This window comes from Marinococcus sp. LNHM5E3-2.1, from assembly GCF_056034365.1.
Map to the genome: position 1 here is coordinate 1 of NZ_JBQLIB010000010.1, position 57,671 is coordinate 57,671.

General features: G+C 46.8%; 53 protein-coding genes, 1 tRNA gene, 1 other RNA gene and 1 other annotated feature (1 of these 56 running past the window's edge). Of the genes, 44 read left to right on the forward strand and 11 right to left on the reverse strand.

The genetic code is table 11. From position 1 onward, the window contains the following. Positions 1 to 229: 229 nt before the first annotated feature. The 7 genes from ACTRXH_RS11600 (at position 230) to ACTRXH_RS11630 (ending at position 8,367) form a co-directional block, all read left to right on the forward strand. The gene (locus ACTRXH_RS11600; protein WP_474282192.1) at positions 230 to 1,258 is read left to right on the forward strand and encodes an HD-GYP domain-containing protein; all 1,029 of its coding nucleotides are present in this window, start codon (positions 230 to 232) and stop codon (positions 1,256 to 1,258) included. Between the two features lie 193 nt (positions 1,259 to 1,451). Next, positions 1,452 to 2,909, forward strand: coding sequence for an IMP dehydrogenase (gene guaB, locus ACTRXH_RS11605; protein ID WP_322525339.1), 1,458 nt, complete (start codon positions 1,452 to 1,454; stop codon positions 2,907 to 2,909). A 192-nt stretch (positions 2,910 to 3,101) separates the two neighbouring features. Further along, a complete protein-coding gene (locus ACTRXH_RS11610) occupies positions 3,102 to 4,361 on the forward strand; it encodes a D-alanyl-D-alanine carboxypeptidase family protein (protein WP_474282194.1) in 1,260 nt (419 codons plus the stop codon). Positions 4,362 to 4,504: 143 nt separating this feature from the next. Next, positions 4,505 to 5,389: a pyridoxal 5'-phosphate synthase lyase subunit PdxS gene (pdxS, locus tag ACTRXH_RS11615; RefSeq protein WP_474261222.1), complete on the forward strand. Its 885-nt coding sequence runs from the start codon at positions 4,505 to 4,507 to the stop codon at positions 5,387 to 5,389. Between the two features lie 24 nt (positions 5,390 to 5,413). Beyond that, a complete protein-coding gene (gene pdxT, locus ACTRXH_RS11620; RefSeq protein ID WP_474282196.1) occupies positions 5,414 to 6,004 on the forward strand; it encodes a pyridoxal 5'-phosphate synthase glutaminase subunit PdxT in 591 nt (196 codons plus the stop codon). A 2-nt stretch (positions 6,005 to 6,006) separates the two neighbouring features. After that, positions 6,007 to 6,227: a binding site (T-box leader), on the forward strand. Positions 6,228 to 6,288: 61 nt separating this feature from the next. Beyond that, positions 6,289 to 7,569 carry a serine--tRNA ligase gene (gene serS / locus ACTRXH_RS11625; protein ID WP_474282198.1) on the forward strand — a complete coding sequence of 427 codons (1,281 nt, stop codon included), beginning with the start codon at positions 6,289 to 6,291 and terminating at the stop codon, positions 7,567 to 7,569. A 339-nt stretch (positions 7,570 to 7,908) separates the two neighbouring features. Then, positions 7,909 to 8,367 (forward strand): Lrp/AsnC family transcriptional regulator, encoded by a 459-nt coding sequence (locus tag ACTRXH_RS11630; protein ID WP_022792933.1) that lies wholly within the window; start codon positions 7,909 to 7,911, stop codon positions 8,365 to 8,367. A 52-nt stretch (positions 8,368 to 8,419) separates the two neighbouring features. Here ACTRXH_RS11630 and ACTRXH_RS11635 read toward each other — a convergent pair whose 3' ends face one another. After that, positions 8,420 to 8,791, reverse strand: coding sequence for a DUF3899 domain-containing protein (locus tag ACTRXH_RS11635; RefSeq protein WP_474282200.1), 372 nt, complete (start codon positions 8,789 to 8,791; stop codon positions 8,420 to 8,422). A 271-nt stretch (positions 8,792 to 9,062) separates the two neighbouring features. Here ACTRXH_RS11635 and ACTRXH_RS11640 point away from each other — a divergent pair, with 271 nt between their 5' ends. From ACTRXH_RS11640 to ACTRXH_RS11740, 21 genes are all read left to right on the forward strand, one after another. Continuing rightward, complete coding sequence (locus tag ACTRXH_RS11640) at positions 9,063 to 10,763, forward strand: peptide ABC transporter substrate-binding protein (RefSeq protein ID WP_474282202.1); 1,701 nt, start codon at positions 9,063 to 9,065, stop codon at positions 10,761 to 10,763. Positions 10,764 to 10,903: 140 nt separating this feature from the next. Further along, positions 10,904 to 11,830, forward strand: coding sequence for an oligopeptide ABC transporter permease (gene opp3b, locus ACTRXH_RS11645; protein WP_474282204.1), 927 nt, complete (start codon positions 10,904 to 10,906; stop codon positions 11,828 to 11,830). A 5-nt stretch (positions 11,831 to 11,835) separates the two neighbouring features. Beyond that, the gene (opp3C, locus tag ACTRXH_RS11650; protein WP_474282206.1) at positions 11,836 to 12,993 is read left to right on the forward strand and encodes an oligopeptide ABC transporter permease; all 1,158 of its coding nucleotides are present in this window, start codon (positions 11,836 to 11,838) and stop codon (positions 12,991 to 12,993) included. 18 nt (positions 12,994 to 13,011) lie between these two features. Next, positions 13,012 to 14,064, forward strand: a complete 1,053-nt coding sequence (locus tag ACTRXH_RS11655; RefSeq protein WP_474282208.1) for an ABC transporter ATP-binding protein — start codon at positions 13,012 to 13,014, stop codon at positions 14,062 to 14,064. Positions 14,065 to 14,066: 2 nt separating this feature from the next. After that, complete coding sequence (locus ACTRXH_RS11660; protein WP_474261391.1) at positions 14,067 to 14,999, forward strand: ABC transporter ATP-binding protein; 933 nt, start codon at positions 14,067 to 14,069, stop codon at positions 14,997 to 14,999. A 126-nt stretch (positions 15,000 to 15,125) separates the two neighbouring features. Continuing rightward, positions 15,126 to 15,218, forward strand: a tRNA-Ser gene (locus ACTRXH_RS11665). Between the two features lie 83 nt (positions 15,219 to 15,301). After that, on the forward strand, positions 15,302 to 15,787 hold the full coding sequence (gene tadA, locus ACTRXH_RS11670) for a tRNA adenosine(34) deaminase TadA (RefSeq protein WP_474261215.1): 486 nt from the start codon (positions 15,302 to 15,304) through the stop codon (positions 15,785 to 15,787). Positions 15,788 to 15,873: 86 nt separating this feature from the next. Beyond that, a complete protein-coding gene (locus tag ACTRXH_RS11675) occupies positions 15,874 to 16,044 on the forward strand; it encodes a YycC family protein (RefSeq protein WP_322525327.1) in 171 nt (56 codons plus the stop codon). An 87-nt stretch (positions 16,045 to 16,131) separates the two neighbouring features. Beyond that, an RNA gene (gene ffs, locus ACTRXH_RS11680) (signal recognition particle sRNA large type) lies at positions 16,132 to 16,397 on the forward strand. Positions 16,398 to 16,549: 152 nt separating this feature from the next. Continuing rightward, positions 16,550 to 18,301, forward strand: coding sequence for a DNA polymerase III subunit gamma/tau (gene dnaX / locus ACTRXH_RS11685; RefSeq protein WP_474261214.1), 1,752 nt, complete (start codon positions 16,550 to 16,552; stop codon positions 18,299 to 18,301). A gap of 18 nt (positions 18,302 to 18,319) precedes the next feature. Next, positions 18,320 to 18,631, forward strand: a complete 312-nt coding sequence (locus tag ACTRXH_RS11690; RefSeq protein WP_022792923.1) for a YbaB/EbfC family nucleoid-associated protein — start codon at positions 18,320 to 18,322, stop codon at positions 18,629 to 18,631. Positions 18,632 to 18,642: 11 nt separating this feature from the next. Continuing rightward, positions 18,643 to 19,239, forward strand: a complete 597-nt coding sequence (gene recR, locus ACTRXH_RS11695) for a recombination mediator RecR (protein ID WP_091615138.1) — start codon at positions 18,643 to 18,645, stop codon at positions 19,237 to 19,239. Positions 19,240 to 19,249: 10 nt separating this feature from the next. Beyond that, positions 19,250 to 19,480, forward strand: coding sequence for a YaaL family protein (locus tag ACTRXH_RS11700; protein ID WP_474261213.1), 231 nt, complete (start codon positions 19,250 to 19,252; stop codon positions 19,478 to 19,480). Positions 19,481 to 19,661: 181 nt separating this feature from the next. Next, positions 19,662 to 20,945: an ABC transporter substrate-binding protein gene (locus tag ACTRXH_RS11705; RefSeq protein ID WP_474282210.1), complete on the forward strand. Its 1,284-nt coding sequence runs from the start codon at positions 19,662 to 19,664 to the stop codon at positions 20,943 to 20,945. Positions 20,946 to 21,053: 108 nt separating this feature from the next. After that, positions 21,054 to 22,874 (forward strand): sensor histidine kinase, encoded by a 1,821-nt coding sequence (locus tag ACTRXH_RS11710; protein WP_474282212.1) that lies wholly within the window; start codon positions 21,054 to 21,056, stop codon positions 22,872 to 22,874. Further along, positions 22,843 to 24,390 (forward strand): response regulator transcription factor, encoded by a 1,548-nt coding sequence (locus ACTRXH_RS11715; protein WP_474261210.1) that lies wholly within the window; start codon positions 22,843 to 22,845, stop codon positions 24,388 to 24,390. The genes ACTRXH_RS11710 and ACTRXH_RS11715 overlap by 32 nt, the downstream gene beginning before the upstream one ends. Positions 24,391 to 24,482: 92 nt before the next feature. Further along, positions 24,483 to 25,355 (forward strand): carbohydrate ABC transporter permease, encoded by an 873-nt coding sequence (locus ACTRXH_RS11720; RefSeq protein ID WP_474261209.1) that lies wholly within the window; start codon positions 24,483 to 24,485, stop codon positions 25,353 to 25,355. An 18-nt stretch (positions 25,356 to 25,373) separates the two neighbouring features. Beyond that, positions 25,374 to 26,261 (forward strand): carbohydrate ABC transporter permease, encoded by an 888-nt coding sequence (locus ACTRXH_RS11725; RefSeq protein ID WP_474261208.1) that lies wholly within the window; start codon positions 25,374 to 25,376, stop codon positions 26,259 to 26,261. Positions 26,262 to 26,288: 27 nt separating this feature from the next. Beyond that, on the forward strand, positions 26,289 to 27,725 hold the full coding sequence (locus ACTRXH_RS11730; RefSeq protein WP_474277752.1) for a glycoside hydrolase family 1 protein: 1,437 nt from the start codon (positions 26,289 to 26,291) through the stop codon (positions 27,723 to 27,725). Positions 27,726 to 27,740: 15 nt separating this feature from the next. Continuing rightward, a complete protein-coding gene (locus ACTRXH_RS11735) occupies positions 27,741 to 28,655 on the forward strand; it encodes an ROK family protein (RefSeq protein ID WP_474282214.1) in 915 nt (304 codons plus the stop codon). A gap of 170 nt (positions 28,656 to 28,825) precedes the next feature. Further along, positions 28,826 to 29,668 (forward strand): aldo/keto reductase, encoded by an 843-nt coding sequence (locus tag ACTRXH_RS11740; RefSeq protein ID WP_474261205.1) that lies wholly within the window; start codon positions 28,826 to 28,828, stop codon positions 29,666 to 29,668. A gap of 71 nt (positions 29,669 to 29,739) precedes the next feature. Here the strand turns inward: ACTRXH_RS11740 and ACTRXH_RS11745 are convergent, their stop codons facing one another. The 3 genes from ACTRXH_RS11745 to betB all read right to left on the reverse strand — a co-directional run bounded on the left by ACTRXH_RS11745 (position 29,740) and on the right by betB (position 34,410). Continuing rightward, positions 29,740 to 30,948, reverse strand: a complete 1,209-nt coding sequence (locus tag ACTRXH_RS11745; RefSeq protein ID WP_474282216.1) for an iron-containing alcohol dehydrogenase — start codon at positions 30,946 to 30,948, stop codon at positions 29,740 to 29,742. A gap of 102 nt (positions 30,949 to 31,050) precedes the next feature. Next, positions 31,051 to 32,736, reverse strand: a complete 1,686-nt coding sequence (gene betA, locus ACTRXH_RS11750; RefSeq protein WP_474261203.1) for a choline dehydrogenase — start codon at positions 32,734 to 32,736, stop codon at positions 31,051 to 31,053. A 207-nt stretch (positions 32,737 to 32,943) separates the two neighbouring features. Next, positions 32,944 to 34,410, reverse strand: a complete 1,467-nt coding sequence (betB, locus tag ACTRXH_RS11755; RefSeq protein WP_474261202.1) for a betaine-aldehyde dehydrogenase — start codon at positions 34,408 to 34,410, stop codon at positions 32,944 to 32,946. A gap of 343 nt (positions 34,411 to 34,753) precedes the next feature. On the opposite strand from betB, the gene cudC reads away from it, so the two are divergent. The 5 genes from cudC (at position 34,754) to ACTRXH_RS11780 (ending at position 42,192) form a co-directional block, all read left to right on the forward strand. Next, entirely contained in the window at positions 34,754 to 35,323 is a 570-nt protein-coding gene (gene cudC, locus ACTRXH_RS11760) for a choline uptake/conversion transcriptional regulator CudC (protein ID WP_474261201.1), read from the forward strand. Positions 35,324 to 35,395: 72 nt separating this feature from the next. Further along, entirely contained in the window at positions 35,396 to 37,033 is a 1,638-nt protein-coding gene (locus tag ACTRXH_RS11765) for a high affinity choline transporter 1 (RefSeq protein ID WP_474282218.1), read from the forward strand. Positions 37,034 to 37,416: 383 nt separating this feature from the next. Continuing rightward, positions 37,417 to 39,135, forward strand: coding sequence for an ABC transporter ATP-binding protein (locus ACTRXH_RS11770; protein WP_474282220.1), 1,719 nt, complete (start codon positions 37,417 to 37,419; stop codon positions 39,133 to 39,135). Positions 39,136 to 39,290: 155 nt separating this feature from the next. Then, positions 39,291 to 41,261 (forward strand): methyl-accepting chemotaxis protein, encoded by a 1,971-nt coding sequence (locus ACTRXH_RS11775; protein WP_474282222.1) that lies wholly within the window; start codon positions 39,291 to 39,293, stop codon positions 41,259 to 41,261. 130 nt (positions 41,262 to 41,391) lie between these two features. Then, positions 41,392 to 42,192 carry a carotenoid biosynthesis protein gene (locus ACTRXH_RS11780; RefSeq protein WP_474282224.1) on the forward strand — a complete coding sequence of 267 codons (801 nt, stop codon included), beginning with the start codon at positions 41,392 to 41,394 and terminating at the stop codon, positions 42,190 to 42,192. Between the two features lie 134 nt (positions 42,193 to 42,326). Here ACTRXH_RS11780 and ACTRXH_RS11785 read toward each other — a convergent pair whose 3' ends face one another. Both ACTRXH_RS11785 and ACTRXH_RS11790 read right to left on the reverse strand, forming a co-directional pair. Continuing rightward, the gene (locus ACTRXH_RS11785; RefSeq protein WP_474282226.1) at positions 42,327 to 42,593 is read right to left on the reverse strand and encodes a hypothetical protein; all 267 of its coding nucleotides are present in this window, start codon (positions 42,591 to 42,593) and stop codon (positions 42,327 to 42,329) included. A gap of 120 nt (positions 42,594 to 42,713) precedes the next feature. Next, positions 42,714 to 43,358, reverse strand: a complete 645-nt coding sequence (locus ACTRXH_RS11790; RefSeq protein WP_474282228.1) for a DsbA family oxidoreductase — start codon at positions 43,356 to 43,358, stop codon at positions 42,714 to 42,716. Positions 43,359 to 43,544: 186 nt separating this feature from the next. On the opposite strand from ACTRXH_RS11790, the gene ACTRXH_RS11795 reads away from it, so the two are divergent. The 3 genes from ACTRXH_RS11795 (at position 43,545) to ACTRXH_RS11805 (ending at position 45,033) form a co-directional block, all read left to right on the forward strand. After that, a complete protein-coding gene (locus ACTRXH_RS11795) occupies positions 43,545 to 43,829 on the forward strand; it encodes a hypothetical protein (protein ID WP_474261192.1) in 285 nt (94 codons plus the stop codon). Next, on the forward strand, positions 43,826 to 44,008 hold the full coding sequence (locus tag ACTRXH_RS11800; protein WP_474261191.1) for a hypothetical protein: 183 nt from the start codon (positions 43,826 to 43,828) through the stop codon (positions 44,006 to 44,008). Before ACTRXH_RS11795 ends, ACTRXH_RS11800 begins: the two co-directional genes overlap by 4 nt. A 119-nt stretch (positions 44,009 to 44,127) precedes the next feature. Beyond that, complete coding sequence (locus ACTRXH_RS11805; RefSeq protein ID WP_474261190.1) at positions 44,128 to 45,033, forward strand: Gfo/Idh/MocA family protein; 906 nt, start codon at positions 44,128 to 44,130, stop codon at positions 45,031 to 45,033. Positions 45,034 to 45,081: 48 nt separating this feature from the next. Here the strand turns inward: ACTRXH_RS11805 and ACTRXH_RS11810 are convergent, their stop codons facing one another. Further along, the gene (locus ACTRXH_RS11810; RefSeq protein ID WP_474282230.1) at positions 45,082 to 45,846 is read right to left on the reverse strand and encodes a DeoR/GlpR family DNA-binding transcription regulator; all 765 of its coding nucleotides are present in this window, start codon (positions 45,844 to 45,846) and stop codon (positions 45,082 to 45,084) included. Positions 45,847 to 46,247: 401 nt separating this feature from the next. On the opposite strand from ACTRXH_RS11810, the gene ACTRXH_RS11815 reads away from it, so the two are divergent. Together ACTRXH_RS11815 and ACTRXH_RS11820 are read left to right on the forward strand one after the other, a co-directional pair. Then, positions 46,248 to 47,234 (forward strand): endo-1,4-beta-xylanase, encoded by a 987-nt coding sequence (locus ACTRXH_RS11815; protein WP_474261188.1) that lies wholly within the window; start codon positions 46,248 to 46,250, stop codon positions 47,232 to 47,234. Between the two features lie 14 nt (positions 47,235 to 47,248). After that, positions 47,249 to 49,516, forward strand: coding sequence for a glycosyltransferase (locus ACTRXH_RS11820; protein ID WP_474261187.1), 2,268 nt, complete (start codon positions 47,249 to 47,251; stop codon positions 49,514 to 49,516). Positions 49,517 to 49,632: 116 nt separating this feature from the next. Here ACTRXH_RS11820 and ACTRXH_RS11825 read toward each other — a convergent pair whose 3' ends face one another. Next, positions 49,633 to 50,484 carry a YihY/virulence factor BrkB family protein gene (locus ACTRXH_RS11825; RefSeq protein WP_474261186.1) on the reverse strand — a complete coding sequence of 284 codons (852 nt, stop codon included), beginning with the start codon at positions 50,482 to 50,484 and terminating at the stop codon, positions 49,633 to 49,635. Positions 50,485 to 50,653: 169 nt separating this feature from the next. On the opposite strand from ACTRXH_RS11825, the gene ACTRXH_RS11830 reads away from it, so the two are divergent. Continuing rightward, positions 50,654 to 50,926, forward strand: a complete 273-nt coding sequence (locus ACTRXH_RS11830) for a DUF3219 family protein (protein ID WP_474282232.1) — start codon at positions 50,654 to 50,656, stop codon at positions 50,924 to 50,926. Between the two features lie 22 nt (positions 50,927 to 50,948). Here the strand turns inward: ACTRXH_RS11830 and ACTRXH_RS11835 are convergent, their stop codons facing one another. Then, a complete protein-coding gene (locus ACTRXH_RS11835; protein ID WP_474282234.1) occupies positions 50,949 to 51,857 on the reverse strand; it encodes a sulfotransferase in 909 nt (302 codons plus the stop codon). Between the two features lie 124 nt (positions 51,858 to 51,981). Then, complete coding sequence (locus tag ACTRXH_RS11840) at positions 51,982 to 52,548, reverse strand: LOG family protein (RefSeq protein ID WP_474282236.1); 567 nt, start codon at positions 52,546 to 52,548, stop codon at positions 51,982 to 51,984. 121 nt (positions 52,549 to 52,669) lie between these two features. Between ACTRXH_RS11840 and ACTRXH_RS11845 the strand changes: the two genes are divergently transcribed. The 3 genes from ACTRXH_RS11845 to ACTRXH_RS11855 all read left to right on the forward strand — a co-directional run bounded on the left by ACTRXH_RS11845 (position 52,670) and on the right by ACTRXH_RS11855 (position 55,271). Further along, on the forward strand, positions 52,670 to 54,103 hold the full coding sequence (locus ACTRXH_RS11845) for an aminotransferase class I/II-fold pyridoxal phosphate-dependent enzyme (protein WP_474282238.1): 1,434 nt from the start codon (positions 52,670 to 52,672) through the stop codon (positions 54,101 to 54,103). Positions 54,104 to 54,109: 6 nt separating this feature from the next. Next, positions 54,110 to 54,757, forward strand: coding sequence for a dTMP kinase (gene tmk, locus ACTRXH_RS11850; RefSeq protein WP_474282240.1), 648 nt, complete (start codon positions 54,110 to 54,112; stop codon positions 54,755 to 54,757). A gap of 88 nt (positions 54,758 to 54,845) precedes the next feature. Further along, positions 54,846 to 55,271: a DUF948 domain-containing protein gene (locus ACTRXH_RS11855; protein WP_022792890.1), complete on the forward strand. Its 426-nt coding sequence runs from the start codon at positions 54,846 to 54,848 to the stop codon at positions 55,269 to 55,271. A gap of 35 nt (positions 55,272 to 55,306) precedes the next feature. On the opposite strand, the gene ACTRXH_RS11860 is transcribed toward ACTRXH_RS11855, so the two are convergent. Further along, positions 55,307 to 56,641, reverse strand: coding sequence for a TolB family protein (locus ACTRXH_RS11860; protein WP_474282242.1), 1,335 nt, complete (start codon positions 56,639 to 56,641; stop codon positions 55,307 to 55,309). 265 nt (positions 56,642 to 56,906) lie between these two features. On the opposite strand from ACTRXH_RS11860, the gene ACTRXH_RS11865 reads away from it, so the two are divergent. Beyond that, on the forward strand, positions 56,907 to 57,236 hold the full coding sequence (locus ACTRXH_RS11865; protein WP_322525299.1) for a cyclic-di-AMP receptor: 330 nt from the start codon (positions 56,907 to 56,909) through the stop codon (positions 57,234 to 57,236). Between the two features lie 16 nt (positions 57,237 to 57,252). Further along, positions 57,253 to 57,671, forward strand: the beginning of a protein-coding gene (gene holB / locus ACTRXH_RS11870) for a DNA polymerase III subunit delta' (protein ID WP_474261179.1). It continues 571 nt past the right edge of the window; the window shows 419 of its 990 coding nt (coding positions 1–419); it begins with the start codon at positions 57,253 to 57,255; the stop codon falls past the right edge of the window.

Here is a 57,671-nt window from a genome sequence, read left to right on the forward strand (position 1 = left end):
TTCTTTTTAGTATACGACCCTTCGGGGCGCTTGCCTACAAAAAAACTGCCGAGAAAGGAGACTTTCTCGACAGCCTGGAAGCCCAGCCGTATTTTAAACGGCTGGGCTTTTTTTCGTGGAAAATGGAATTTTATTCTAAAAACCTTCATAAGAATAGGGAAAGTAGTGGTATTTTCCGGGGGAAATAGTAAAATATAAGTATTATATTAGGAGAAATGGAGTGGTCTCCATGCGGATACATATTAATCAGGCAGTGCCTGGATGTGTTCTGATGAACGATATCTATGCAGTGAACGAAACACCGGTGGTCAGAAAACAAACGGCGCTGACAGAGCAGTTAGTCGATATTATCAAACAGTTTCTTGTGGAGTATATTGAAGTAAAGCCGGTGCTTGTCAACGGTGATCCCTTTTCACCAGATGAAGAGACTGAGACAGCCATACGGCATCATCAGCCGAGATTTGAAGACGTTTATGATGCAGCGGTAGAAGCGCATGAAGCCATGTGGCGCTCATGGACAGCCGGAGCCCCCATTGAAATGAAAAAAGCTCGTGCCGTTGTTGCTCCTCTGCTCGAGGATATTGAAGAAAACGCTTCTCATATATTTACCAGCTATCAGTTTGCAGAACAGGAAAAGTACGAGAGTCATCATGCGGTATCGGTGGCGCTTTTAGCTGCGCTGCTGGCTAAAAAGCATGGCTGCAGCCGAAAGGAATGGCTCGGGGCGGCGCTCGCCGGGCTCTTGTGTGACGCTTCCCTGGCCAGAGTTTCTGCCGCAGAACGTCAGAAGGCGGGAAAGCATCCGATTCAGAGCTACCAGATGGCAAAGGCTACCGGGATGCTCAGTGATGAGGTATTGCTGGCTATTTTGCAGCACCACGAACGTGAGGATGGAAGCGGGTATCCATTCGGGATGAAAAGCGGCAAAATATATGTGCTGGGCAGTCTTGTAGCAGCGGCGGACATGTATCACGCCATGGCAAGCGAGCGGTTGGAGAATGAGGGGAAATCGGCTTTTCATGCCATGCGTGAGCTGACGGTGCAGTCGTTTGGAAAGCTGCCCCCCGCCGTAGTCGAAACATTAACAGAGCAGTTCATTACTGTAATGACTGGAAAGAAAGTGCAGCTCGCCGACGGCAGCTCTGCTTCGATCGTGCACCTGGACCGCCGTGAAATAGAATATCCGCTGGTTCAGCTTGATAAAGACGGTCAGGTCGTCCAGCTAAACGAAAAGTCAGCCATCCACCATGTGATCTAGCATGGTGGGTACAGCTTTGAAATCCTTTACATAATTATTAGCGCCTGTTTATAAATTTTCGGAAAAATAAAACATATTCCTTTTACTTCTGAGACTGGCTCAAACGTGATAAGATATTAGAAATAAATATAGTTACAGGCAGCAGGACAGTGAGAAATCCTGTAAAACCAACCATTTTGAAGGAGGAAGATTCGTGCGAGCAGATAAGTTTTCCCAAGAAGGTCTAACATTTGATGACGTTTTATTGTTACCGGCAAGATCTGATATTCATCCAAGGGATGTATCAGTACGGACATCGTTAACCGATAAGCTTCCTTTAAATATTCCTGTTGTAAGTGCTGGAATGGATACAGTGACGGAAGCAGATATGGCGATTGCGATGGCACGGGCCGGCGGTCTCGGTATAGTGCATAAAAACATGTCTATCGAAGCCCAGGCAGAAATGGTGGATCAGGTGAAGCGCTCAGAAAGCGGAGTTATTACGAATCCTTTCTTCCTTCATCCGGACCATCAGGTGTTCGATGCAGAACATCTAATGGGAAAATACCGCATTTCCGGCGTACCGATCGTTGACGAGAACCAAAAGCTGGTGGGAATTATTACGAACCGCGATCTCCGCTTTATCGAAGACTATTCGATTGGAATCAAAGAGGTGATGACCGCCAACAATCTCGTTACAGCGCCAGTGGGAACCACGCTTGAGGAAGCGGAGGATGTACTGCAGAAACACCGGATTGAAAAGCTTCCGCTTGTAGAAAAGGATGGCACCCTGAAAGGCCTGATTACGATTAAAGACATCGAGAAGGTAATCGAATTCCCTCATTCGGCAAAGGATACCCAGGGAAGATTGCTCGTCGGAGCGGCTGTCGGGGTGAGCGCCGATACGGATAAACGTGTGGAAGCTCTGGTTAAAGCAGAAGCCGATGCAATTGTGATCGATACTGCCCACGGTCACTCCAAAGGCGTCCTCGACAAAATTGCAGAAATCCGCAGCAGCTATCCTGATGTTGTGCTGATAGTTGGCAATGTGGCCACAGCTGAAGGAACCAGGGATTTAATTGAGGCAGGCGCCGACATTGTAAAAGTCGGCATCGGCCCGGGCTCCATATGTACAACCCGCGTAGTAGCCGGCGTTGGCGTTCCGCAGATCACCGCTGTATATGAGTGTGCAGAAGAAGCGGATAAGCATAACGTACCGATTATTGCCGACGGCGGAATCAAATATTCCGGCGATATCGCCAAAGCTCTGGCTTCCGGTGCTCATGCAGTGATGCTCGGCAGCCTCCTTGCAGGAGTGACAGAAAGTCCTGGAGAGCGTGAAATTTATCAGGGCCGCCAGTTTAAAGTTTACCGTGGCATGGGCTCAATGAGCGCTATGGAGCAGGGAAGCAAGGACCGCTATTTCCAGGAAAACAGCCAAAAGCTTGTACCTGAGGGCATTGAAGGCCGTATTCCTTATAAAGGCCCGCTGAAGGATACGATCCACCAGCTGCTTGGCGGCTTGAGGGCCGGTATGGGCTACTGCGGCACTCCGACCATCTCATCTTTGCGTGAAGATGCCCGCTTCGTGCGCATTACCAATGCCGGCCTGCGGGAAAGCCATCCTCACGACGTGCAGATTACGAAAGAAGCACCAAACTACTCTTCCTAAGAACGAAAGACGGGGGCCGCCGGCTCCCGTCTTTTTTATGCCAATAGATATTTCCCGGGAAATATCTATTGATGTTGTCGAGTGCAGGCGGCTTTATAAAAGGAACAATGGCAGGTATGTTTTAAAATGGGGCTGTGGTAAAATATGCGATAGCAAAACACCACGGAGGTGCAGAGATTGAGGAGAAATAAGTTGAAAACAGCAGGTGTTTCCTGCGTGGCGGCTGCAGCCATTTGGACGTTCGGCAGCTTGCCGGCTCAAGCGGCAGAGCCTGAGATAGAAGCAAGCGCTTCTATTATGATAGATGCAGATACAGGACAGGTAGTTTTTGAAGACAATACCGATGAACTGCTTTCTGCAGCCAGTATGTCCAAAATGATGACAGAATACATAGTAAACAAAGCAATCGAGGACGGAGATATCAGCTGGAACGACGAAGTAGCAATCAGCGATAAAGTCCGCGAGCTTTCTCTTCAGACAAATTTGTCAAACGTCCCTCTTCGCAAGGACGAAACCTATACAGTGGAAGAGCTCTACGAGGCTATGGCTATTTATTCCGCGAACGGAGCAACGATAGCTCTGGCAGAACATATCGAGGGCAGCGAGGCAGCTTTTGCCGACCGGATGAATCAGCAGGCCGGAGAGCTTGGTATGGAGAAATATGAATTCGTGAATGCGACCGGACTGAATAATTCCACGATGATGGGTTATGCACCGGAAGGCAGCGAAGAAAATGCAGAAAACATGATGTCGGCAAACGATACGGCCCTTTTGGCTTACCATCTTTTGGATGAGTATCCTGAAGTGCTGGAGGTGGCTGGCATTCCGAAAAAAACATTTAAAGAAGGCACGGAAGAACCAATCGATATGGTTAACTGGAATAAAATGCTTCCAGGGCTCGAACAGGAGTACGAAGGAGTGGATGGCCTGAAAACAGGGACCACTGATCTGGCCGGCAATGCTTTTACCGGGACGATTGAACAGGACGGAAACAGATATATATCGGTAGTGATGAACGCAGAAACGAAAATGTCGCGCTTCACAGAAACGGCTAAACTGTACGATTATGCCGAACGCGAGCTTGAAAGCCGGACACTCGTGGAGAAGGGCGCAGAAATCGATGGGGAATCATCCATTGAAGTTGAAGGCGGCCAGGAAGAAAGCATAGACGTGACAGCTGGAGAAAAGCTGGAGTTGATTTCATCGGAGGAAATAGAACCGGAATATGAAATTGCCGTATCCAAAAATGAAGCCCCGATCGAAAAGGGGGAAGAGGTCGGAACAGTGGTCGTCACTAACAGCGAAGCCTCGTATGTGCAGGGCGGGACGAGCCGTACAGAAGTGCCTCTGACAGCAGGTGAAGCCGTGGAGGAGCGCGGATGGTTTGGAAATATTGTGCAGAGCATCGGCAACCTGTTCAGCAGCTTCCGGCACGCAGATGCTGATAAATAAAAGCCGGCAGAAAAGCTTTTTCAGCTGCAAACAAGATACTTTATCCGGACATAGTATAGTGTTACAATAGGGCTACTGAGTGTTATTATTACACCGCCAAATCGGTGGCAATAGATAGAATAATGGAGCTGGAGGGCTGAAGTATGGCAGAGAGAGGAACAGACCGCGTTAAAAGAGGCATGGCTGAAATGCAAAAGGGCGGCGTTATTATGGACGTCGTTAACGGAGAACAGGCGAAAATCGCCGAAGAGGCAGGAGCAGTAGCTGTTATGGCACTGGAACGGGTGCCATCGGATATTCGTGCTGCCGGGGGCGTAGCCCGTATGGCAGATCCTACAATTGTTCAGGAAGTGATGGACGCTGTATCGATTCCTGTAATGGCAAAAGCCCGTATCGGCCATATTGTGGAAGCCCGGGTGCTCGAATCGCTGGGCGCTGATTATATTGATGAAAGCGAAGTGCTTACACCGGCGGACGATGTGTATCATATGGATAAATCAGAATATACGGTGCCGTTTGTCTGCGGAGCTCGTGATCTCGGTGAAGCGACCCGCCGTATTGGCGAAGGGGCTTCCATGCTGCGGACAAAAGGAGAGCCGGGTACCGGCAACATCGTGGAAGCAGTACGCCATATGCGTTTGATCCAGTCTCAGATTCGTAAAGTGATCGGCCTCTCAAAGGACGAATTAATGACAGAAGCTAAAAACCTTGGTGCTCCGTACGAACTGCTGCTTCAAATTCGCGAAGAAGGACGTCTTCCAGTCGTTAACTTTGCAGCAGGCGGCATAGCAACACCGGCTGACGCTGCTTTAATGATGCAGCTCGGCGCCGACGGCGTATTCGTAGGCTCCGGTATTTTCAAATCCGAATATCCGGATAAATTTGCCCGGGCCATCGTAGAGGCGACGACTCACTATGAAGACTATGAGCTGATCGCTAAGCTGTCCAAAGGGCTGGGTACTGCAATGACCGGGATGGATATTTCCCAGCTTGAAGGCTTTGACCGCATGCAGGATCGCAGCCAGTAATATAATTACAGGGGGTTTTTACTCATGATGAAAATCGGCGTTTTAGCTCTTCAAGGCGCTGTTCGTGAACATGTCAAAAGTTTAGAGGCCCCTGATACGGAAATTATTATCGTAAAACGGCCGGAACAGCTTGAAGAAATTGATGGACTGGTCTTTCCAGGCGGCGAAAGCACGACGATGCGGCGGCTGGTGGAAAAATATCAGTTTTTTGAACCGCTGCAGTCATTTGCCAAAGCAGGAAAACCAGTGTTTGGCACATGCGCCGGCTTGATTTTAATGGCGACCGACGTAGTAGGCGAACCGGAAGGCCATCTCGAACTGATGGATATGACGGTTCAGCGTAATGCCTTTGGACGCCAGCGTGAAAGCTTTGAAACTGAGCTTTCCATTCGCGGAGTCGCGAATGATGTGGAAGCGGTATTCATCCGAGCCCCGTTAATTACGGAAGTTGGACAAAATGTCGAAGTGCTTGCAGAATATAAAGATGAAATCGTGGTGGCACGGCAGGATCATCTGCTTTCCTGCTCCTTTCATCCGGAGCTGACGAACGACCGCAGATTTCATCAGTATTTCGTACAGATGGTACGTGAAGCACAGGCGGCAGTAAATGTGTAAATACAATCGCGTTGATGGACAATAGTACTTTTGCATTTTTCTTCAGAGAGTCGGTGGTTGGTGTGAACCGATGAAAGTGTAAAAGGAATCCCGTCCGGAGTAAAACGGTGAACGTAAGTAGCCGTTTTCGGCTCGTCCCCGTTAACGGATGAGAGAAGAAGCCGGCAGTAACGTTTACTGCAACGAGGGTGGCAACGCGGGAAATTAAAGTCTCGTCCCTGATTCACAGGGGCGGGGCTTTTTTATAATATATAAACAGCTACTATACGAAGGAGGAATCACCTATGCTAGACCCTAAACGATTGCGAAATGATTTTGATGCAGTAAAAGAGCAGCTTTCAAAGCGAAATGAAGATATCAGTGAACTGGATTCTTTTGAAGAACTTGACCGGGAACGCAGGGAGCTGATCCAGGAGACGGAGGAGTTAAAACAGCGGCGTAACACCGTCTCCGATGAAATCGCAGCTAAAAAGAAAAACAAAGAAGACGCCGATGAATTGATTACGGAAATGCGGGACGTATCAAGCAGAGTTAAAAAACTGGATGAGCAAATCCGTGAAAAGGATGAACGCCTGCAGCAGATTCTGCTTTCGATTCCAAATGTTCCACATGAAACAGTTCCGGTCGGCGAAGATGAATCGGATAACGAAGAGGTAAGAGCCTGGGGAGAGACGCCGGTATTTGATTTTGCCCTGAAGCCGCACTGGGAGCTTGGCGTAGAGCTGAATATGCTTGATGCTGAGCGGGCGGCAAAAGTAACCGGAAGCCGGTTCATGTTTTACAAAGGAGCCGGGGCTCGTCTTGAACGGGCGCTGATTCAGTTTATGATGGATCTGCACAGCGATGAACACGGCTATGAAGAATTGATCCCCCCTTATATGGTGAACCGCGACAGCATGACCGGTACCGGCCAGCTGCCAAAATTTGAGGAGGATGCTTTTCAAATCCGGGAAGAGGACTATTTTCTCGTACCAACGGCAGAAGTGCCTGTCACGAACATGCACCGCGAAGAAATTCTCGCGGGACAGGAGCTGCCGAAAGCCTATACTGCGTTCAGTGCCTGCTTCCGTTCTGAAGCAGGCTCAGCAGGGCGCGATACTCGCGGCTTAATCCGCCAGCATCAGTTTAATAAAGTGGAGCTTGTACGGTTTACGACGCCGGAAGATTCCTATGAAGAGCTTGAAACATTAACCGGCCATGCGGAGAAAGTACTGCAGCTGCTCGAGCTTCCGTATCGTGTGATGAACATGTGTACGGGAGACTTAGGCTTTACGGCAGCAAAGAAATATGACATCGAAGTATGGCTTCCGAGCTATGAAGATTACAAAGAAATTTCGTCCTGCAGTAATTTTGAGGATTTCCAGGCCAGGCGCGCAAACATCCGCTTTAAGCGGGACCGCGATGCGAAAACAGAATTTGTGCATACGCTAAACGGCTCAGGGCTTGCGCTGGGACGAACAGTGGCAGCGATCATGGAAAACCATCAGCAGGAGGACGGCAGCATTAAGATTCCTGAAGTGCTTCGCGGATATATGGGCAACAAAGAGTATATTACAGCAAAATAAGCAGACTTCGATAAAACTCTGGACGCTTTAGGCGGCCAGAGTTTTTTATAGTTATGCAAAATACTTTCGAAGATACGATTGTAATGAAAGCGATTACATTGTAGTGTGGGAAGTATCTTCGGGCTGTTTTCGAATCATATAGCGTTATATAATCTTACAAAAAAATTCATAAAATTCTTTCACGAATATTGCAATAATAAGAACAATTACTTATAATTACGTTAATCCACCCGGGGAAATGTTACGAAATTACTAAAATGATCTGCGGTTGTCTCGGTGATTCGTAATAAAGGATGCAAGGTCATCAAGGTGAGAATGGGAAAAAGAGAAGGGATGCCAATGAGCGTTTCATTAGATCAGGTAGATATGTCGATACTCGGATATCTGCAGGCTAACGGCAAGGAATCATACAGTGAAATTGCCCGCTGTCTGGGAGTGAGTGAGGGGACTGTTCGTTCAAGAATTAACAAAATGCTCCGGCACAATGTCTTTGAATTTATCATACATACCAATCCGAACAAAATTGGGCTAGATGTGCAGACGATCATCGGGCTGAGCACAAAGCTCGGGATGCAGGACGAAATTGCGAGTAAGCTTCAGCGCTTTTCCGAAGTGCGATTTGTCGGTGCTTTCTCTGGTAATCATGATTTAATTTTACAGGCTTATTTTAGAAATAACGAGGATTTAGTGAATTTTGTTAACAGAGATTTAGCACAGATCGACGGAATTTTGAACGCCGATGTAAACGTTGAATTAAAACAGTATAAGGATTCGTTTTCTTACCTTACTCCTGAATGAAAATAAACATTAAAGGTGGTGGTACCACGGGCGCAGATAAAGCCGGGCCAATTTAATTTGCTGCGTAGTACACAGCAAGCAGCAAAAGATCCAGGATAATCAGCGCTGTTGTTTGAATGAAAAGCATACGAAAAAAAGAAATCTGAATGACTTCAGAAGGAGCAAGCCGTTGTTCCCAGCCTTGAGTCGAAGGTCTGGAGGGAGCAAGGCGGTGAGCCACTTTTCGAAAGCTGTGGGTAATGGCATCGAAAAATCCTCCGCGCATTACAAACGCTGCAATGAAAATGATTAGATAAAACAGACCTACATAAAACACATAATTGATCACATTCAGCAGTTCAAAGGCCGGAGAAAAAATGAAAAACAGCAGGCCGGCAGCTATTAAATTAGCGGCAAATACAAAGAGATTCAGCTTCCAATGCATAGATGGGACTCCTTCAGGAATTTTATAACGCCCATTATTATAGCACAATTGCTGTCCACCGCTGAATAGGATCTTTCATTTACGAATAACTGCCCTGCAGGTAAAAACATTAATGCTTTTCGTATAGACAAAGCGAATAAATTTTCATTTTCGCAAAAAATTAAAAAATTAATGAAAATATTCGCAATTTCTTGTATACTTTGTAAATACAGAGATAACAGAAATTTTACACAATAAAATAACGAAAGTTTTGGGGAGGTCAACATATCTTATGAAAAAGACAAAAATGACAGTATTAGCTTCTGCATTAATCTCGAGTACAGTACTTGCAGCGTGTTCCGGCGGCGGGGGCGGAGAGTCCGGCGGAGACGGTGGCAATGGCGGTGGTGACGGAGGCGGCGAAGGCCAGGCAAGCGGTGAGCAGGTTATCGATATATCGCAGTCGGGTGATATTCCTTCCATGGACCCTTCACTTACTACAGACCAGTTCGGCATCCAATGGGCTGGGGAGATTTACGAAGGCCTATACCGTCTTGGCGAGAATGCTGAAATTACTGATGGCGTTGCTACAGGAGAGCCGGAAATTAGTGAAGACGGTACGACATGGACGTTTAATCTTCGGGAAGACTCTACATGGACGAACGGGGACCCTGTAACAGCCGAAGATTTCGTTTATTCCTGGCAGCGTGCCGTGGATCCGGAAACGGCTTCTGAGTATGGCCCTTACATGATGGGCGGCGTAATTGAAAACGCTACGGCCATCAGTGAAGGTGAAATGGAGCCGAGCGAGCTCGGGGTAGAAGCAGTAGATGAGCATACGCTGGAAGTTTCTCTTGAAAAGCAGACTCCTTATTTCGAGTCTTTGACAACGTTCCCGACATTCTATCCGCTAAATGAAGAATTTGTTGAAGAGCAGGGCGAAGATCATGCGCTCAATCCTGATAACATGCTCACAAACGGACCGTTTACAATGGAAGAGTGGAATACCGGAGACAGCATGGCATTCGTGAAAAATGAAGACTATTGGGACGCAGATACTGTACAGTTGGAGGAAATTAATGTGCAGGTCGTTAAAGAACCATCCACAGGCACGAACCTGTATGAAACGGGCGAACTCGATCGTACAGAGCTTACAGCAGAATTCGTGGATGAGTACAGTACTGATCAGGACTATCGTGCCGTAGAACAACCAACTTCCTGGTACGTTAAGATGAACCAGGAAAATGAAATTCTTGCGAACGAAAATACGCGTAAAGCCATCCAGATGGCTGTAAACAAAGAAGATTTAACTAACACTATTTTAAACAACGGCTCGATGCCTCTGGGCGGTTTGATGCCGGGGAACTTTGTCTTCAGCCCTGAAGGAGAAGAAGATTTCCGGGAAGTAAACGGAAATCTTTCGGAAGAAGACAAAGAGCAGGCACAGGAACTATGGCAGCAGGGCCTTGAAGAAATTGGGGCTGAAAGTGCAGAATTAGGCTACCTCACAGGTGACACGGCTTCAGCTCAAAACATCAGTGCTTATGTTAAAGAACAGTTAGAAGGCACTTTGGATGGATTGACCGTGAATGTGCAGCAGGTTCCATTCCAAGAACGTCTCGACCGCGATACCAACATGGATTACGACCTGTTAATGTCCGGCTGGGGTCCTGACTACGTGGATCCAAACACATTCATGAACCTGTTTGTCACAGACAGCGGAAACAACCATACTGGATATTCCAGTGACGAATATGATTCCCTGATCGAAGAAGCAAACAACGAACTGGCTGATCAGCCACAGGAGCGTTGGGACAACTTCTTGGAAGCAGAAAAGCTTCTGATTGAAGAAGATGCAGTAATTGCTCCAATGTATCAGGAAGCTCAGGCTTATCTTTGGAATCCGGAACTGCAGGGAGTTATCGTTAACTCTGCCGGTCCTGACTTTGAATACAAATGGGCTTATGTAAACGAAGACGCTACAGAAGAATAAAAACTAAATAAATTAATATTTTCAGGAGGCAAGAGAGTATATCCATAATAATTGGCTTATACTCTCTTTTCCCTTGTGTCTAAATCTAAAAGGGCTGCACCATGAATAAACATCACGACATTTACAAGGAGGAAATGTGTATGGCACGTTATATTGCCACTAGAATCGTATATATGGCGATTACTTTGTTTATTATCGCTAGTATTACATTCTTTTTAATGAAATTGATGCCCGGCACGCCGTTAAGCTCGGCGGATCGGCTGTCAGAATCCCAACAGCAGATTGTGCTGGAGCAGTACGGATTAGACAAACCGGTGCCGCTGCAATATGTAGACTATATGCTCGGGCTTGTGCAGGGAAACTTAGGTATTTCTTTTCAGTTTGATAACCGGGAAGTAACCGAGGTCCTTGGAAACCGAATTGGTCCCTCTCTGCAACTGGGTATTCAATCTCTTTTCATCGGTTCAATTTTAGGAGCCCTTTTAGGGCTGATTGCGGCAATTTTTCATAACGGTATTTTGGACTTTGGTTCTACCCTGCTTGCTGTTATCGGGACCTCCATTCCCTCCTTTATTTTTGCAGGATTACTTCAATATTTTCTTGGGGTGCAGTGGCAGGTGTTCCCGGTAGCCACCTGGGGGACGTTCGCCCATACAATAATGCCGACAATCGCGCTACTTATATTTCCAATGGCCATTTGTGCGAGATTTATGCGTACAGAAATGCTGGAGGTATTAAACAAAGACTACATCACTACAGCCAGAGCCAAAGGCGTCGGCTGGTCAGCAGTTATTTTCAAGCATGGACTGCGTAACGCCCTGATTCCTTTAATTACGATTTTAGGGCCGCTTGCAGTGAGTCTTTTAACAGGAACTCTCGTTATCGAGCAGATTTTTGCGGTGCCGGGGATCGGGGAACAGTTTGTTACGGCTGTAACGACAAACGATTACCCAATGATTATGGGCACGACGCTGTTTTTTAGTTTCTTATTTGTTTTGATTATTTTAATCATCGATATTCTTTACGGTATCATTGATCCGAGAATCCGCCTGGATGGAGGGAAGTAAAAGTTATGCAGCACGAAAATGATAAAGAAAAAAAATACGACAAAGAACTATTCTCTCCAGCTGATGTACGGGAAGATGATATGGAACAAATTAACCGTCCAAGTCGGACTTTCTGGCAGGATGCTTTCCGGGCGCTGCGTAAAAACGTAGCAGCGATGATTTCTTTAATAGCATTATTACTCATCGTATTTTTTGCTATCTTCGGTCCAATGATGAATGAATACACCCCGAGAGAACAGGATTTGTCACGGTCGAATTTACCTCCAAAAGTTCCTATGCTTGAAAATATCGGTTGGCTGGGCATGGACGGCCAGGAAACATATGTTTTTGAAAATATTACAGCGGAGCAGGCTCAAACAAATGCCGAGAGCCGTTTTGGCAATGAAGATTATGTTCAATACGAAACATTAAGCGAAGGCGATGGCTCTGTAGGCTCTGCTCAGGTGCAGGTTAGTGTGGACAGCTATGCGGCAGCCGGAGTAGAAGAAAACAATTTTTGGTTTGGAACGGACCGGCTAGGAAGAGACCAGTGGACAAGAACGTGGGACGGAACAAGAGTTTCTCTTTTTATTGCCCTCATTGCCACGCTGCTTGATTTATTTATCGGTGTAGCTTATGGCGGTATTTCTGGTTTCTTTGGCGGAAAAACAGATAACTTTTTACAGCGTCTTTTAGAGATACTTTCGGGCATACCGAATTTGGTTATTTTAATTCTGATGATTGTCGTCTTGGATCCAGGTATTCTCTCTATATCGCTTGCGATAGCGATTACCGGATGGATCGGAATGTCGCGTATTGTTCGGGGAGAAATCTTAAAGCTGAAAAATGAAGAGTTTGTGCTGGCTTCCCAGACACTTGGGCTGTCAAATTCTAAAGTGATCACCAGACACCTTGTACCTAATACCATGGGTTTGATTATCATCAACACGATGTTTACGATTCCGAATGCTATTTTCTTTGAAGCTTTTCTGAGCTTTATCGGCCTGGGGCTGCAGCCTCCGAATGCTTCGCTCGGGGTGTTGATTGATAACGGCTTTGATGCCCTGCAGACTACGCCGCACGTATTAATATTCCCAGCCGTCGTGCTGTCGGTGTTAATGATTGCCTTTAACATTTTGGCTGACGGTATGCGTGATGCGTTTGATCCGAAGATGCGCGATTAGAATGTGGGAGGAACGAACATGAGTAATGAAACTATTTTAGAAGTGAAAAATTTAAGTGTTTCCTTTAAAACACCTAACGGCGAGGTTCAGGCGGTAAGAGACATTAGTTTTTCAGTCGGAAAAGGGGAAACGCTGGCGATCGTAGGCGAGTCCGGATCGGGTAAATCGGTGACGACAAAAGCGCTGATGGGGCTGCTTCCGGCGCCGAAGGGTTATATTAAAAACGGCAATATTCTATACGGGGATGAGGATTTTGCCAAGCTGAGCGATAAACAGATGACCAAATACCGGGGCAAGGATTTTGCGATGATTTTCCAGGATCCGATGACCTCCCTGAACCCGACGATGAAGGTAGGAACGCAGGTGATGGAAGGGCTGCGGATGCACCGCGGCATGAACAAAGAGGAAGCGAAAACAGAAGCGGTGCGGCTTCTGGAGCTGGTCCGGATTCCGGATGCGAAGGCAAGAATGGATCAATATCCACACCAGTTTTCCGGCGGTATGCGCCAGCGGGTGGTTATTGCTATTGCACTTGCCTGCGACCCGAAGGTATTGATCGCAGACGAGCCGACAACAGCGCTCGACGTAACGATTCAGGCTCAGATTCTCGATATCATGAAAGACATCCAGCAGGAGTTTGAAACCTCGATCATTTTCATTACGCATGACTTGGGCGTCGTGGCAAATGTGGCGGACCGGGTGGCAGTTATGTATGCTGGTAAAATTGTAGAAATCGGTTCTGTTGATGAACTTTTCTATAATCCCAAGCATCCGTATACATGGGGCCTCCTTGGCTCCATGCCGACAGTAGACCAGCGCGAGGAAGAGTTGTTTGCTATCCCGGGGACGCCTCCGGATCTGCTTCATCCTCCCAAGGGAGACGCTTTTGCTCCCCGGAACCGGTACGCGCTGAAAATCGATTATGAAGAGCAGCCGCCGATGTTTCAGGTCTCTGAGACGCATTACGCAGCGACATGGCTGCTGCACGAAAACTCACCGGATGTACAACCACCCGCCTCAGTACAGCAGCGCATTGAGGAGATGGACGGGAAATGGGAGGCAGGACAGTAGATATGAGTGATGAGAAATTACTGGAAATCAAAAATCTGAGTCAGCACTTTAAAACAGGCAGAAAGAGTGTCGTTCGGGCAGTCGATGGCTTGAATTTTGATATATATAAAGGTGAAACGTTTGGCCTTGTAGGAGAATCGGGCTGCGGAAAGTCAACGACCGGGCGCTCGATTATCCGCCTGTATGAAGCGACTAGCGGCGAGGTTTTGTTCAAGGGAGAAAATGTGCAGGGGAAAAAATCCAAGGCGGAGCTGAAAAAATTTAACCGCCAGATGCAGATGATTTTCCAGGATCCATATTCCTCGTTGAACCCGCGGATGAAGGTCATTGATATTATCGCGGAAGGCATTGATATTCACGGACTTGCAAAGGATAAAGAGGAGCGGCGTCAACGTGTGTATGATCTGCTAGAAACGGTCGGGCTGAGCAGGGAACACGCGGAGCGTTATCCACACGAATTCAGCGGGGGCCAGCGCCAGCGGATCGGAATCGCGCGGGCGCTGGCTGTGAAGCCGGAATTTATCATTGCCGATGAACCTATTTCGGCTCTCGATGTGTCGATTCAGGCACAGGTCGTTAACTTAATGAAAAAGCTTCAGCGGGAAGAGGATTTAACGTACTTGTTTATTGCCCACGACTTGTCCATGGTAAAATATATCAGCGACCGTATAGGTGTCATGTATTTTGGACGTCTGGTAGAGCTTGCTTCGAGTGAAGAGCTTTACAGAAATCCACTGCATCCGTATACGAAATCGCTTCTATCCGCGATTCCACAGCCGGACCCGGTACACGAACGCACAAGACGCCGGCTTGCTTATAACCCGGAAGATCATGACCAGAGCGAAGAGCCTGAATTCCGGGAAGTAACAAAGGATCACTACGTGCTGTGCACAAGTAAAGAATTTGAAGAGATGCAGCAGCAGGCACCGGTATAAAATATATCTCCCCGTTCCATAAGCCGTAGAGGAACGGGGAAATTTTCTTTCTGTATGGGTTGATCAACGGTTGGGCCTGTGCTATGATTATCGTTGTCAGTCACCAAGCTACATATTTTTCAGCACGGAGGAGTACCCAAGTCTGGCTGAAGGGAGCGGTCTTGAAAACCGCCAGGGGCTTTGCGGCCCGCGGGGGTTCGAATCCCTCCTCCTCCGCCATTAATTTACCAGTGATAACTGCCCGAGACGGCAGTTTTTTTTAACGCCACTATCCGTTACGAGTGAAAAGAGGGCAGACAGTAATGGATCTACATACATATTGGATGCAGGAAGCCATCCGCGAGGCAGAGCAGGCAGAAGCAGCTGGAGAAGTGCCGATCGGTGCGGTCATCGTTTATCAGAATGAAGTGATCGGTCGGGGACGAAACAGGCGTGAGGAAGATCAGCAGGCCTCTGCTCATGCTGAGATGATTGCCATTCAGGAAGCCTGTACGTTTTTAAACAGCTGGCGGCTTGAGGAATGCACGCTTTACGTTACGCTTGAACCGTGTCCGATGTGCGCAGGGGCTATTGTGCAGTCCCGGGTGCCTTCCGTCGTTTTTGGAGCGTACGACCCAAAGGCAGGCTGCGCCGGAACGCTGATGAACCTGCTTCAGGAGGAGCGCTTTAATCACCGCTGTGACGTCATTCCCGAAGTTGAAAGCACCACCTGTGCACGTCTTCTCACGTCATTTTTCCGGCGAATGAGAGATAAGAAAAAGAATAAAAAGAAAGAAAACGGGGAATAGCTCTACAGTCGTTTAATTCTATTTGGAATATAGAAGCAGGCCGTGCTATATTTAACAAAATTATTGAATAAACAGGAGGTTTTCCAGTGCGTTCAAATCAATTTACCGTGGAAACGGCGCAAAAGCTTTCCGAAAAGCTGAATGTTCCGGCTGAGCAAATCATGCATACACCACCTCATCTGATTAAAGAAAAAATTGCCGAATGGGAAGAAAAAGAAGTCGGTAAAAGCTCTTGTAAATCCATGTCTGCCGATTAAACTTCACCGGTTGCATATTATCGAAAAAATAGATATACTTATTAATGCGCTTCAATTAGAAGTGCCTAAATAGAGTGAACCCATTTGCCGTGCTAAGTGGGGAGGTAGCGGTGCCCTGTACTTGCAATCCGCTATAGCAAGACCGAATCCCTTTCCGAGGCTTTATTTTTGTAGGGTCTGCCCTGCGTAAGTGGTGTTGACGTCCAGGTTCTGCGCAACGGAAACCCGCGAACCCTGTCAGGTCCGGAAGGAAGCAGCAGTAAGCGGACTCTTCCGTGTGCCGCAGAGCTGCCTGGACCGAGCAAACTGCGCAGGTAACGCTTATGAAAATATTGTCGAAGAAAGGTGCACGGCTCTATAAACATATCAGCTAAACGATTCCGTTTCAGGGGTCGTTTTATTTTTATATTTGCATGCCTCCTCAGGTCGTTTGAGTTTTGAAAATACCTTTATAAATAGGTATAATGGATAGAGGAAGAAACGGAAAAGAAGGGGGGAAACATGGTTGGGCCATCAAGCTTTATACCGGATGTGGCGGCCGCAGCTGCTCGAAGACGTAGTGGGCCAGGAACATATTACAAAAACGCTTCAAAACGCCCTCGTGCAGGAAAAATTCTCCCATGCTTACTTATTCAGCGGTCCAAGAGGAACAGGAAAAACGAGTGCCGCTAAGATCTTCGCCAAAGCAATTAACTGTGTGCAGGCTCCGACAGCTGAACCATGTAACGAGTGTGATGCCTGCAGAGGCATTATGGACGGTTCAGTCGTTGACGTGATAGAAATTGACGCTGCCTCCAATAACGGAGTGGATGAAATTCGTTATATCCGCGAAAACGTGATTGCCGCTCCGAGGGATATCCGTTATAAAGTGTATATTATCGATGAGGTGCACATGCTGTCGACCGGGGCTTTCAATGCGCTGCTGAAAACATTGGAAGAGCCTCCGAAGCATGCTGTTTTTATTTTGGCGACCACGGAGCCGCATAAAATTCCGCTTACAATTGTTTCCCGCTGTCAGCGTTTTGATTTTAAGCGTATCCAGCCGGAGACGCTGGTCGAACGCATGAAATATATACTTGAGGAGCAGCAGGATTCAGCGGAGGAGCAGGCACTTTACCTGATTGCCCGGGCGGCGGAGGGTGGAATGAGGGATGCCCTCAGCCTGCTTGACCAGGCAATGTCGTTTGCTGAAGATGCGGTACAGGCAGAAGACGTACTGGCGATCACCGGTGCCGTTTCGCAGCAGTTTTTGACAGATACCGTGCGTGCATTGAAGGAACAGAATACAGCTGAAGCGGTGCAGGCAGCCGACCGTCTGGTAAAGGAAGGCAAAGACCCGGTTCGTTTTATGGAAGACATCATCTACTATCTCCGGGATATGCTGCTGCACCAGGCAGCTCCGGGGATGCAGGAGCTGCTGGACCGGGCTACACTTGATCAGGAATTTGAATCCCTGTCTTCTGATGTCCCGGCAGAATGGATTTACCAGATGATTGATCAGTTAAATAAAATTCACCAGGATATGCGCTGGTCTAGTCATCCTAAAATCTTTTTGGAGGTTGCGCTGATTCAGTCCTGCCACCTCTCTTCCGGAGGTACCGCCCCGGTGGCAGAAAGCAGTATTTCGGATGACAGAACTGAGCGTCTCGAAAACCGTATTGCGTCGCTTGAAAAAGCATTGAAAGAAAAACCAGGGCCCCCGGCAGCTTCGGTTCAGGAAGCTTCGGCAGCTGAAGAGCCGAAGCCGGAGCCGGCCAGGCGTGCTTCCAAAAAAGGAGCTTCTTCTTCCCCGTCACAGGGTAAAGTTAAAGAGATTCTAAAAACAGCGACGAAGCAGGACCTGCAGGACCTGGCCAATCAATGGAACAATGTGATGAATGCGATGCGGGCGAGAAGCGTGCCCGGACATGCTTGGCTGAACAACTCTAAACCAGTGATTGTGAATGAAACAGCCGTGCTTTTGGCTTTTAAAAACGAAATGCACCGCAATATGATTGAAACAAAGTTCCGCCAGGAAGTTATCGACGCCCTTCGGGAAATCACAGGGAAAGAACTGGAGCCATACACGATCCTTTCAAATGAATGGGAAAGGGTTAAGGAAGATTATAAGCAGCATCAGCAGGAAAATGGAACGGAAGCAGCAGAGAGCGAAGAAGCCGAAGCTCCGGAAAATTCACAGGAAGAGGCGCCGGATCCGTTGGTGGAAGAAGCAGTGAAGCGCTTCGGCTCTGAGTTTGTCGAAGTCGTGGATCACTAATATGAGGAGGAATTTATAATGAAAAACCAGGCAAATATGATGAAGCAGATGCAGAAAATGCAGAAGGATATGCAGAAAGCTCAGGAAGAACTGAAGGAAAAATCGGTAGAAGCAACTGCCGGCGGCGGAGCTGTAAAAGTAGTAGCTTCCGGGGATAAACAGATTTTAGACATTGAAATTGACGAAGATGTTGTTGATCCGGACGATGTTGAAATGCTTCAGGACCTTATGCTTGCAGCAATGAACGAAGCACTGAAGAAAGTGGATGAGCTTGTTGAGCAGGACATGGGGAAATTTACTAAAGGAATGAACATTCCCGGAATGTTCTAGGAGGAGATCAGGTGCAGTATCCGACACCTATTTCGCAATTAATCGACAGCTTTATGAAGCTGCCCGGCATCGGCCCGAAAACGGCCGGCCGGCTGGCTTTTTATGTATTAGATATGAAAGAAGACGATGTTCTCGAATTTGCCAAAGCGCTTGTTAATGCAAAACGGGAACTGACATATTGTTCGGTCTGCCACCACATTACTGATACGGATCCATGCTATATCTGTCAGGACAAGCAGCGCGACCGCTCTATCGTATGCGTCGTGCAGGACGTCAAAGACGTTATAGCTATGGAAAAAATGCGGGAATTTTCAGGGCTGTACCACGTGTTGCACGGGGCGATTTCCCCGATGGACGGTGTCGGGCCCGAGGACATTAACGTGCCGGATCTGTTAACCCGGCTGCAGGACGAGCAGATTCAGGAAGTGATCATCGCGACGAACCCGACTATTGAGGGAGAAGCTACAGCTATGTATATTTCGAAGCTGTTAAAACCAACTGGTATGAAGGTGACAAGAATTGCTCATGGTCTGCCAATCGGCGGGGATCTGGAATACGCTGATGAAGTAACATTATCAAAAGCCATTGAAGGACGTCGCGAGCTGTAGGGGGATCTGTATGCCACTGAAAAAGAAGCTGAAAAAACAGGAGCTCGAACGGCTGAAGGACCATATCTACGATGCGAAGGAAAAAATGGAGCAGTATCAGCAACTGTTGAATAAAAGCGTGGAGCCGTCGGAAGAGCTTACGATCCAGTTTAAAATTCATCAGGCCAAGTATGTTTTTTTACTCAAAGAAGCAAGGCATCAGAGGTATGAAGTAAAAACAAGCCCGTTTATTCGGAATTAATACAAAAAAGCCGCTTTAGGCTTCTGGGATATCCGGAATCTGAAGCGGCTTTTTACATAATAGGAAAGAAACACTCAGATTAAGAAAGTAGATATTATTCAAATTTTGTTGTATTACTTCCTTAAAAGCCTCATGATACGATTATTTTTGAAAGCGATTACATTAATGAGGGGGATATATCATGGGGAGTAGATGGAAAAAGCCGGTAGCGGCTTCATTGGCTGGTGTACTAGCGCTCGGTGGGCTCGCTGCGTGCGGAAATGACAGTAGCAGCGGCGGCGGAGATGACGATGTGGTAACGCTCAGCTACTGGAAATCGGCTGATACAGGACGTCCTGATTTTGAAGCATTCATGGAAGTAGTAAATAAATTTAATGATGAACATGAGGATATCCAACTGGATGTAAATACAACACCGAATGATGATTATCGTACAAGGTTAAATACACGGGCCGCTGGCGGGGACCTGCCGGATGTATTCCAGGTATGGCCGGGAGCAGAGCTCCGACCGCTTGTGGAAGCGGGCGCGGTGGAGCCGATTGATGATATAGAGGATTACTGGCTTGACAGCGGTTTACTGGAAGAGGGATCCTTTGATGAGTTTACAATAGAAGACAACACATACGCAGTGCCGGTAAATAGTAACCCAACACATTTTATATACTATAACAAGGATATGCTAAGTAAGGTCGGATATGACAGCTTTCCTGAAGATTACGACGGATTTCTGCAGCTTATTGAAGATCTAAAGGATGAAGATGTAACGCCAATATCTCTTGGAAATTCAGGCGGATGGGTTTTGCAGTCAGTCTACATCTCCACTATAGCGGACCGGTTTACAGGTCCTGACTTTTTGGAGGATGTGGAAAATGGAGATAGAAAATTTACTGATCCAGAGTTTATCCAGGGTCTTGAGGTCATTGAAGAATTAAATAACATGGAAGCGTTTAATAATGATTTGAATACGATTGACAGTATGCAGATGATAGATCAATTTCTGCAGGAGGAGTCTGCCATGGTAATGGATGGCAACTGGGCGGCTACTGAAATTATTGAAAATAAACAGGAGGATCAGGATATTGGTCTTGCTACGATTCCTTTAGGGGATCGTAACAGCATTTCAAATACAATGGGAAGCGCGAGCGCGATTAACAGTGATATCTCTGACGAGAAAAAAGAAGCAGCCAAAGAATTCTTAAAATGGCTCTATAACGAGGAGTTGTTTAAAGAGCTTCAATCGGTGGGACGGATTGTACCGACAAATGTAGAAAATCCAAATGATGAACTGGATCCGCTTATAAAAGAAATGATGGAGCTTACGCAGGAGGCAGAAAATGCCCCAGTGTATGATGCCACTCTCACTCCGAGCTTAAACGATGAACTTGAAAACCAGCTTCAGGCTTTAACTCTAGGGGAAACGACGCCGGAAGAAATCGGTGAAGCTTTGCAAAAAGAAGTAGAGTAGTTCAGCCTGTCTGCCTATCAGAGACAATTTCGTATATACTAAGTAAAAGGAGGATAACCGAATTCCAGGTTTATCCTCCTTTTTGTTCAAAGAAAGGAGGGCAGGGCAGTGAGTAAAAAGCTTCAAGTAAAGGACTGGAGCCTCAAATCAAAATCAACCATCATATTTCTTTGCCTGGCTACGCTTCCTATCTTAGCAGTAAGCGTTATCTTTTTTTATCAGTCTAACAATATTCTTCGTCAACAGGCCCTTGAAACCTCCAATCAAAACCTTTCTTCCATTGAAGCTGACTTAAGTAACACAATGAGAGAGATTGAGGATATTTCGGAATACATTATATATAATAACGAATTCCATCAGTATTTGACCCTTGAAGACGGAGAAGCCACGGTGGAAGAATTCAGCAACATGAATGAAAATCTGCGCGCATTTTTCACCTTTCATTTAACAAATAAAAGTTATTTTCAGTCTGTTTTTATTGAAGGAGAAAATGGACGTTCCATTATGATGGGGGACTATGTTGAAGACGAAAATGAGAAGTGGGTCAAGGTCTCGAGAGAACTGGAGGGTCGGGTGCTGTGGACAGATCCATACGAAGTGCAGACGGGTTTTCCGGCAGAAGAGAAAAAAGTGATCAGCCTGTTTCGCCAGATTAACAGCAGGTATGATTTTACGAATTCAATAGGAGAGGTACGGATCCACTTAAATGAGCAGCAATTGTATGATTACTTAATGAGCGATCTGGAAAACGACTCCAGCGATTTATTTGTACTGAGGGAAGATGGCACATTGATGCTTCATGCAGACAAAGAAACCGCCGGAAGCTCTTTTTCCGACCAAACACTTATGCGGCGAATAAAAAACGAACAGGAAGAGCCCTTTAAATACAGCTACAACGGCGAAGATTATTACGTTTCCTCCAAGCAGCTCGAAGATTTATATCTTGTTTCTATGGTGAAGGAATCGTATATAGCAACGGAGCTTTCCAATGTACGCCATATTACTGCCGGTATTATCATTGGCACTATTCTTTTAAGTATCCTGGTCATCACAGGCTTTTTCATGTTTGTTTTGAAGCCTATAGGAGCCTTAACACGAGAAATTAAAAGGGTGGAAAAGGGAGATTTTACTGCCCGGGTGGAAGTAGCTTCCAAAGATGAAATCGGTACGCTAAGCAGACGTTTTAACCGAATGGTGCAGGAAATTCAATCATTGATCAATACAAAATATAAATTGGAGCTCAAGACGAAGGAATCAGAGCTGAAGGCGATGCAGAGTCAGATCAATCCGCATTTTCTATATAATACGCTGGACATGATCCGATGGTCAGCGAGGCTGGAAAACGCCCCTAACACTGGTAAAAGCATTGAAGATCTTTCCCGGATTTTCCGGCATACCTTAAGCAAGGGCAACACTTGGGTGGACCTTGAAGATGAATTAATGAGTACGAAAAGTTATTTGGAGCTTCAAAAACGAAGAATGGGGGCAAAACTTCATTACTCATTATTTGTGGAAACAGGACTGGAGCATGTGCCCGTCATGAAAATGATTGTGCAGCCTTTGATTGAAAACAGCATTGAGCATGGAATGGGAGCTAATAAACAGACGATCCATATCGATGTCCGGGCTTATCAGGTGGGAGAGAAGCTTATTATAGATGTCATAGATAATGGGCTGATTGGGGCTTTGGATATTAAAGAATTAAAAAGCAGCTCTCCTGAATCGCGTCAGGGATTTGCGCTGCAAAATATTGAGAAGCGTATTACCACTACTTACGGGGAAGCCTTTGGTTTGAATCTGGTGCCGGCAAAGAAAGGAACGCATATTCAAATACATTTCCCTGTTTTAAAAGAAAAAAATACCGAATCGTACCTCGACCATGAGGAGGGGGAGGCAAATGACAACGAAAATACTGATCGTGGACGATGAACCTATGATCTGCGAAGGGCTTTCTCAAACGATTGATTGGAAAAGCATTGATGTAGAGGTAGAAGGTGTAGCTTATGACGGTATCGAGGCATTGGACATATTAAAAGAGCACAAAATAGATATCGTTCTTACGGATATTACGATGCCTAATATGGATGGCCTTGCTTTAACAGAAGAATTGACAGCGCTCCATCCGGATATAGAAGTGATTATGTTCAGTGGATATGATGAATTCGAATACGCTAGACAGGCTCTCCGCCTGGGAGTGAATGACTTTTTACTGAAGCCAATCGACATTGAAGAGCTGTTAACAATCGTAAAACGACTTCAGCACAAAAAACATTATGATAGTAAAGACTATAATGATCCGGGGGAGAAGCTAAAGCTTGCAGTGCAAAAACAGCTTTTCCGTCACCACATTACAGTTGGAGAAATGGTTCGATGGGAAGAACAGTACGAAAGCTATTACGTAGTGGTTGCAGAAATAAAGGAATATGCCCTTGGGAAAGGACGAATAGAAAAAGAAGGGCAGAAAGAGCAGTTGATGCAGATGTTTGAAGAAAATCTGGCGGTGTGGTCTAAGCAATTCGTCCGCGTATGGAGGCATGAAAATGAATGGATATATATATGCTGTGGGGACGACTCGGGCCTGACTGTAAAGAAAGAACGAATAACGAAACTGCAGGAACAAATCGAAGAGAAAGGGATAAACGTCCAGGCAGCAGTGTCTGCTTCCGGGTCTTTTCAAGATATCCGAAGGCTCTATGAACAAGCGGATACATTTTTAACCAGCATTAGAGGTACCTCTAAACGCGTTACATCCAGGCTAAATGAAAAAATACAGGAACCATCCCTGTCGGTTACAAAAGCCTTTCAGGATCAGCTGGCTGTTTTTATTATGGAAGGACGAACTGGAGAGGCGAAAGAACTTGTACAGAAAGTATTTGACGAATTAATTGAAAAAGATACAGCTGTTGAACCAGCCTTCCGTATGATGAGAGAGCTTGAAGTAGTAATAAAAAACAAGGTGTTTTCCCAAATACAGGAGCGGACGTTTGATATAAATGAGTTTAAGCTTCAGCAGGATGTCGATATGCGTATTTATAATACAGTCGAAGATATTCAAAGCTTCTTCATGGAGGATATGCTTCGCATGGCCGGAGCTTTATCAAACAGAAAAGAAACTAATTGGATCATTGATCAGGTGCTCAGCTACATGAAGCACAATTATCAGCACGATCTGCAGGCAAAAACGATCGCTGAAGATCACTTCATTACTCCAAATTATTTCAGTATATTATTCAAGCAGGAAACAGGATTGAGCTTTTCAGATTATTTAAATACGCTCCGCATCGAAAAAGCCTCAGAGCTGCTGGTCACTACTTCAAACCGGGTATTTGAGATTGCCGAATATGTCGGCTACAGCGAGTACAAATATTTTGTGAAGGTGTTCAAGAAATATAAGGGAACGACCCCTACGCAGTACCGGGCTATGAATACAACAAATACTCAATAAATGTGGATATTATGTTAAAAAAGTCGATTTTTTGTATAAGCCACTCCTTTTATAATCAAAATGTAAGCGTTTTCTAAAAAGGGGTGGGAAAAATGCACTTGCTCAGAAGTCCATGGAAAATTGGTTTAGGTTTGGTGCTGCCATTGATTATTTATATGGTATTTGGCATTATTCCGATTTTTATTTCTTTCTACTATTCTTTTATGGCCTGGGACGGCTTCTCCGCCATGAGCTTTGTCGGAATAGAAAATTACATTACTGCATTTCAGGATTCTACGTTCTGGCTGTCACTGCGTAATAATATTTTAGTGGTGCTTGCCTCTGTACTTGGACAAATTCCAATTGGGCTGGGTCTGGCTCTATTATTAAACCGGAAAATTAAAGGAGCGAAGTTCTTCCGGACGATCGGTTTTCTTCCAGTAGTTATTTCGACCGTGGTCATCTCTATTACATGGAGAATGATCTACAACTCAGAGCAGGGTCTTCTTAATAATTTACTGGAGACTACAGGGCTTGGTTTTCTCCAGCAGAACTGGCTTGGCGACCCGGATTCCGCCATATTTGCTATTTTAATTACGATAGTCTGGCAGTTTGTTGGCTTGTATTTCATTATATTTCTTTCTGCTCTCCAGACGATTCCCAAGGAGCTGCTCGAAGCAGCAGAACTTGACGGGGCAGGGGAATGGCATAAGATCATTCACATTACACTTCCTTCTATCCGAAACGTTATTTTAGTCGCGATTGTCCTGTGCATAAGCGGTAGTTTAAAAACATTTGATTTGATTTATGTTATGACGCAGGGAGGACCCGCGCATTCCACAGAGGTAATGGCTACCTATATGTACAGCGAAACATTTGAAGGTTTGAGCTACGGGTATGGAAGTGCGCTTTCGATTTTAATTCTCGTATTCAGCTTAATCCTGATTTTGATCACGACAAAAGTAATGGGCGTTAAAAGAACATAGAGAAGGGAGAAAAGAAATATGATGGGAAATAAAGTAGAACCAAGAGAAGCGGCTCCCGTAGACCGGGACGCTGTGGCGAAAACAAAAAGAAAACTCCGGCGGACGCTTGTATACATCATTTTAATTTTATTCACCATCGTGAATGCGTACCCTATCTTCTGGATGATCATGAACGCATTTAAAACGAGCCAGGATTTTTCGTTAAATCCGTTCGGGCTTCCGGCTAATTGGGTTTTCGAAAACTTTCAGGATGCGTGGGTAACAGCAAATATCGGTACATTTTTCTTTAACAGTGTATTGGTCGGGGCGGTGGCTGTGCTGATTTCTATTTTTTCCGGCGCACTTGCAGCCTACTTTTTATCCAGGTTTGAATTCCGGGGTAAAAAATTCATTTATGGCTTTCTCGTGATTGGTCTTTTGATCCCGATCCACGCCACACTCGTACCGATGTATATTCTTATGCAGAATTTAGGAATTTTAAATACATACTGGGCATTAATTTTCCCGTATGTAGCGTTTAATCTGCCTATCACAGTATTTTTACTTACCAGCTTTATGAGTTCGTTCCCGAAGGAAATGGAGGAATCAGCAATTATGGACGGGTGCGGGGTCTTCCGTATCTTTTGGTCCATTATTCTGCCAATGACAAGGCCGGCCATTGCTACGGCAGTCATCATCAACTTTATTAATAACTGGAACGAGTTTGCATTCGCCCTGGTGCTTATCAGCGACGAAGCGCTTCAAACACTGCCACTCGGCCTGGCAAACTTTGCAGGAGCCTATACAACAAATTATCCGGCTCAGATGGCAGGGTTAACCCTTGTACTGGTTCCGACAATCATTTTTTATCTGCTGATGGAAAAGCAAATCGTAGAAGGTATGACGCAGGGAGCTGTAAAAGGCTGATATTTTTAAAATGAAGGAGACGAAAATATGTCTACTAAAACATTAACTATTCCAGAAAATTTTATGCTCGGGGCCGCGCTGTCGGCCTGGCAGTCGGAGGGCTGGTCCGGGAAGAAGGAGAGCCAGGATTCATATATGGACCTTTGGTATAAAAATAATCGGCATGTCTGGCATGACGGCTATGGTCCGGCCGTGGCCACGGATTTCCGAAATCGGTACAAAGAAGACATCAGCTACATGAAAACCATCGGTCTGACGCATTTTCGCACCTCGGTGAACTGGTCCCGGTTTTTAACCGATTATGAAAATGCCATTGTTGATGAAGATTATGCTTCGTATGTGGAGGACATGGTGGATGAATTAATCGCCCAGGGGGTAGAGCCGATGATCTGCCTCGAGCATTACGAGATTCCCGCCGAGCTGTTTGAGCGGTACGGCGGATGGGAGTCAAAGCATGTCGTGCTTTTGTTCGAAAAATACGCTGAAAAAGTGATGGACCGGCTCGGGGACCGGGTCAAGCACTGGCTGACGTTTAATGAGCCCATCGTGCCGCAGACCCGCATGTATTTGGATGCGATTCGTTATCCCTTTGAACAGAACACCAAAAAGTGGATGCAGTGGAACTTTCATAAAACACTTGCGACCGCCCGGGTCGTGAAACTATTCCGGGAAAAACAGCTCGCTGAGAGGACTGGAGCGAAAATCGGTGTCATTCTCAATCCAGAAGTCACGTATGCCCGTTCGACAGCGCCTCATGACCAGGAGGCAGCAAACAAGCACGATCTTTTTTTTAACCGGATGTTTCTGGATCCAACGATTAAAGGAGAGTATCCGGAAGAGCTGTATGAGCTGATGCATAAGCACGATATTGCCTTTACCGCGACCGGGGAAGACCTGGATACGATCCGCAGCTATACCGTGGACTATGTCGGACTGAACCTGTATTTTCCTCACCGCGTGCAGGCACGGACGTCCGGGTGGAACGAGCAGGTTCCGTTTCATCCAAGGTACTATTACGATCCCTTCGACCTCCCTGGGAAAAAAATGAATCCCTACCGCGGATGGGAGATCTTTCCGCGTATTATGTACGATATGGCGATCCGCATGAAAGAAGAGTATGGAAACATCGAATGGTTTATTGCGGAAAACGGGATGGGGGTTGAAAACGAGCAGCGGTTCAAAAATGCGGAGGGAATCATTCAGGATGATTACCGGATTGCGTTTATTACCGAGCATTTAGCATGGCTTCTGGCGGCCGTCAACGAAGGCGTGAACTGCCGGGGCTATATGCTTTGGGCCTTTTCCGACAACGTTTCCCCGATGAACGCGTTTAAGAACCGGTACGGGCTCGTCTCCATCGACCTGGAAAATAATCGGGACCGGACCATGAAAAAGTCCGCCTATTGGTTCCAGAATGTGATCAAAACCCGTACACTTAAGGTGGAAGAAGAGCCTTATAAATAAAAGGGCGGGGATAATATGAATACGTATTTAGCAGTAGATCTGGGCGGTACCTTTATAAAATATGCGTTAATCACGGAAGAAGGAACGATTCAATTAAAAGAAAAAACCAAAAGCCCTGTCAGCGTCGATGCTTTAGTAGAAACAGTAGGCCAGCTTTGTGAAAAGCTCTCTCCTATTCAGGCAGTCGCAGTGAGCTCACCGGGTGCAGTAACTGAAGAAGGTATTATAAAAGGATCCAGTGCTCTTCCCTATTTGCATGGTCCGAATATAAAAAAACTGCTTCAGAAAAGAGTGCAGCTGCCGGTTTATATGGAAAATGATGCGAATTGCGCAGCATATGCGGAAGTATGGAAAGGGGCAGGAACCGAAGTCCGGGATATGCTGTCGGTAGTTATTGGAACAGGCATTGGCGGAGCGATTATTAAGGACGGAGTGCTGCACCGGGGAAATAATCTGCACGGTGGTGAATTTGGCTACATGCTGTTAAATGCAGAGGAGTTAGGATTTAGCCAGACGTGGAGCGGATTGGCGTCTACCCAGGCATTGGTACGCCGGTTTGCCAATTCGAAACAAAGAGATCCCGCTGACTATACGGGGGAAGATGTTTTCCGGCTTGCAGATGAACATGATCAGGAGGCTGCAGCAGCTGTAGAAAAATTTTATTACTATGTAGCGGCAGGCATTTACAACCTACAGTACATGTACGATCCGGAATTAATCACTATTGGTGGCGGAGTGAGCGCTCGCGAAGATCTTATTACAAAAGTGAATGAACAATTGGATAGAATGATGGAATCTCTGCCGCTGGGGAAAATCAAGCCATCGGTCGCAGCCTTTAAGTTTCGTCAGCATTCCAACCTCCTCGGGGCTGTGTATCATGGCCTAATGGAGCAGAAGAAAAAAGAACAGCAGAAAAATTCTTCAATATAAACCTTTTATAGTACGGTGAAGATAAAAATAGTATACGTACTGGGGCCAGAAAAGTTTATATTTCTTTTCCGGCTTTTTCTTTAGGTTAATAAACCTTCCGGAAAGGGAAGAGAACTACCGAACAAAAGCATGAACACATTTCGAGCTTTCAGGGAAAGGATGAGTTATTGATGAATAGTTCAATTCCGGAAATCCGTCTGAATGATGGCCTGACGCTTCCAGTCATCGGTTTTGGGACCGCGGCGGTGATTGGAAACGAGGGCGCTAATGCTGTGGACCGGGCGATTCATGCAGGCTACCGTCTGATCGATACGGCATACAACTATGAAAATGAGGGTACGATAGGAGAAGCTGTGCGTCGCAGCTCTGTCCCGAGGCAGGAGCTCCGGATAACGTCGAAGCTGCCGGGACGCTATCAGAAATATGAAAAGGCCGTGCCGGCAATCCAGGAATCGCTGTACCGCGCAGGGCTGGATTACTATGACCTGTATTTGATTCATTGGCCCAACCCGAAGCAGGGGCATTACGTTGAAGCATGGCAGGCACTGATTGAGGCTAAAAAATGGGGACTTGTCCGCTCCATCGGGGTATGTAACTTTTTGCCGGAACACCTGGAACATCTTGAAAAAGAGACAGGCGTGAAGCCGAGCATCAATCAAATTGAACTGCATCCGTATTTTAATCAGGAAGAATCAAGAAAATGGCACGAAAAGCATGACATCCAAACTGAATCCTGGAGTCCGCTGGCAAAGGCGAGCGATGTACTGCAGGATGAGACGCTTCGTAAAATAGCAAATAATCATAATAAAACGGTATCTCAGATTATTCTGCGCTGGCATTATCAGCTGGGCACAATACCGATACCAAAATCAATGTCGCCCCGCCGGCAGATTGAAAACCTTTCGATCTTTTCCTTTTCGCTCGATGAGCGCGAAATGGAAATGCTTGCTTCGTTGACTCAGCCGGACGGGCGCATAAATGATCAGGACCCAGCGGTATACGAAGAGTTTTAAACCTGTGCTATATAATATAAAAAAGCCGGAAAGAGGCTGCTCCTCTTTCCGGCTTTTGCGTAAGGATAATATTAAACGGTTTTTGGCACCTGGTGGAAGCAGCGCTTGTAGATCCACTCGTAGTCGGACACTTTCAAGTCGCGGGGATTGCCCTCTGTCTGCGGGTCATTCATTGCTTCTTTGGCAAGACGCTCGGTCATATCAGGATTTACGCCCTGCTCCTCGAGGGAAGGAATGTCGAGTTCTTCCGCGAGATCATACATATACTGGACAGAAGCTTTAGCTGCTTCTTCGGTGCTCATGCGTACGGTGTCGATGCCAAATGCCTGGGCAACACGTGCAAAACGCTCCGGGGCACCTTTCCAGTTGTATTCCATTACCGGTCCCATCATAGCTGCGACGCACTGGCCGTGTGCTACTGGAATAATACCGCCAAGTGTCTGGCTCATGGCGTGCGCAGCACCGGCAGATTCACTGCCGTAGGAAAGACCTGCAAGCATTGCAGCCTGTGCCATGCCGTAGCGGGCTTCAAGATCTTCACCGTCGGCATAGGCACGGCGGATGTATTTTGCAGCGTACTCAATCGCAAGCAGCGCGACCGCATCTGTCACAGGCTGGGCGAATTTCATTGTATAGCATTCCACTGCGTGAGCAATCGCATCAATACCGGTCATGGCAGTTATATGCGGAGGCATGGAAACGTGCAGCTCCGGATCAATGATGGTTACGTATGCCGGGATGAGCGGGCCGCCAGTGTTAAATTTAAATTCGCGGTCTTCGTCTGTGATCACCGCCCACTGGGTTACTTCAGAGCCAGTGCCTGCTGTTGTCGGTACAGTGATGAATGGAGGAATGCGGCGCTCCAGCGGCTTTTTGCCCTCAGCAGCTTCATAATCTAAAATCGAGCCTTCGTGGGTAGCTTCAACGCCAATCGCTTTTGCGGTATCCATCGAACTTCCGCCGCCGACAGCAATCAGACCATTGCAGTTTTCTGCTGTGTAAAATTTGGAGCCTTCTTCAATAAGGCGTACGGGAGGGTTTGGCTCTACTTTGTTAAAGAGAACGACCTCTACACCGGAAGCTTCAAGGTTTTCGATAACAGGCTTTGTTACGCCTGCATTATGGATACCCGGGTCAGTGACGAGCAGTACTTTGTCAGAGCCGAGGGCTTTGATTTCTTCACCAATATGTTTGATGGCACCGATGCCGTGCTTGATTGCTGTTGGTACTTCAAATGTGTGATAGCTTAACATGCTTTCGACTTTCATGTTCATGCTCATGGGAAAATCCTCCTTAATGAATGAAAAAAGATCCTTTTTTCCAAAGCGAGGGCTTTTACAAGAAGCTGCACTGGATAAAAAGAATCCTTTTTATATTTTATTTTAGGACTTAATTGTCCCTGCATCCGACGGATCAACGCCGTGACGATAAAATTTTGTATGCATCGGTTCGAGCGGCTCACGCTCAAGGATCAGGTCCGCTGCTTTTTCAGCGATCATGAGTACCGGTGCATGAATGTTTCCGTTCGTCACATAAGGCATGACGGAGGCATCCACGACGCGAAGATTTTCGACACCATGTACTTTCAGCGTCTTCGGATCAACAACGGCCATTGGGTCTGAAGCAGGCCCCATTTTCGCAGTACAGCTTGGGTGCAGCGCCGTTTCGGCATCATTCGCAACCCATTCCAGAATTTCTTCGTCTGTCTGTACAGCGTCCCCTGGAGCGATCTCTCCAGAATTGAATGGTTTCATGGCTGGTTGTGCCATGATTTCACGGGAAATGCGGATCGCTTCAACCCATTCGCGTCTATCCTGCTCCGTGGAAAGGTAGTTGTACACCATGCTTGGATGCTCCCTTGGATCCCTGGAGCGGATCTTCAGGCTTCCTCGTGCATCAGAATACATTGGCCCAACGTGCACTTGGAATCCGTGCTTTGTATCTGCTTTCTTGCCGTCATAGCGTACTGCTACCGGGAGAAAGTGGAACATTAAATTCGGATAAGGAACAGTCTCGTTAGAGCGGACAAAGCCGCCTCCTTCAAAATGATTCGACGCTGCGGGACCTTTACGGCCAAGCAGCCACTGCAGACCGATCCAAGGCATTTTCAACTTATTCAAGCTTGGCTGCATGGAAACCGGCTGCGGGCAGGAATACTGAATATATGCTTCCAAATGGTCCTGCAGATTTTCACCGACACCCGGCAGATCAACGACCGGCTCGATTCCAAGCGAACGCAGGTGTTCTGCGTCCCCGACACCGGAAAGCTGAAGCAGCTGCGGAGAATTGATCGCGCCGCCGGAAAGAATGATCTCTCCTGCGTTCACCTTCAGCGTTTTGCCGTTGTGTTGATAGGTTACACTTTCTGCCTTTGTCCCGTTAAAATCTATGCTTTCAACAAACGCACGGGTTCTTACGGTAAGGTTTTTCCGATTCATGACCGGGTGTAAAAATGCCCGGGAAGCAGACATTCTTCTGCCTTTATGGATATGCTTATCAAATGGCCCGAATCCTTCCTGGCGGTAACCGTTCACGTCCGGTGTGCGCGTATAGCCTGCTTCTACAGCTGACTCAAAAAACGCCTCGAACAACGGGCTCGTTGCTGGTCCCCGTTCCAGCTTAAGCGGACCGTCCTGACCTCGGAACTCGTCTCCTTCTTCAGCTGCCAGCGCGTTTTCCAACCGCTTGAAGTATGGAAGACAGTGCGCGTAGTTCCACTCCTCCATACCTTCGTCTGCACCCCATCGTTCATAATCGAGGGGATTCCCGCGCTGATAAATCATGCCGTTAATAGAGCTGGATCCGCCGAGTACTTTTCCTCGCGCATGCTTAATGCGCCGGCCGTTCATGTATGGTTCCGGATCAGACAGATACTTCCAGTCATAGAGACTCTTTCCTGCAGGGAACGGCAGCGCCGCCGGCATCTGAATCAGTAAGTCCCACGCATAGTCACTTCGCCCTGCTTCTAGTACAAGCACGCTATTATTTCTATCTGCGCTTAACCGGTTCGCAAGTATAGATCCTGCACTTCCTCCACCAATAATTACATAGTCAAATGTTTCACTCATATTGTGCACCCCCAAAGATTTTCTTTGTTTAACGATGTGTGTGAAGCTATATAATAACTTTTGATCCAACTATGTTATTTCGTGGAGAGTTATTAATAAAATGATACTTACTCAACATAAAAAAACGAGAAATGATTTATAGAGTTTATGTCTATAGGAAGGCGTCAGCCTGCGTAAGCGGAAGACGTCGTATTTTTTGCTGGTTTTTTAGAAAAAATTCAGAGCTTCCGGGTTCGTGTTACGGAAGATGTGTTTGGTTTCGGTGTACTCTTCCATGCCTACCTTGCCAAGCTCACGGCCGATGCCGGACTGCTTGTAGCCGCCCCAAGGCGCCTGGGCAAAATAAGGATGGAAGTCATTGATCCAGACGGTGCCAAGACGGAGGCCGGAGGCCACCCGCTCGGCTTTGCTGATGTCGGTGGTAAACGTAGCGCCGGCAAGGCCGTACACTGTGTCGTTCGCTTTTTCCACGGCTTCTTCTTCCGAAGTGAAGGTTTCCACGGTAAGTACCGGGCCGAAGATTTCTTCCTGCACGATTCTCATGTCGGAGCGGCAGTCGGTAAAGATTGTCGGCAGAAGAAAGAACCCTTTTTGGAGCGTTTCGTCGTCCGGGCGTCCGCCGCCGACCGCAACGGTTGCTCCTTCCTGTTTACCGATGTCGATATAGTTTTCGACCTTGCTCAGGTGCTCTGCGGAAATAAGCGGTCCCATCTGTGTTTCTTCATTCTGACCGCTGCCGAGACGAATGTTTTTCACCCGATCAACGATCGCGTTGACGAAATCGTCATGGATAGATTCCTCCACCAAAAGCCGTGCTCCGGCGGAACAAACCTGTCCGGCATGAAAAAAAGCGGCGTTTAGCGCCTGGTCCACGGCAAGATCGAAATCCGCATCGGCAAAAACAATGTTAGGGTTTTTACCACCGAGCTCAAGGGCGATTTTTTTCATATTGGAGGTGGCGGACTGCATGATTTTACGGCCGGTTTCAATACCGCCTGTAAAGGAAATCAGGTCCACGTCCACGCTTTCAGAAAGCTCCGCACCGACGTCGGTGCCTTTTCCGAGCACAAGGTTGGCCACGCCTGCCGGAAGGCCGGCTTCTTCCATCAATTGAAATACCTTGACGGTCGTAAGCGGCGTAATTTCACTTGGTTTGACGATAATGGTGTTTCCCGTTGCAATAGCCGGTGCGATCTTCCAGGATGCCTGCAGCAGCGGGTAGTTCCAAGGGGTGATTTGACCGCATACGCCGACAGGTTCACGGACAACTTTGCTGTCGGAATTGGGCAGTGGAGAAGCGATATATTCGCCGCCGTCTTTATCAGCAAGTCCGGCAAAATAGTGGAACACTCCGGCGATATCGTCCATATCAGCACGGCTTTCGGTCATTGTTTTACCTGTATCGAGCGTTTCGAGCTCTGCGAGTTCTTCCTTATCCCGCTCAATGAGCTGGGCGACCTTTAATACATACGCTCCGCGCTCCGAAGCGGAAGTAGCGGCCCATGGTCCTTTGTCAAATGCCCGGCGGGCAGCCTGTACGGCTTTTACAGCGTCCTCACGGGAGCCTTCGGCTGCCTGCGTAATAACGCTTTGGTCAAGCGGATTAATAATGTCCCGGGTTTTGCCGTTAGCAGCGTCGACCCATTCGCCGTCAATATACATGCGAATATCCATATGTGTATGCCTCCTAGTCGTTAACTTTGTTAAAAAAATATTTAACGTTTTGAATAACCTAAATCTATCAGCTTTCAATTATCTTGTCAAAGACCTTCAGGGAAATTTTCATCCAGCGCCCGGAGTCATTACCCTGAAATAAATAAATTTTAAAATTTTTATTAGGCTCTCTCGCGCGTGCGAGTATATCCGAAGCCTTTTTATTTCCCGGGGAATGCACATAAAGATTAGATTCCAATATTTTTGATTAGGCATTTGACAAGAAATTTTTATACGTTAAGATTAGATACTGTGAAGAAAATATTTAACAAATTGAATTTTTTTAATAGAAAAGGAGGGGCCCATGACGGATTCTCATCACCAGGATGAATGGAGGGAGTCACTCGAAGGCGCCAAAGATATTATCATTGATTCCCTGGCTGAAACCATGGATTTGTACGGTGTCACCAGAAGCGTTGGCACGTTGTATGGGACAATGTATGTTGAAGGCGATATGACGCTGGATGAAATGAGAGAAAAACTCGGAATGAGTAAACCGAGTATGAGCACTGGAGTACGAAAGCTTCAGGAGTTCAATGTTGTAAAGAAAACGCACCGGCGCGGAAAGCGAAAGCAGACCTACGTAGCCGAAAAGGATTTTTTCCGTTTTTTCACCAACTTCTTTGCCCAGCAGTGGGAGAGAGAAGTGCGGACGAATTTGAGCGCTATCGAAAGCGCCTGGGAACAATTGGATATGCTGATTCAGTCGGAAGAAGCAGAAGAATCCATAAAAGAAGAAGCCCGGGAGATTCAGCGAATTCTCAGCCAGTCGATCAAGTACTACAAATGGTTGAGTCGTCTCGTGGAGTCTATGGAAACAGGAGAATTATTTAAATATATTCCGATAGAAGAAGATGATGAAAAAGAGAGATAACAGTTTTACTTTATCTCTCCGGAAAATGTTTTCGCAATATTTAGAATTTTATAAAAAATAGAGGTGTTGCTCGTGCTCGAGAAAAATTTAAACTTATTAAAGAGTCTAGGGTTTGTCCTTTTGGTAGCAGCGGTACTGATTTACATAATTGCCACTGGTGACGAAGTAATGTGGAGCGGCTTTATTGCCATGCTCGTTTTTTATGCTTTGATGTATTACGTCGGCGCCTATTTTGCCGCTAAAAAGTCTGATTCTCTCGATGACATGATGGTGGCTAAACGGAGTCTGCCGCTTGTTATCATGATTTTCACGATGGCCGCCACTTGGGTAGGAGGCGGTTATATTAACGGGACCGCAGAATCAACATATGCTGACGGCCTTGTATGGGCTCAGGCCCCGTGGGGTTATGCCCTCAGTCTCATTATCGGCGGTATTTTTTATGCGAGAAAAATGCGCCGTTACGAATTCAAAACCATTATTGATCCGCTCGAGCAGCGGTTTGGCAAGAAAATGGGCGGTCTGCTTTATCTTCCGGCGCTCCTGGGGGAAATGTTCTGGAGCGGCGCGATTCTGACAGCACTAGGCACTACATTCGGTACTATTTTAGGGATCAATTTTACGACGTCGATTGTTATTTCAGCCATTATTGCGATTGCCTACACCGTATTTGGCGGCATGTGGGCGGTTGCCTATACAGATCTTTTACAGATGATTCTGCTGTTGGGTGGTTTGTTTCTTGTGCTGCCGTTTGCCTTTGGCAGCACCGGCAGCCTGAGCGTAAACTGGAATGGTTATCAGGCGGATCTTGGCACCTATGCGAACCTTTTTCCGCCACTTGACGGGTGGAATCATCCGGAATGGGGCAACTATTTCTGGAACTGGTGGGACTATGCCTTTCTATTAATTTTCGGCGGCATTGCCTGGCAGGTGTATTTCCAGCGCGTGCTCTCCGCTAAAGATGAAAAAACGGCTATGTGGTTTTCGATCATTGCCGGTGTAGTATGTATTTTTGCGGCTGTCCCAGCCGTTCTTATTGGTATAATCGGCTATAATGTCGACTGGGCGTCCTTTGGTACTTCAGCACCGGAAACAGCGGCCATGGTACTGCCGGAGGTGCTCCAGCATCTGACGCCGGGATGGGTAGCGGCGATTGGCCTCGGGGCTCTTGCAGCAGCCGTTATGTCTTCCATGGACTCCTCGATTCTGTCCGCATCCTCGATGGCTTCATGGAACATATACCGCCCGCTGCTTCGTCCGAAAGCCTCCAACGATGAACTGAAAAAGGTGATCAAGACCTCGATTGTGATTATCGGGGCGGCTTCTACCCTGATTGCTTTAAATGTTGGAAGTGTATATACGCTGTGGTACCTTGCGTCGGATTTGATTTTTTGTATTTTATTCCCGCAGCTGACCATGGCTCTGTTTTATAAAAATGCGAACGTGTATGGTTCCCTGACAGCATTTATTGTATCTGTCTTTTTGCGCCTTGGCGGCGGAGAACCGTCGATCGGCCTGCCGGTCTTTCTTCCGTACCCAATGATTGAAGACGGGATTGTGCTTTTCCCCTTCCGTACGGTGATCGTTATTATCGCGTTTATTCTTATATTTGTGGTTTCTGAAGCTACAAAGAAAAAGGCTGTTCCAAAGCCGCTTCTCATGCCACATGAACGAGATGACAATGCAGCTTTAGAAAAACAGCCTTCTAAATAAAGTCAAAAAAAGAGCCTGGAAGCAGCAATGCTTTCAGGCTTTTTGGCGTACAGCGCCGCATATACAAAGAAAACAGCTTCTACAGCTGTATACTGAAGCTTAGGAAGTTTTCGGGAAGGTCAACATACCTGATGGCATTCAGTGTATCTATATTAACATATTTCCTTTGTTTGTCTATTAAACACAAAAAAGAATACCGATAATTAATGCTGTTTTTTAGCTAATATTTGCTTTCCATACCGATAAGCGCCTGTTTTCATATTATTTCATGGTTATTTGCATTATATGGAAATAGCCAGGTAGAAAATGATTGAATTTCATCAGCATTTCTATACAATAAAAGAAGTATTTCAACGTGAATTTGATTAGAAGAGGAGACCCTGATGCTTAAACGTTTTTATTCCTATTACCTTCCTCATAAACAGCTGTTTTTCATCGATTTTTTCAGCGCGATCGCTGTTGCAGCCCTGGATCTGGTCTTTCCGCTTGTTGTCCAGTGGTTTATTGATTCCCTGCTTCCCCAGGAGGATTGGAACCTCGTCGTGTGGGTCTCAGCCGGCCTGCTTGCCATCTATTTATTCAGTGCCTACCTGCAGTACATCGTCAATTATCTGGGGCACAAGCTTGGCATTAATATTGAAACGGATATGCGGCGGGAGCTGTTTAAGAGCGTTCAGGGCCAGTCATACCGATTTTTTGATAATACGAAAACCGGCCACATTATCAGCCGTATCACTAACGATTTGTTTGATATTGGAGAGCTTGCCCATCACGGGCCGGAGGATTTATTTATTGCCGTTATGACGTTTGCGGGCGCTTTTACGATTATGTTTTCGATTAATCCGCAGCTTGCCCTTGTTGCTCTTGTGTTTGTGCCATTTCTGATTGCGCTTATTACCTATACGAATATTCAAATGAACAAAGCGTGGACAAAAATGTACGCAGAAATAGGCGACGTGAACGCCCGGGTGGAGGACAGCGTCTCAGGGGCACGGGTAGTACAGTCCTTTACAAACGAAGCCTTTGAAATCGACCGGTTTGCCAAAAACAACAACCGTTACCGGCGGGCTAAGCTCTCGGGCTACCGGACGATGGGACACACCACGGCGACTATTTTCTTAACGACCCGTCTTATGATTCTGGCAGTGCTTGTTTACGGTGCGTGGCTCGTTTACACAGGTGCCATTACAAACGGTGAGTTCGTCGGCTTTATTTTGTACGTGAACGTGCTCTTCAAACCGATAGAAAAAATCAGTGCGATTTTAGAGCTGTATCCGAAGGGCATGGCCGGCTTTAAACGGTTCGTGCAAATGACAGATGCAGAAAAAGATATTGTCGACCACCCTGATGCAGTAGAAGCTCCGGTGCTTACAGGTGACATCAGGCTTGAAGGTGTCACATTTGGGTACCATAAAAGCCAGCCGGTGCTCCGGGACATGAACGTAACGGTACAAGCTGGAAAAACAGTTGCCTTTGTCGGCTCTTCCGGGGCCGGGAAGACGACGATCAGCTCACTGATTCCGCGCTTTTACGACGTGGACGCCGGTGCTGTGACAATTAACGGTATAGACATCCGGAAGATGACAAAGGAATCCCTTCGTTCCCAGATCGGCATGGTGCAGCAGGATGTGTTTTTGTTTAACGGCACGTTGAAGGAAAACATCGCTTACGGGCGATTGACGGCTGAGGAGGAAGAGATTGAAGAAGCTGCCCGGCTGGCGAACCTGGACGGGTTCGTAGAGGAGCTTCCGGATGGGTATGAAACAGAAATCGGCCAGCGGGGGTTAAAGCTTTCCGGGGGCCAGAAGCAGCGGATTGCAATTGCCCGGGCTTTCTTGAAAAACCCGCCGATTTTAATTTTGGATGAAGCGACCTCAGCGCTCGATACGGAAACCGAGGCACTGATTCAGCAGTCGTTGACCCAGCTGGCGGAGAACCGGACGACGATTGTAATCGCCCACCGGCTTGCGACGATCCGGCATGCCGATAATATCGTGGTGGTGACCGGCGGCCGTATTGCTGAGCAGGGGACGTATGAAGAGTTGATCCATAAAAACGGCGTTTTTGCTTCGCTGAACAGTGTACAGCTTGAATATCAATAAAATGTTTTCCTCTCCTGAATTTATATGGAGAGGATTTTTTTATGCCAATGCAAAATAAAAACAGCTTGGAGAACAAAGAATTGCAAAAATGAACCGATAGATAATAGTAGAGGGCCTATTACATAGAAAAATATATTTTAGAAAAGAGGATGCCTGTGCTGCAATCATTAACGCTGCGAAAAAAATTATACATCTCGTTTTTACTCGTACTGCTGGTGCCAAGTATTATTATCGGCTTCAGCTCCTACATGTCTGCCAAAAATGAAGTCAGGAGCCAGATGAATAGCAATGCCGGGGAAAGCGTTGGTCTTATTAACCAACAGGTGGATGAAGAAATGAATGCAAGAATTGCTGATATCAGCCATTACGCCGGCCTCGTCACCGAAGAGTCATTTACCGATCCTGAAGCCGAAGAACGTATGCTCGACACCTTTAATGACTATATTCAAACACATGGCAAGGTTATTTCCATCTACACAGGCTCGAATGAAGGAGAAACACTGTTTGCATCGGATCAGGGGGAACTGCCGGAGGATTATGATCCAACCGAACGTCCATGGTTCCAGGAAGCAGTCGAAGCCGGGGGTGAGGCAGTACTTACTGATGTTTATGTAGATGCAGCAACAGAAGCCCAGATCGTAACGATTACCCAGCAGCTGGATGACGGCTCGGGGGTAATGGCTATTGACTACGATTTATCCTCCCTGGAGTCTCTGACAGCAGGAGCGGCCATTGGTAAAGAAGGATATGTTGTATTGGCGGATACGCAGGGCAATTATATGGTTAACCCTAACGCAGAACCTGGAGAACCTATGGAAGAAAACGTCTACAGCCAAATCGACGGTAAGAGTGACGGCCATTTTTCGTACACGCTGAACGGGGAAGCAAAGGAAATGGAATTTATAAAGAATGAAACCACCGGCTGGACGGTCGGCGGCACGATGTATACGAGCGAGTTTCAGGAAGCAGCAGCGCCGATTCTCTGGAGAACCGGTATCGTCATTGTCGCTGCACTCCTTGGGGGCCTTCTGTTTGTCTACTTTATCGTAAAAAATATTTTAAAGCCGATCCAGCGTCTTCAGGCTTCTGCTGAAAAAATCAGCCGCGGTGATCTGACCGGGCAGGTGGAAGTAAACAGCAACGATGAAATTGGAGCACTCGCCGCAAGCTTTAACCATATGGTGGAATCTCTACGGGGCATTCTCACTAAGCTTTCTGCGTCTGTGGAGCATATGAGTTCATCGTCAGAGCAGCTGAAAGCAAGCTCGGAGCAGACCTCGCAGGCGACAAGCGAAGTAGCTGTCGCTACCGAACAGGTGGCAAGCGGAGCAGAAAGACAGACGGAAAAAATTGAACATAACAGCGCCGCGCTTGAAGAAGTGACCGGCGGAGTGAAAAAAATTGAGGAACGGACGGACAACGTGCTTCAGCTGTCAGCTGAAACAGCAGAAAGGGCCCGCGAAGGCAGCAGGTATGTAGAAAGCAATCTCTCCCAGATGCAGGATATCCATCAATCTGTTACTGCCTCCAATCAGGTGATTCAGGCTTTGTCGGATCGCTCCAAGGAAATTGGCGGCATTCTTGAGGTTATTACCGGCATTGCGAGTCAGACTAACCTGCTTGCTTTAAACGCAGCCATTGAAGCAGCACGGGCCGGAGAACAGGGAAAGGGCTTTGCCGTCGTCGCGGAAGAGGTGCGAAAGCTTGCTGAGCAGTCCTCCACTTCGGCAGAACAGATTGGTACGCTGATTAAAAGCATTCAAAATGATGCAGAGCAGTCTGTAATTCAAATGGAGGGCGTATCAAAAAATGCGGAGCAGGGGCTGACCGTATCTGAGGACACCTCTAAACAGTTTCAGCAGATTCTTGACAGCATGGAGCATATGGCTCCAAAGATTGAAGAAGTGACTGGAACGATCCGGAGCATGGCCGGAAGCGTCGAGCGTATTTCGCATTCGGCTTCTGATATCTCTTCGATCGCCCAGGAAAACGCGGCTTCCTCCGAAGAGGTGGCGGCGTCCACGCAGGAGCAGCTCGCCTCGATGCAGGAAATATCCTCTGCGGCCGAAACGCTCGCTTCCCTGGCAGAGGACCTTCAACAGGAGGTCAACTACTTTAAAATATAGAGATAATATTAGTTGCAGGCAGAAAATCCTTCGGGGTTTTCTGTTTTTTTTATAAAATACAGTTAAAACAAGTATTACCCGGGAAATAGAAAGGGGCATCCATTAATAGTCTGTAACTTCAGGAGGGGCCATGAGAAACTTACCGTTTGACATAGGTTTATTTCGTTTTTTTATCTTTTGGTACATATGCGGCATCGTGCTGCTGACGTTTGATTTGCTCCCGGTATGGCTGGAATGGGCAAACGCTGTTTTTCTGTATTTAACCGGAGTAATTGGTGCTTTTTTTCTGATTCGGTCTTACGGGGGGAAAACCGGAGGCGGGCTGACTGCCGTTATTTTTCTGCTTTCGATGTTTCTTGAAGGGATCGGTGTGCAGCTGAATCTCTTTTTTGGAAGCTATGAATATGCTTCTGATTTCGGGGCGATGGTTCTAGGGGTGCCGCTGACGATTGGAGCAGCCTGGGTGGCCATCGTTTCTGGGTCACATGCGTTAATGCTTTATATTCTGGGCATGCTTCCACGCCTGCGTGGATGGGTATCGTTTATTCTTTATGTGCTGCTGGGAGCACTTTTAGTCACCGGAATTGATTTTGTACTCGACCCTGTGAACTATCTGGTGCAGGGGTACTGGATATGGAATGAAGGCGGCTGGTATTATGATATTCCGTTTTCGAATTTCCAGGGATGGTTTATTATTGGCTTTCTTCTGCATACGATTATGTATTTGGTTCTTCACTTTCAGGGGAGGTTGTTTGACGTGTCGGCTTATTGGCAGCCGCGCACTGCTGCTTTATATGTTCTGCTTACCTTTATGTTTACCGTGCTCGCACTGTTAAATGCTCTTTGGCTCGCCGGGGCGATTGGAATTGGTATCATGATTTTTTGTTTTGTGGTGCTTACAGGCAAAAAGCAGCAGGTCCAAAGAAAATAACAAAACGTTAACAGGTTCTTCACACAAGCGTTACATTAAGGGCTTAATATAGGAGGTGTTGATCCCCCAGGTTCATCCCGCTGGACAGGGGACCCCTCTATGCTCCTTCCCGTATCCCGGGGAGGCTTTTTTTATTAATCTAAAACGTTAAACAGCCTGGGAAGGGGGATGAGCTCGAGCGTCGTGTCTATTCGGGGGTCTGTAGTGGTTTGTTCTTCTAATCTGGCACAGTAAATTAATTGTTCCTCTTCAAGAAAATAAAGAGAGTCCTTTACTTTCCGCTCCTGAGTGCTGGTTAAATGCACTACGACCGGTTCGTTTCTTTTCAAAGCAGTTTTGGCAGCAGGGGCTGCATGTTTGTTTAGTTTATGGAGCGCACGATTCACTTTAACAGTAAGCATGGCGCAGGCCTCCTATATTACAATTATGGGAATAAGTTTCCCTGTGCTCAGTCGTATTAAGCTTTACTTTCGTCCTATCTTTATACGAAAAGCCCTTCCGGAAAGGAAGAGCTTCTCCTGCTATGCCTGCTGCTTTTCATCCCAAACCTGCTGCAGTGCCTGTTCAAATGTTTCTGTCGGCTGGGCACCGGAGAGGGTGTACGTTTCATCGAATACATAAAAAGGAACTCCGTCAATTCCTATATAGGAAGCTTCCTGTAAATCTTTCTGTACGCTGGGGGTGTAGGCATCCAGCTCGAGCAGCTCTTTCGTTTCCTCCTCCACAAGGCCGACATCTCCTGCGAGTGCGGCAAGGGTGTCGATATCTGCAATGTTTTTGGATTCGGTAAAATATGCGCGCAGAAGGCGCTCAGTCATGCGGTTGTTTTTACCGCGTTCTGTGGCGAACTGCAGCAGCCGGTGGGCGTCGAAGGAATTAGCCGGTACTGCTGTGTCCATGTTGTATTCCAAACCAATATCCTTCGCCTGATCGGTGAGCTGCCGGTGAAACGCAAGCACCTGCTCCCGGTCCATGCCCTTTTGTTCAGAGAGAAAGGTATGAATGTCCGAAGCCGGATTTTTTGGCATCTCCGGGTTCAGCTGAAAGCTGTGATAGACCACCTGCACCTGGTGCCTGAAAGACATGTTTTCCAAAGCGGTCTCAAAGCGCCGTTTTCCTAAATAGCAAAACGGGCACATTACATCAAACCAAATATCTACCTGCATGCTTTTCCTCCTTTAAAATACGCTATATCCAGTATGAAGAAAAAATTTTTTTCTGCCTACAGAAATGCTTACAGAGAGCGGTTTTTTCTGTTCAGTTAGAAAACCAGGAAAAAAATATCCTTTTCTCGAACGTACGTTCTTGTATAATGGAAGTAATATACTTCTCTTTGAAGGGATGTGAGGCTGATGAATGAAGAACAAAAAACAATCGCCCGTATGATAGCGGCGGAATGGGAAAAAGAAACGGAGGACTGGAAACAGAAGGAACGCCTTCTCCGTAAAGCCTGGGCAGAAAAGCATGAATTGAAACTGCACTGGAAAAACGAAGAAAATGATATAGAAACGACAGGGACGTGCACGTATATTGATCACATTAAGCGGCTTATTCACTGGAAGGACGAGCAGGGCAGTTATTATAATATTTCCTTTGACCGGATTCTTTCCGTACAAAAAGGGTGGGAAGAGTTGTGAAAAACGAAGAACTCGCTATGCTCTCCGCTTATCTGGACAAACAGATTGATCATTTAACCAGCCGCACACCCTACAGCAAAGAAGATGATCTGCTTTGTCTGGGCGGACGGCTTGCGTACCAGCAAATTCGTGCTGAAGTACAGAAAATAGCAGAACAGAAAGAAAATTACTATAAATAATCTGCTGGAAAAACGGTGAAGAAACAATTTATGGTATTCTGAGAAAAGAAGGTATTCAAAATTGTTCTGTTGGTTTTGAAACCGTTATCTTGATGAACTCAGGCCCGGGAGGGGACACCATGAAAATAGGAATGATTGGCATCGGGGACATTGCGAAAAAAGCGTATCTCCCCATTTTAAGCAACTTAAAAGATGTAGAACTGCACGTGTATACAAGAAACCCGGACACGTTAAAAGAAATTGCTGATACGTATACGATACCTCACACGTATCAGCAGATGGACGAGTGGCTGAGCTGCGGTATGAAAGCAGCATTTGTGCATACAGCGACCGTAGCGCATGAGCCTATTATTGATGCGCTGCTCGACATGGGCATCCATGTGTATGTGGACAAGCCTATTACGTACCACGCCGAATCTGCCCAGCGGCTGCTTACCAAAGCCAAGGAGAAGCGGCTGCTGTTAATGACAGGCTTTAACCGCCGGCATGCACCTTCCTATCAAAAGCTGATGGAAGCAGAGGACACGAATATGATTATCGTTCAAAAGCATCGGGGTCATCAGGCAGTGGATGCACGCACGTTTGTGTTTGACGACTTTATTCATGTGATTGATACGATTTTGTATTTGTTCCCAGAAACAATTGAGAACATGACGGTGAGCGGTAAAGGAGAATATGATCTCTTGCACCATGTGACGCTTCAGCTTGAGTCACCAAATGTGACAGCGCTCGGTATTATGAACCGCGAAGCCGGCACCTCCCTGGAACGTGTAGACGTGATGAACCAGGAGCAGACGCTGACGGTAAGTAATGTCCGGGATGTCAGTGTGCATAAAAATAAAGACATTTGGCACCAGGGGGAAAACGACTGGGAATCCACGCTGAAAAAGCGCGGCTTTGAAACTATTATTACAACCTTTCTGGCCTTTGTGGAACAGGACATTATACCGGAATATATGTATGAACAGGCCTGGGAAACCCATCAAATGGCTGAAGATGTTGTGCAGCACCTTACCAGCTCTTAAATCAAAGCTCTGTCATCCCTGCAGCCACAGCAGAGAGACAGAGCTTTATTATGAAGGAAAAATAACATTGATACCATGCTGCCCGAAAAAATCGAGCCACTCATCCGTTGGTTTTTTGTTGGTTACCAGGCAATCCACCTGCTCAAAAGGAAATGTTTTGACCAGGGAGACAGCTCCGAACTTTGTATGGTCAACAAGCAGAATAACCTGCCGGGCCTGATTCTGCATGTACTGTTTTAAATCAGCTTCCGGCTCATTCGTATCCATGATGCCCTGCGTCATGGAAATACCTTTACAGCTGACAACAGCTGCATCTACGTTGTACTGCTGTACTGAACGAATGGCTGAAGGCCCCACCAGAGAGCGCGAGTTTTTCCGAAGGCTTCCTCCGGTAGAAAACACGTCAAAGGATGAAAATGCAAAGTCCTGAAGAATAGATACGCTGTTTGTAATAATGGTGAGATGATCCTTGGACTGCTGAAGCACCTGCAGTGCTTCATAGACCGTGGAACTCGTGTCGGCCATAATGGAAGAGCCGTCCTTGATAAGCGGCGGAGCGAGCTGCGCAATGATTCTTTTTTCTTCCAGATTAATCGTATTTCTTGTCTGGTATGGAAGGTCTTCACTCGTGCGTTCATTGAGCGTGGCTCCTCCGTAATTACGGGTAACAATGCCTTCACGTTCAAGCTTTTCCAGGTCACGGCGAATCGTTTCCTCAGTAACGTTAAACGTTGAAGCGAGGGGAGCGACGAATACTTTTTTATCACTGTAGAGGGTGGATAGAATCTTTTCTCTTCGTTCAAAAGCGAGCATATATGGTCCTCCTTATTACAACTGCAGTCTTAATTTTACTAGTTACACTATAAGCATAAATCAGGCAGGAATACAGGTTTTTTAAGCAAAAATCTTTAAAAACAAAGAGTTTTTATACATAAAAGCTTCGCAGTTCAACATAATTTGCTTCCCGTTTTAAATTTACGGATATAGAAACAGATGGAAATTATCAATGGAAAAGTGTGGGTTAAAGCTTCTTAACGCATCGAAATAATGATATCATTAAGTATAAATACATACGTAATTGGAAAAAAAAGTTATAAATTCAGCCTTTATAATGACAATGCACAAAAGGAGAAAATGCTGTTTTGAAGAAGGTCTTTTTTGTAACAGCCGGGCTTCTGATCTTACTTATGGCAGGGGCAGGAGGGTGGTTTGCAGTGAAATCAAACGCTTCACTTGGTACAAACGCGGAGAATTCCGGGCACTATATAGGTGCTTCGGTGCGCTGGGATCCGCTTTCAGACAATGAAAAGTATAAAGATCTGCTCGTTGAAGAATTCAGCAGTGTCACGGTGGAAAACGAGATGAAGATGGAAGCCGTACAGCCTGAACCGGGCAATTACAGCTTTCAAAAAGCAGATGAAATTGTAGAGACTGCTGAACAAAATGATATGAAGGTCCGGGGTCACCCGCTTGTATGGGGCGAAGCGCTTCCTGGTTGGGTTCATGAAGAGGTAGTAGATGAACAAAGCGCTAAAGCAGTGCTGAAGGACCACGTGCAGACAATGGCCGGACACTACAGCGGACGCGTACAGGAATGGGACGTCGTTAACGAAGCCTGGAACGACGACGGAAGCTACAAAGAAACAATCTGGTTGGAGTACATAGGGCCGGAATATATTCCTCTTGCCTTCGAATGGGCACGCGAAGCGGCTCCCGAAGCAAAGCTCTACTACAATGATTACGGAAATGAAATGAAAAATGAAAAAACGGATGCTATGTTTGAAGCCTTAAACAGCTGGAAAAACGAGGGCGTACCGATTGATGGTATTGGCATGCAGACCCATATTGATGCTGCCGATCCGAGATTTTCCCGGGAAAAGATGCAGGAGAATTTTAAGCGTTGGGGAACGGCTGGTTTTGAGACTGCTGTAACTGAAATGGATGTAAAGCTGCAAAATCTGGATACTCCCCGAGAGGAACGTCTGGAGAGGCAGGCAGATATTTATGCAGATGTAACGAGCATCTGTATGGAAGAGGAGTCCTGCAGCGGCCTTACCGTCTGGGGAGTTGGTGATGCAGAAAGCTGGGTCACCGAGCAGGAATCAGAAAGCGGGGAGCCGCTGCTGTTTGACAGCAGCTGGGAAGTGAAGCCTGCATATGACCGCATGAAACGAACATTTATTTTTAACCATATACTTTGACAGGAGGGCAGGACATGAATGACACATTCTGGTATATTGTAGCAGCAGAGATAATTGTACTAATGCTGCTGTATTTTTCAGCAAAAAAATGGACATGGTCCCGGCACATACTGCTCTCCCTTTTTCTTATCGTCAATGCTGTCTATCTTTTCTGGAGAGCGGCCGAAACGATTCCTACACTGGGCATCATCAGCTTTATCGCAGGAATCCTGCTGTTGGCCACAGAAATAATGGGCTATTTCCAGGCAATCATGTTTACGATTTTATCCTGGAAACCATTCAAACGAAAACATATTCCGCTCTCAGAGCTGGAAAGCCTGCCTACAGTCGATGTGTTTATCGCCACATACAACGAACCGGAAGATCTTCTGAAGCGAACCATGACTGCATGCACAATGATGCGCTATCCTGAAGAGCTGCTTAGGGTGTACGTCTGCGATGACGGAAAAAGAGAGTCTGTGCGCCGTCTTGCAGAAAGCTTAGGTGTAGGCTACATTTCCCGTCCCGGCAACGAACACGCCAAGGCTGGCAATTTGAATGATGCGTTAACAAAAACCGACGGAGAAATAGTCGTTACGATGGATGCCGACATGGTGCCGAAAGCCGAATTCCTCGAGCGCACCGTCGGACAGTTCACGGACGAAAAAGTTTCGTTCGTCCAGGCACCGCAGGTATTTTATAATGCAGATCCTTTTCAGTACAATTTGTTTTTTGAAGACAACATCACTAACGAGCAGGATTTTTTCATGCGTCGGCTTGAAGAAGGAAAAGACCGCTTTAACGCTACTATGTATGTGGGCAGTAACGCCCTGTTCCGCAGAAAATCGCTCGAGGATATCGGTGGATTTGCCACTGGAGTGATTACTGAAGATATGGCGACTGGAATGCTGCTTCAAACCGGGGACCAAAAGACGGTATTTGTAAACGAAACCCTCGCCGTCGGGCTCGCACCGGAAACATATGCCGACCTTTTAAAACAGAGAGACCGTTGGTGCCGGGGCAATATTCAGGTCACCCGGAAATGGAATCCCATGAAAATCAAAGGCCTCTCCTTTATGCAGCGGCTGCTGTATATGGATGGTATCAACTACTGGTTCTTCGGCGTTTATAAAATGATTTTCCTGCTGGCACCGCTGTTGTTTTTGATTTTTTCGATTTACAGCCTGAACGCAGATTTTGAAACGCTTGTGCTTTACTGGCTGCCTGCCTTTCTTTCATCCCAGCTGGCCTTCCGGTTAATGTCCGACCAAAAACGGACCGTGCTCTGGAGCCATGTTTATGAAGTAGCCATGGCACCGTACATGGCAGTCTCGGTAATTACGGAAGCGTTTATGCGGAAAAACATCAAGTTTAATGTCACAGCCAAGGGGATCCAAAATGACCGCCGGCAGTTTTTGTGGAGGGTCAGTATTCCGTATTTGGTGCTGCTTGCGCTCACCTTTATCGCGCTGGCGAGAGTGGTGCTGCATTTCGCAACGTCTCTAACATTTTTTCAAAACGAAGACGTACTGTACATTAATATTTTCTGGATCCTTTATAACGCTGTAGCTCTTGTACTGGCATTAATGGTTTCAGTGGAGCGTCCGCGTTTTCGCGGAGCCGAACGGCACAAAGTAGACCTGGAAGGTACTGTGTCAGCCGGGGGGAGAACGCTTCCGTGCAAGGTGCTGGATCTTAGTGAAACCGGGGTGCGTTTTGAAGTAGCACACCCGGAAGCAAAATCCTGGCTTTCACATGAAGAACACTTTACGCTCAGCGCCGGCCCGATTAACCGCCTCCACGTGCATAAGCTGTGGGTGGGCGGCGAGGCAGAGGCCATGGCTGCTGCCGGAGGTAAATTTCAAAATGTGACCTTGGAACAGTACCGGAGTTTAATCCAAGTGATGTTTTTGGAAATGACCGATATTTATACGAAACGTATTTACGAGCGTTCTTCGCTTGGAAGAGCCTTTCTGAAGTTTTTCAGGGGCACGGAAAAACAGCCGGCCCAGGCAAAACGGATGGCTGTCCGGGAACAGGTGAATATGTCGGCAACTGTAAAAGTAAACAACGTTATTTATGAAGCGGTAGTCAAGGACTACAGCATGAGCGGCTGCCGGGTGCAGGTGAAAAACGTCAAAAGCATTCAGCCGGGAGATATTGTCTATATTTCCGGGAGGGAGGATCATTTTCCCGATAACTACGCCCGCACCCAGTGGATTCAGCAGCGGGGCCGTAAAACGTGGGTAGGAATGCAGTTTTTACAGGAAAGCAGCAGCAGTCAGTCGACAGGAACCAGTTGAGTAACGCAAAAAAGGAAGGCACCCGCGATAGGGGCCTTCTTTTTATTATTTTTGACCCGAAGCTGAAATGATAGGCATTGAAAAGAAAAAACAGACTGCGCCGGGGGCAGCACGACTCACGTTTCTTCCGTAGAAGCGGATGTGGTGGAGGATTTCCCGCGCCGGCGGTGATAAATAACGTTCAGTTCAGCACCGATCATTAAAATCATGCCGGTCAGGAAGAACCAAAGCATTAGAATAATAATACCTCCAAGGCTTCCGTAGGTGGCAGAGTAGTTGCCGAAGTTGCTGACATAAAAGGAAAAAGCGAGAGATATCAGCTGCCACAGCACCGCGGCTGTGATAGCGCCCGGCAGAATCTCCTTCCATTTCAATTTTTTGTTTGGAGCAAAACGATACAGTACGAGAAGCACAGCAGACATTATAGTCAGGGCGACGACCCACCGGAGAATTTGAAAAAGCAGCTCGGTCTGCGGCGGGAGGCTGACGACAGAGCTGATAAAATCAATGATCAGGTTGCCGAATATAGGGAGAATAAGAGCGGCAGCAAGTGCAATAATCATGCCGAGCGTCAGCGCAATGGAAAGGCCCCGGACTTTAATGAAGGAGCGCGTTTCTTCGATATCATATGCAGTGTTAGAAGCATTAATGAAGGCGTTGATCCCATTTGAAGCCGACCACAATGCGCCGATCAGGCCGATGGTGAAAAGTCCGCCCCTCGGGGTTTCAACGATACTCAGAATATTTTCTTCAAGAACAGAGGTCATGCCGCTTGGGGCCGTATTCTGCACAAGCGTAACGACGGCCTGGGAATCAATATTAAGAAGGGGGAGAATGGTAAGTATTAAAATCATCATTGGAAAAATGGAAAGCAGGTAATAGTAGGATTGGGCGGCAGCTAGTAACGGGACATCGTCCTTTTTAAATTCGCCCATGAGTTCTTTGGCATAGGATTTGATGGTATTCATATGTTTTACCCCTCTCTTTGCAGCTTGGCGATACGTAGTTATACAAAGCCTTTCCTTACCGTACCACCAGGAGGGCAGGCTTAAACTGGCGGGGCAAGAACTGGACGTAATTATTGTAACGGAAGGTTTTATAGGGCAGAATGAAGCAGAGAACAAAAGGAGGAAAAAAATGATTTATATTAATAGCCGTGCGTTTCAGGAAGAGGCATTGTTAAGAAACGATCGCACGGAAGAGGGAAAACGGATCGTTGAATTTACGTTTCAGGTTACTCATGAGGAGTATCACGATGTGACGGTATTATTGTACGAAAATGACTTTAATGTGCAGGTGGGGGCAGCAGAACCATTTCGGGCGGAGATTTTGCAGTATTCCACAGATACAGTGAATCTTTATGAATCTGGGAGCAAAAGCCGCTATACGCTCGCCCTGATTGAAAAATAACCGAAGAGCCTGGGCTCTTCGGTTAGCTTTTGGAATAATCCTTAATGTGATAGGCTTCGGCAAGCTTTTCATTATCTTTCTGGTATTTCAGCTGAAGCACTTTTTGAAGATTCACAGGGAGCGAGTACCTTTTATAGTGAAGGGCAAAGCTCGCGTTATTCTGCAGCAGCCGCCGCGGGGATACAATACCAATCTTCGGAATGTCGACAACGGGGATTTTACCATTTGGATTCAGCGGTGTTTTAAAGAAATAATTCAACTTGCGGGCGATTACCGCCTGCATGACTCCGTAGCTGCGGTTCAGCTTTGAGCGGTTGTATTTTGGCACACGATCGATGCCCATATACTGAAGCAGCTGCAAAATTTGACCGTATTCATCATTGTGGAAGTTTTCATACTGCAGCAGGTAATAGTTATCCGCTCCGAAAAGCTCTTCTATTTTTTGGAGATAGCGGTAATAGTGATAATGATCCAGAATGCCGTGGTCCTCCCAGTCTTTAAACAAAGCCTTGGCACTTTTGTATCCGCCCTGATGGAGATATTGAACGTAGAGAGAGGTCAGCAGGTCAATTTGATCCCGTACACCGACGATAATATGGGTATCATACGTATCTGCCGGAAAAGTGCGGCGGAGGTCTTCAAGCACCTTTAGATTGTTTTTTGATTTTTTTTGGGAAAATGGACTGCCGGAGAGGCCTTCATAGGAAATAAGCACGGGCTTGTCCGGATGCATAAATGCTTCAATATTTGTGCGGATGGTATAAATATTTTCATCGCTCAGCCGTTTCAGCCGTAAATCATACAGCTCCTGATCGATGCGCTTTTTTCGTATGTATTTGATTTCCTGTTTTAGTTTAGGATACACATTCTGCTGTAAAAACGTAGTGGCTGTCTTATGAAAACCGATATGTATAAACACTTTTTTTCGCATAGGTTCCTCCGCATAGTTTGTTTAATTATTATTATCATAACGAAAAATAAGGTGCTCCGCAAAGCGTTTACCCGGCTGGAGTAATAATGAATAAAAAAAGAGCACAGGCACAGCTTTATGCCTGTTACTCGTAGGACTTCTTTTCGAGCTCCGGATTTTCGCTGAGCTGCTGAAGAAGCTCTTCCGGAGAGTCAGAAACGATAATTTTATCGCGGTGGTCGGCAGGGAGAAACTGCTCCTGTTCCATATGGTTGAAAAATTGAAGCAGGTGATCATAATAGTGATGAATGTTTAAAAGCGCACACGGTTTTTGGTGCACGCCGATCTGAGCCCATGTAAACATTTCAAAAAACTCTTCAAGGGTTCCAGGCCCGCCTGGAAGCGCTATGAATCCATCAGCCAGTTCGGCCATTTTGGCTTTTCGCTCATGCATCGTAGATACTTTATAAAGCTTACTCAAGGAAGGATGGGCAATCTCCCGTTCAACGAGTTTATCCGGTATAACTCCTATCACTTCACCGCCGGCTTCGAGCGCAGCATCTGCGAGGCGGCCCATCGTTCCTACATTGGAGCCGCCATAGACCAGGGTGCACCGGGAGGAGGCTATCTCTCTGCCAAGAGCTGCTGCTGAATCTTTATATATAGGATCGCCTCCAAGGCGGGAGCCGCAAAATACAGCAATGCTTTTCATCAGGCATCTCTCCTTTAATATCTCAATCATTGAATAGTATAGCACGAGTAAAAAAAGAGAAAGAACAGCCAAATTTTCATGTTAAGATAAAAAATAGAGGCGAAAAGGGAGAGTGGTTGTCATGGTTTGCCAACAGGAGCAGCCTATAGTTCGCATGGTGCAGCAGCATATGGCCGGCCGGCCGGTCTCCTTTCACGTGCCCGGGCATAAAAACGGCACTGTTTTCCCGGCGTCGCTGCAGGAATGGAAAAACATATTTCCTTACGACCTGACAGAAATCACCGGGCTCGATGATCTTCATCAGCCTGAAGAAGGAATTGCAGAAGCGGAGCATTTAGCGGCGGAAGTGTTTGGGGCCGAAAAAACGTGGTTTCTAATTAACGGTTCTACGACGGGGAACCTTGCGATGGTGATGGCCGCCTTTTCTCCGGGAGACGAGGTGCTCGTGCAGCGCGATGCTCACAAATCAGTGATGAATGCGTTGAAGCTTGCCGGTGTCCGGGCTGTATTTGCCCGGCCGGAAATCGATGAATATACACAGCTTTCCATCGGTATTTCCCGGGAAATACTGGTGGATGCGTGGAGCCGTTACCCCTCGTTAAAAGGGGCGATCATCACTTCTCCTTCGTATGAAGGGTGGCGCAGTGATATATCCTCTCTTGCAGATTTCGTACACGGGCATGAAGGAGTATTGCTGGTGGATGAAGCCCACGGAGCCCATTTTGCAGCAAGCCCGCTGCTTCCGAAGGAGGCTCTCGCCCAGGGGGCGGATGTGGTCGTCCAGTCCGCGCATAAAATGCTGCCGGCCCTCACGATGAGTGCGTATCTGCATGTGTCCGGCCCCCGGGTTTCTCGTGAACGTCTATCCTATTATCTGGGGGTGCTGCAGTCGAGCAGTCCTTCATATCTGCTGCTCGCTTCACTCGATGCTGCCCGTCATTATGTACATACAATACAGCATGAGGGATGGAGCCCCGAACAGCTTTCCGCTCAAAAGCATCAGCTTGAAGCAGTCATCGGCAGCAGGCTGATACAGCCGCCAGAGCACGTAGATGCGGATCCGTTAAAATGGATAGTGCCGGTACCTGAAGGGTATACAGGATGGGAGGTGCAGGAAGCTCTCGAGCAGGAGCACATCTATTCAGAGCTTGCCGGCAGCAGCTACCTGCTGTGGACTTTGCCCCTGACCAGCGAACATATCAACATTCCATTAAATGCAGTCAAGAGAGTATGGGAAGGGCTTGAATCCCGGCACGGGAACATGAGCCCGTCCTTTTCCATGTTTGAATTGTTTCCCCGGCTATCCGAAGGCGCCCGGGAAGAAGAGCCTGGCGGAGAAGAGTGGGTCCTGCTTGAAAGCGCAGAGGGAAGAACTGCAGCAGCGCCGCTGGTGCCCTATCCTCCGGGTATACCTCTCTGGCTTGAAGGAGAATACGTGGATGCCGGAAGAATTCGCTATGCCCTTGACCTTCTGCGGAACGGGGGGCGTCTGCAGGGTGGCAGTCAAAAAGATAGCCGCTTTTTAGTAAAAGTAAAACATAGGAAGAAAGGATAGAGTCATATGCAGGACACGAATAAAGGGAAGTTCATTACGTTAGAAGGAGGAGAAGGGTCCGGAAAGTCTACGGTTATTACAGCTCTCGAAAAGTGGCTGCAGGAAGAGGGATTCAAGGTGTTAAAAACGCGGGAGCCCGGTGGTATTCCGATTGCTGAAAAAATCCGGAGTCTGGTGCTTGATCCGGAATATTCAGAGATGGATGCGCGCACAGAGGCATTGTTATACGCCGCAGCGAGACGCCAGCACCTGGTGGAGCGGGTTTTTCCGGCTTTGGACGAAGGAGCTGTGGTGCTCTGCGATCGTTTTGTGGACAGCAGCCTCGCCTACCAGGGGGCGGCCAGGGGTCTTGGCATAGATGAAGTGGCAGCTGTAAATGAGTTTGCGATTGAAGGACGTATGCCTGATCTCACGCTGCTGCTTGATGTAGATCCTGAGGAAGGGATAGCAAGAATTCAGCGGGCCGAAGCAAGGGAATGGAACCGCCTGGATAATGAAGCAGCGCGTTTTCATACGAGGGTACATGAAGCGTATATGACGCTAGCGGAGAAATACCCGGACCGTATTAAAAAAATCGATGCCGGACAGCCGCTTGAAGAAGTAATTAAAGAATGCAGGGAAAAGGTACAGGCCTACCTGAACGTAAAAAGTTGAGAAAAAATACAAATTCAGTACATACAATAAAATAAAAACGGGAAAAGGCATTTAGGAAAATATCGCAAGTAAGGAAGGAGCCGGACAGATGATTGCTATTTTGTATGTGAGTATCGCTATCATTGTTTTGGCACTTGTCTGGTTAGTTATCGGTGTTGTTCAGGCTGTTAAAGCAGCATCTTCCCAGATGAAGACCATCAATGAAACAATGGAACGGATTCAAAAGAAAACAGACGGCCTGATTAATGAGTCGGAAACACTGACCCAGCGCCTGGAGGTTATTAACGATTCCGTCAACCGGGATATGGAGACGATCCAGGAGCTTACGAATACGCTCAAGGGCTCCAAAGAAGCCGTAGGAAAATATCACATAGCGACGCGTGCTGTAGCTACCGAAACGCTTCATGAAAATCAAAAGCGTACGAAGGAAAATGAACAGGTGGCACAAATACGTGACATCGGCGACACGGTAGTCGACCTGTACGCTAAATGGAAAAACCGTAAACAAGCATAGAAAAAAGCAGCAGGGGCCCGCCCCTGGCTGCTTTTTTACTGGGAGGAAGCTCTATACTCGCGTATGTTCAGCCGGTACGATTGAATACCGGCGAACAGAAATAAAACACCTGTGCAGATAAAGAGAGGAACGACAAGTCCAGAGCAGATGGCAGCGAGCCATGGATAGGAGGTCTCTCCAAAATGGCAGAAGCCCCACAGCCCCAGGGCAACAGCAGTGCTTGCCGCTCCGACCAGAAACGGACGGTATTTTTTATACGCAGCAATAATAAACCAGCTGCCAAACAAAGTGTAGAAAAAACCAATTACATATACGTTGACTGCTTTCTGGGCTGCTCCGAGTCCTGCGGTGAGCAGCGACTCTCCGGCGTGATTCATATTAACCGGCACCACTTCATCGGTCCCGGATTCGCTGTTCACAATGCGCAGTTCATACTCTGCCGGCTCCTCCGGCCAGTTTTTCTGATGCATGTAGGCAATATCATCTGACTGATGAAAAAAAGAAGGAGAATCAATATTATTTTCATGGTCGGTTAATCTTTTGGCCTGCATATCCTCAAGATCATATAAAAACAAATCGTACTGGTAGTTGGGCTCTTGGCTGGAAGCAACGTTGGTTGTATAGGCATAGAGGCTTTCTGACGGTGAAGCTGTCGGGTTGTACAGCCCCCCGGGAAGGTTGTTCGCAAATTCGATATGCTCCTCATATACTTTATTGTTCAGAGTTTTCATTCCCACATGCATTTCATCATCGGGGCCTTCGGTGTAAGTATACAGAAGCATATTGCCCGTAGCGTCCGGAGAGATGTTTCCCATTAAATATTTGCTTTCACTGGTGATCTTTTTGTAAGCTCCTCCGCTGGCAGGCATGGAATAAATGCTAAATCCTTCCTCTGTGCTCCGGTCTGCGGATTTCCAGGCGTCGGCTGGCATTCCTAAAAAGTAAATGAGCCTGCCATCCGGTGAGTAGGCAGCATCACGTACATGAAGCTCACTGCCGGTTAACCGTTCATGCTGGCTGCTTTCTGTCTCTGCTGTATAAATAGAGCGAATTGAATCATTTTGTTCCGATAAAAATAGAATATCCTCCGGCGAGTGCGGATGGAAAGAAGAAGAAAATTGCGGCTGCTTTAGGTCAGTAAGCGGCTCGGGATTTTCGCCATCAGTGGCGGAGGTATATATTTTCTCCTGGCCGTCCGTGATATAGGTGAACGCCAATTTGTCATCAGAAGGAGCGACAGACAAGCTGCTTCCCATTCCGTCAAAGGACCGGTAAGGGTCTTCTGCCTTGGAATAGCCAATAGCTGTAGAACTTATTAATAAAACGGCGGTAATAAGTACAGCCCGGATCAGCCAGCGGGGAAAGCGCATGAGTCCAACTTCCTTTCTTCGTTAATCTGATGGTTCGGTAATGCCATAAATAGGAAACTGTTACTTGAAGTATTCCATATTTTGCTTTCAGCTTCAATTACAGTGTATTTATTCCCAAATATTGATCAAAAGGTCTTAGGCTTAAGTATTGAATTCAGCATTCAAAAAATGGCTGTTTCGTTGGTATGCTTCACTTTTTACTGTATATACAGTAAAATAAAAATAATAAATATTGTGGATTTGGACGAAATAGGAGGTACGGAGCATGAAGCTGTTAGTGGCTGTGGTGCAGGATAAAGATAGTAACCGGTTGTCTAATGCGCTGGTGGAAGCAAATTTTCAGGCGACCAGGCTCGCGAGTACTGGCGGGTTTTTGAAAGCCGGAAGCACTACGTTTTTAATCGGTGTGGAAGATGAGCAGGTGGATGAAGTAAAAATGGTCATCCAGGAAAACTGCAAAACCCGGGAACAGCTCGTCGCTCCTGTTTCGCCTATGGGCGGAAATGCGGATTCCTACGTTCCCTACCCTGTGGAAGTACAGGTCGGTGGAGCGACCGTTTTTCAATTAAACGTGGAAGAGTTTGAAAAATATTAAAGACGGAGAGATTAACATGAGTTGGGAAGCCATGCAGGAAGAACAGCCTACAGTAATGTCGCTGTTGGAAAGAAGCATGAACAAAGACCGCGTGGCCCATGCTTATATATTTGAAGGAAAAGCGGGTGCCGGCAAGCGTGAAACAGCGCTTCTGATGGCACAGCGCTTTTTTTGCGTAGAAAACAACGGCCCGGTGCCGTGCGGAGAATGCAGGGAATGCCGAAGAATCACGCACGGGAACCATTCGGAAGTAATGTTTTTACAGCCGGAAGGCGCTTCAATCAAAAAAGCACAGGTGGAAATGCTTCAAAAAGAATTCACCTATAAAGGAATGGAAGCCCGTTTAAAAATTTATATTATCGAAGACGCTGACCGTATGACGGCCAGTGCAGCCAACAGCCTGCTGAAGTTTCTCGAAGAACCGGAAAGCCCGAC

Bases quoted from the DNA above. Each gene is read 5' to 3' on its own strand.
- ACTRXH_RS11730 (WP_474277752.1), top strand. From the start codon at position 26,289: ATGTCTACTAAAACATTAACTATTCCAGAAAATTTTATGCTCGGGGCC.
- ACTRXH_RS11700 (WP_474261213.1), top strand. From the start codon at position 19,250: ATGCCACTGAAAAAGAAGCTGAAAAAACAGGAGCTCGAACGGCTGAAG.
- opp3b (WP_474282204.1), top strand. From the start codon at position 10,904: ATGGCACGTTATATTGCCACTAGAATCGTATATATGGCGATTACTTTG.
- ACTRXH_RS11845 (WP_474282238.1), top strand. From the start codon at position 52,670: ATGGTTTGCCAACAGGAGCAGCCTATAGTTCGCATGGTGCAGCAGCAT.
- ACTRXH_RS11740 (WP_474261205.1), top strand. From the start codon at position 28,826: ATGAATAGTTCAATTCCGGAAATCCGTCTGAATGATGGCCTGACGCTT.
- ACTRXH_RS11835 (WP_474282234.1), bottom strand. From the start codon at position 51,857: ATGCGAAAAAAAGTGTTTATACATATCGGTTTTCATAAGACAGCCACT.
- ACTRXH_RS11770 (WP_474282220.1), top strand. From the start codon at position 37,417: ATGCTTAAACGTTTTTATTCCTATTACCTTCCTCATAAACAGCTGTTT.
- tmk (WP_474282240.1), top strand. From the start codon at position 54,110: ATGCAGGACACGAATAAAGGGAAGTTCATTACGTTAGAAGGAGGAGAA.
- ACTRXH_RS11860 (WP_474282242.1), bottom strand. From the start codon at position 56,641: ATGCGCTTTCCCCGCTGGCTGATCCGGGCTGTACTTATTACCGCCGTT.
- ACTRXH_RS11725 (WP_474261208.1), top strand. From the start codon at position 25,374: ATGATGGGAAATAAAGTAGAACCAAGAGAAGCGGCTCCCGTAGACCGG.
- serS (WP_474282198.1), top strand. From the start codon at position 6,289: ATGCTAGACCCTAAACGATTGCGAAATGATTTTGATGCAGTAAAAGAG.
- ACTRXH_RS11655 (WP_474282208.1), top strand. From the start codon at position 13,012: ATGAGTAATGAAACTATTTTAGAAGTGAAAAATTTAAGTGTTTCCTTT.
- ACTRXH_RS11855 (WP_022792890.1), top strand. From the start codon at position 54,846: ATGATTGCTATTTTGTATGTGAGTATCGCTATCATTGTTTTGGCACTT.
- cudC (WP_474261201.1), top strand. From the start codon at position 34,754: ATGACGGATTCTCATCACCAGGATGAATGGAGGGAGTCACTCGAAGGC.
- opp3C (WP_474282206.1), top strand. From the start codon at position 11,836: ATGCAGCACGAAAATGATAAAGAAAAAAAATACGACAAAGAACTATTC.
- ACTRXH_RS11635 (WP_474282200.1), bottom strand. From the start codon at position 8,791: ATGCATTGGAAGCTGAATCTCTTTGTATTTGCCGCTAATTTAATAGCT.
- ACTRXH_RS11705 (WP_474282210.1), top strand. From the start codon at position 19,662: ATGGGGAGTAGATGGAAAAAGCCGGTAGCGGCTTCATTGGCTGGTGTA.
- ACTRXH_RS11790 (WP_474282228.1), bottom strand. From the start codon at position 43,358: ATGCAGGTAGATATTTGGTTTGATGTAATGTGCCCGTTTTGCTATTTA.
- ACTRXH_RS11830 (WP_474282232.1), top strand. From the start codon at position 50,654: ATGATTTATATTAATAGCCGTGCGTTTCAGGAAGAGGCATTGTTAAGA.
- ACTRXH_RS11720 (WP_474261209.1), top strand. From the start codon at position 24,483: ATGCACTTGCTCAGAAGTCCATGGAAAATTGGTTTAGGTTTGGTGCTG.
- ACTRXH_RS11745 (WP_474282216.1), bottom strand. From the start codon at position 30,948: ATGAGCATGAACATGAAAGTCGAAAGCATGTTAAGCTATCACACATTT.
- ACTRXH_RS11735 (WP_474282214.1), top strand. From the start codon at position 27,741: ATGAATACGTATTTAGCAGTAGATCTGGGCGGTACCTTTATAAAATAT.
- ACTRXH_RS11600 (WP_474282192.1), top strand. From the start codon at position 230: ATGCGGATACATATTAATCAGGCAGTGCCTGGATGTGTTCTGATGAAC.
- ACTRXH_RS11690 (WP_022792923.1), top strand. From the start codon at position 18,320: ATGAAAAACCAGGCAAATATGATGAAGCAGATGCAGAAAATGCAGAAG.
- ACTRXH_RS11640 (WP_474282202.1), top strand. From the start codon at position 9,063: ATGAAAAAGACAAAAATGACAGTATTAGCTTCTGCATTAATCTCGAGT.
- ACTRXH_RS11785 (WP_474282226.1), bottom strand. From the start codon at position 42,593: ATGCTTACTGTTAAAGTGAATCGTGCGCTCCATAAACTAAACAAACAT.
- ACTRXH_RS11820 (WP_474261187.1), top strand. From the start codon at position 47,249: ATGAATGACACATTCTGGTATATTGTAGCAGCAGAGATAATTGTACTA.
- ACTRXH_RS11825 (WP_474261186.1), bottom strand. From the start codon at position 50,484: ATGAATACCATCAAATCCTATGCCAAAGAACTCATGGGCGAATTTAAA.
- ACTRXH_RS11630 (WP_022792933.1), top strand. From the start codon at position 7,909: ATGAGCGTTTCATTAGATCAGGTAGATATGTCGATACTCGGATATCTG.
- betA (WP_474261203.1), bottom strand. From the start codon at position 32,736: ATGAGTGAAACATTTGACTATGTAATTATTGGTGGAGGAAGTGCAGGA.
- betB (WP_474261202.1), bottom strand. From the start codon at position 34,410: ATGGATATTCGCATGTATATTGACGGCGAATGGGTCGACGCTGCTAAC.
- ACTRXH_RS11660 (WP_474261391.1), top strand. From the start codon at position 14,067: ATGAGTGATGAGAAATTACTGGAAATCAAAAATCTGAGTCAGCACTTT.
- ACTRXH_RS11780 (WP_474282224.1), top strand. From the start codon at position 41,392: ATGAGAAACTTACCGTTTGACATAGGTTTATTTCGTTTTTTTATCTTT.
- ACTRXH_RS11865 (WP_322525299.1), top strand. From the start codon at position 56,907: ATGAAGCTGTTAGTGGCTGTGGTGCAGGATAAAGATAGTAACCGGTTG.
- pdxS (WP_474261222.1), top strand. From the start codon at position 4,505: ATGGCAGAGAGAGGAACAGACCGCGTTAAAAGAGGCATGGCTGAAATG.
- ACTRXH_RS11840 (WP_474282236.1), bottom strand. From the start codon at position 52,548: ATGAAAAGCATTGCTGTATTTTGCGGCTCCCGCCTTGGAGGCGATCCT.
- ACTRXH_RS11795 (WP_474261192.1), top strand. From the start codon at position 43,545: ATGAATGAAGAACAAAAAACAATCGCCCGTATGATAGCGGCGGAATGG.
- ACTRXH_RS11810 (WP_474282230.1), bottom strand. From the start codon at position 45,846: ATGCTCGCTTTTGAACGAAGAGAAAAGATTCTATCCACCCTCTACAGT.
- tadA (WP_474261215.1), top strand. From the start codon at position 15,302: ATGGATCTACATACATATTGGATGCAGGAAGCCATCCGCGAGGCAGAG.
- ACTRXH_RS11805 (WP_474261190.1), top strand. From the start codon at position 44,128: ATGAAAATAGGAATGATTGGCATCGGGGACATTGCGAAAAAAGCGTAT.
- ACTRXH_RS11715 (WP_474261210.1), top strand. From the start codon at position 22,843: ATGACAACGAAAATACTGATCGTGGACGATGAACCTATGATCTGCGAA.
- pdxT (WP_474282196.1), top strand. From the start codon at position 5,414: ATGATGAAAATCGGCGTTTTAGCTCTTCAAGGCGCTGTTCGTGAACAT.